The organism is Kribbella sp. NPDC023855 (assembly GCF_040639475.1).
In the GTDB taxonomy this organism is placed as follows: Bacteria; Actinomycetota; Actinomycetes; order Propionibacteriales; family Kribbellaceae; genus Kribbella.
The window spans coordinates 1-56,966 of the sequence record NZ_JBFAAA010000008.1 but is presented as its reverse complement, the minus strand read 5'-3'; the positions used below and the strand labels follow the sequence as shown (position 1 = coordinate 56,966).

Annotated in this window: 53 protein-coding genes; 34 read left to right on the top strand and 19 right to left on the bottom strand. The window is 67.9% G+C overall.

The features are described 5' to 3' along the window. The first annotated feature begins 67 nt into the window (after window positions 1–67). The 9 genes from AB0F51_RS25880 (at window position 68) to AB0F51_RS25840 (ending at window position 9,578) form a co-directional block, all read left to right on the top strand. Complete coding sequence (locus tag AB0F51_RS25880) at window positions 68–868, top strand: SIS domain-containing protein (protein WP_360284166.1); 801 nt, start codon at window positions 68–70, stop codon at window positions 866–868. Between the two features lie 23 nt (window positions 869–891). Next, window positions 892–2,310, top strand: a complete 1,419-nt coding sequence (gene ngcE / locus AB0F51_RS25875; RefSeq protein ID WP_360284165.1) for an N-acetylglucosamine/diacetylchitobiose ABC transporter substrate-binding protein — start codon at window positions 892–894, stop codon at window positions 2,308–2,310. Window positions 2,311–2,397: 87 nt separating this feature from the next. Continuing rightward, complete coding sequence (locus tag AB0F51_RS25870) at window positions 2,398–3,309, top strand: sugar ABC transporter permease (protein WP_360284164.1); 912 nt, start codon at window positions 2,398–2,400, stop codon at window positions 3,307–3,309. Window positions 3,310–3,319: 10 nt separating this feature from the next. After that, window positions 3,320–4,216: a carbohydrate ABC transporter permease gene (locus AB0F51_RS25865; RefSeq protein ID WP_360284163.1), complete on the top strand. Its 897-nt coding sequence runs from the start codon at window positions 3,320–3,322 to the stop codon at window positions 4,214–4,216. Window positions 4,217–4,298: 82 nt separating this feature from the next. Then, complete coding sequence (ngcE, locus tag AB0F51_RS25860; protein WP_360284162.1) at window positions 4,299–5,648, top strand: N-acetylglucosamine/diacetylchitobiose ABC transporter substrate-binding protein; 1,350 nt, start codon at window positions 4,299–4,301, stop codon at window positions 5,646–5,648. Window positions 5,649–5,712: 64 nt separating this feature from the next. Next, window positions 5,713–6,738: an iron-siderophore ABC transporter substrate-binding protein gene (locus AB0F51_RS25855; RefSeq protein ID WP_360284161.1), complete on the top strand. Its 1,026-nt coding sequence runs from the start codon at window positions 5,713–5,715 to the stop codon at window positions 6,736–6,738. A gap of 81 nt (window positions 6,739–6,819) precedes the next feature. Then, complete coding sequence (trpS, locus tag AB0F51_RS25850) at window positions 6,820–7,896, top strand: tryptophan--tRNA ligase (RefSeq protein WP_360284160.1); 1,077 nt, start codon at window positions 6,820–6,822, stop codon at window positions 7,894–7,896. A 7-nt stretch (window positions 7,897–7,903) separates the two neighbouring features. Further along, window positions 7,904–8,416, top strand: a complete 513-nt coding sequence (locus tag AB0F51_RS25845; RefSeq protein WP_360284159.1) for a 2'-5' RNA ligase family protein — start codon at window positions 7,904–7,906, stop codon at window positions 8,414–8,416. Between the two features lie 28 nt (window positions 8,417–8,444). After that, entirely contained in the window at window positions 8,445–9,578 is a 1,134-nt protein-coding gene (locus AB0F51_RS25840) for a YihY/virulence factor BrkB family protein (RefSeq protein ID WP_360284158.1), read from the top strand. Between the two features lie 4 nt (window positions 9,579–9,582). Here the strand turns inward: AB0F51_RS25840 and AB0F51_RS25835 are convergent, their stop codons facing one another. The 4 genes from AB0F51_RS25835 to AB0F51_RS25820 all read right to left on the bottom strand — a co-directional run bounded on the left by AB0F51_RS25835 (window position 9,583) and on the right by AB0F51_RS25820 (window position 12,998). Continuing rightward, window positions 9,583–10,752, bottom strand: coding sequence for a D-alanyl-D-alanine carboxypeptidase (locus AB0F51_RS25835; protein WP_360284157.1), 1,170 nt, complete (start codon window positions 10,750–10,752; stop codon window positions 9,583–9,585). Between the two features lie 55 nt (window positions 10,753–10,807). Then, window positions 10,808–11,749 (bottom strand): M43 family zinc metalloprotease, encoded by a 942-nt coding sequence (locus tag AB0F51_RS25830; protein WP_360284156.1) that lies wholly within the window; start codon window positions 11,747–11,749, stop codon window positions 10,808–10,810. A gap of 111 nt (window positions 11,750–11,860) precedes the next feature. Next, entirely contained in the window at window positions 11,861–12,529 is a 669-nt protein-coding gene (locus AB0F51_RS25825; protein ID WP_360284155.1) for a hypothetical protein, read from the bottom strand. 88 nt (window positions 12,530–12,617) lie between these two features. Continuing rightward, window positions 12,618–12,998, bottom strand: coding sequence for a hypothetical protein (locus AB0F51_RS25820; RefSeq protein WP_360284154.1), 381 nt, complete (start codon window positions 12,996–12,998; stop codon window positions 12,618–12,620). A gap of 93 nt (window positions 12,999–13,091) precedes the next feature. Between AB0F51_RS25820 and AB0F51_RS25815 the strand changes: the two genes are divergently transcribed. The 8 genes from AB0F51_RS25815 to AB0F51_RS25780 all read left to right on the top strand — a co-directional run bounded on the left by AB0F51_RS25815 (window position 13,092) and on the right by AB0F51_RS25780 (window position 22,952). Beyond that, entirely contained in the window at window positions 13,092–14,459 is a 1,368-nt protein-coding gene (locus tag AB0F51_RS25815; RefSeq protein WP_360284153.1) for a glutamine synthetase family protein, read from the top strand. Then, window positions 14,440–15,183 carry a gamma-glutamyl-gamma-aminobutyrate hydrolase family protein gene (locus AB0F51_RS25810; RefSeq protein ID WP_360284152.1) on the top strand — a complete coding sequence of 248 codons (744 nt, stop codon included), beginning with the start codon at window positions 14,440–14,442 and terminating at the stop codon, window positions 15,181–15,183. The genes AB0F51_RS25815 and AB0F51_RS25810 overlap by 20 nt, the downstream gene beginning before the upstream one ends. Continuing rightward, complete coding sequence (locus AB0F51_RS25805) at window positions 15,180–16,541, top strand: aldehyde dehydrogenase family protein (RefSeq protein ID WP_360284151.1); 1,362 nt, start codon at window positions 15,180–15,182, stop codon at window positions 16,539–16,541. Before AB0F51_RS25810 ends, AB0F51_RS25805 begins: the two co-directional genes overlap by 4 nt. Next, window positions 16,542–17,318 carry a 3-oxoacyl-ACP reductase gene (locus AB0F51_RS25800; RefSeq protein ID WP_360284150.1) on the top strand — a complete coding sequence of 259 codons (777 nt, stop codon included), beginning with the start codon at window positions 16,542–16,544 and terminating at the stop codon, window positions 17,316–17,318. It abuts the gene before it with no gap. Window positions 17,319–17,354: 36 nt separating this feature from the next. After that, window positions 17,355–18,071: an FCD domain-containing protein gene (locus tag AB0F51_RS25795; protein ID WP_360284149.1), complete on the top strand. Its 717-nt coding sequence runs from the start codon at window positions 17,355–17,357 to the stop codon at window positions 18,069–18,071. A gap of 73 nt (window positions 18,072–18,144) precedes the next feature. Beyond that, complete coding sequence (locus AB0F51_RS25790; RefSeq protein ID WP_360284148.1) at window positions 18,145–19,698, top strand: amino acid permease; 1,554 nt, start codon at window positions 18,145–18,147, stop codon at window positions 19,696–19,698. 256 nt (window positions 19,699–19,954) lie between these two features. Further along, a complete protein-coding gene (locus AB0F51_RS25785; RefSeq protein ID WP_360284147.1) occupies window positions 19,955–22,708 on the top strand; it encodes an AAA family ATPase in 2,754 nt (917 codons plus the stop codon). Window positions 22,709–22,730: 22 nt separating this feature from the next. Further along, window positions 22,731–22,952, top strand: a complete 222-nt coding sequence (locus AB0F51_RS25780) for a hypothetical protein (protein WP_360284146.1) — start codon at window positions 22,731–22,733, stop codon at window positions 22,950–22,952. On the opposite strand, the gene AB0F51_RS25775 is transcribed toward AB0F51_RS25780, so the two are convergent. Continuing rightward, entirely contained in the window at window positions 22,924–23,718 is a 795-nt protein-coding gene (locus tag AB0F51_RS25775; RefSeq protein WP_360284145.1) for an AraC family transcriptional regulator, read from the bottom strand. The two genes, AB0F51_RS25780 and AB0F51_RS25775, sit on opposite strands and share 29 nt — an antisense overlap. 46 nt (window positions 23,719–23,764) lie before the next feature. Here AB0F51_RS25775 and AB0F51_RS25770 point away from each other — a divergent pair, with 46 nt between their 5' ends. After that, window positions 23,765–24,595 carry a M55 family metallopeptidase gene (locus AB0F51_RS25770; RefSeq protein ID WP_360284144.1) on the top strand — a complete coding sequence of 277 codons (831 nt, stop codon included), beginning with the start codon at window positions 23,765–23,767 and terminating at the stop codon, window positions 24,593–24,595. 54 nt (window positions 24,596–24,649) lie between these two features. After that, window positions 24,650–25,081 (top strand): DUF2000 domain-containing protein, encoded by a 432-nt coding sequence (locus AB0F51_RS25765; protein WP_360284143.1) that lies wholly within the window; start codon window positions 24,650–24,652, stop codon window positions 25,079–25,081. On the opposite strand, the gene AB0F51_RS25760 is transcribed toward AB0F51_RS25765, so the two are convergent. From AB0F51_RS25760 to sdhC, 6 genes are all read right to left on the bottom strand, one after another. After that, window positions 25,078–26,259: a hypothetical protein gene (locus AB0F51_RS25760; RefSeq protein ID WP_360284142.1), complete on the bottom strand. Its 1,182-nt coding sequence runs from the start codon at window positions 26,257–26,259 to the stop codon at window positions 25,078–25,080. The two genes, AB0F51_RS25765 and AB0F51_RS25760, sit on opposite strands and share 4 nt — an antisense overlap. Continuing rightward, a complete protein-coding gene (locus AB0F51_RS25755; protein WP_360284141.1) occupies window positions 26,252–26,761 on the bottom strand; it encodes an RNA polymerase sigma factor in 510 nt (169 codons plus the stop codon). The genes AB0F51_RS25760 and AB0F51_RS25755 overlap by 8 nt, the downstream gene beginning before the upstream one ends. Window positions 26,762–27,222: 461 nt before the next feature. Next, window positions 27,223–27,927 (bottom strand): succinate dehydrogenase iron-sulfur subunit, encoded by a 705-nt coding sequence (locus AB0F51_RS25750; protein ID WP_360284140.1) that lies wholly within the window; start codon window positions 27,925–27,927, stop codon window positions 27,223–27,225. Further along, window positions 27,927–29,669: a succinate dehydrogenase flavoprotein subunit gene (sdhA, locus tag AB0F51_RS25745; protein ID WP_360284139.1), complete on the bottom strand. Its 1,743-nt coding sequence runs from the start codon at window positions 29,667–29,669 to the stop codon at window positions 27,927–27,929. The genes AB0F51_RS25750 and sdhA overlap by 1 nt, the downstream gene beginning before the upstream one ends. 13 nt (window positions 29,670–29,682) lie before the next feature. After that, on the bottom strand, window positions 29,683–30,144 hold the full coding sequence (locus tag AB0F51_RS25740) for a succinate dehydrogenase hydrophobic membrane anchor subunit (RefSeq protein WP_360284138.1): 462 nt from the start codon (window positions 30,142–30,144) through the stop codon (window positions 29,683–29,685). Between the two features lies 1 nt (window position 30,145). Beyond that, complete coding sequence (sdhC, locus tag AB0F51_RS25735) at window positions 30,146–30,523, bottom strand: succinate dehydrogenase, cytochrome b556 subunit (protein WP_360284137.1); 378 nt, start codon at window positions 30,521–30,523, stop codon at window positions 30,146–30,148. Between the two features lie 366 nt (window positions 30,524–30,889). On the opposite strand from sdhC, the gene AB0F51_RS25730 reads away from it, so the two are divergent. Further along, window positions 30,890–31,711 (top strand): MBL fold metallo-hydrolase, encoded by an 822-nt coding sequence (locus tag AB0F51_RS25730; protein WP_360284136.1) that lies wholly within the window; start codon window positions 30,890–30,892, stop codon window positions 31,709–31,711. Window positions 31,712–31,832: 121 nt separating this feature from the next. On the opposite strand, the gene AB0F51_RS25725 is transcribed toward AB0F51_RS25730, so the two are convergent. The 3 genes from AB0F51_RS25725 to AB0F51_RS25715 all read right to left on the bottom strand — a co-directional run bounded on the left by AB0F51_RS25725 (window position 31,833) and on the right by AB0F51_RS25715 (window position 35,281). Further along, window positions 31,833–32,972 carry a glycosyltransferase gene (locus AB0F51_RS25725; RefSeq protein WP_360284135.1) on the bottom strand — a complete coding sequence of 380 codons (1,140 nt, stop codon included), beginning with the start codon at window positions 32,970–32,972 and terminating at the stop codon, window positions 31,833–31,835. After that, window positions 32,969–34,114, bottom strand: a complete 1,146-nt coding sequence (locus AB0F51_RS25720; protein ID WP_360284134.1) for a glycosyltransferase family 1 protein — start codon at window positions 34,112–34,114, stop codon at window positions 32,969–32,971. Before AB0F51_RS25720 ends, AB0F51_RS25725 begins: the two co-directional genes overlap by 4 nt. A 162-nt stretch (window positions 34,115–34,276) precedes the next feature. Beyond that, on the bottom strand, window positions 34,277–35,281 hold the full coding sequence (locus tag AB0F51_RS25715) for a hypothetical protein (protein WP_360284133.1): 1,005 nt from the start codon (window positions 35,279–35,281) through the stop codon (window positions 34,277–34,279). 121 nt (window positions 35,282–35,402) lie between these two features. Here AB0F51_RS25715 and AB0F51_RS25710 point away from each other — a divergent pair, with 121 nt between their 5' ends. Further along, a complete protein-coding gene (locus tag AB0F51_RS25710) occupies window positions 35,403–36,983 on the top strand; it encodes a methylmalonyl-CoA mutase family protein (protein ID WP_360284132.1) in 1,581 nt (526 codons plus the stop codon). 39 nt (window positions 36,984–37,022) lie between these two features. Here AB0F51_RS25710 and AB0F51_RS25705 read toward each other — a convergent pair whose 3' ends face one another. After that, the gene (locus AB0F51_RS25705) at window positions 37,023–38,207 is read right to left on the bottom strand and encodes an amidohydrolase (RefSeq protein ID WP_360284131.1); all 1,185 of its coding nucleotides are present in this window, start codon (window positions 38,205–38,207) and stop codon (window positions 37,023–37,025) included. A 31-nt stretch (window positions 38,208–38,238) separates the two neighbouring features. After that, window positions 38,239–39,528, bottom strand: a complete 1,290-nt coding sequence (locus AB0F51_RS25700) for a VOC family protein (protein ID WP_360284130.1) — start codon at window positions 39,526–39,528, stop codon at window positions 38,239–38,241. Between the two features lie 254 nt (window positions 39,529–39,782). On the opposite strand from AB0F51_RS25700, the gene AB0F51_RS25695 reads away from it, so the two are divergent. The 6 genes from AB0F51_RS25695 (at window position 39,783) to AB0F51_RS25670 (ending at window position 46,701) form a co-directional block, all read left to right on the top strand. Beyond that, window positions 39,783–40,859: a BMP family ABC transporter substrate-binding protein gene (locus AB0F51_RS25695; RefSeq protein ID WP_360284129.1), complete on the top strand. Its 1,077-nt coding sequence runs from the start codon at window positions 39,783–39,785 to the stop codon at window positions 40,857–40,859. Between the two features lie 105 nt (window positions 40,860–40,964). After that, window positions 40,965–42,515, top strand: a complete 1,551-nt coding sequence (locus tag AB0F51_RS25690) for an ABC transporter ATP-binding protein (RefSeq protein ID WP_360284128.1) — start codon at window positions 40,965–40,967, stop codon at window positions 42,513–42,515. Then, window positions 42,516–43,724: an ABC transporter permease gene (locus AB0F51_RS25685; RefSeq protein ID WP_360284127.1), complete on the top strand. Its 1,209-nt coding sequence runs from the start codon at window positions 42,516–42,518 to the stop codon at window positions 43,722–43,724. It begins immediately after the preceding gene. Beyond that, window positions 43,721–45,007 (top strand): ABC transporter permease, encoded by a 1,287-nt coding sequence (locus tag AB0F51_RS25680; protein WP_360284126.1) that lies wholly within the window; start codon window positions 43,721–43,723, stop codon window positions 45,005–45,007. The genes AB0F51_RS25685 and AB0F51_RS25680 overlap by 4 nt, the downstream gene beginning before the upstream one ends. Window positions 45,008–45,033: 26 nt before the next feature. After that, window positions 45,034–45,423, top strand: a complete 390-nt coding sequence (locus AB0F51_RS25675) for a cytidine deaminase (RefSeq protein ID WP_360284125.1) — start codon at window positions 45,034–45,036, stop codon at window positions 45,421–45,423. Beyond that, window positions 45,424–46,701, top strand: coding sequence for a thymidine phosphorylase (locus AB0F51_RS25670; protein WP_360284124.1), 1,278 nt, complete (start codon window positions 45,424–45,426; stop codon window positions 46,699–46,701). A 92-nt stretch (window positions 46,702–46,793) separates the two neighbouring features. On the opposite strand, the gene AB0F51_RS25665 is transcribed toward AB0F51_RS25670, so the two are convergent. After that, window positions 46,794–47,468 (bottom strand): hypothetical protein, encoded by a 675-nt coding sequence (locus AB0F51_RS25665; protein WP_360284123.1) that lies wholly within the window; start codon window positions 47,466–47,468, stop codon window positions 46,794–46,796. Between the two features lie 135 nt (window positions 47,469–47,603). After that, window positions 47,604–49,922: a M9 family metallopeptidase gene (locus tag AB0F51_RS25660; protein WP_360284122.1), complete on the bottom strand. Its 2,319-nt coding sequence runs from the start codon at window positions 49,920–49,922 to the stop codon at window positions 47,604–47,606. Window positions 49,923–50,050: 128 nt separating this feature from the next. On the opposite strand from AB0F51_RS25660, the gene AB0F51_RS25655 reads away from it, so the two are divergent. The 5 genes from AB0F51_RS25655 (at window position 50,051) to AB0F51_RS25635 (ending at window position 54,949) form a co-directional block, all read left to right on the top strand. Beyond that, window positions 50,051–51,013, top strand: coding sequence for a LysR family transcriptional regulator (locus AB0F51_RS25655; protein WP_360284121.1), 963 nt, complete (start codon window positions 50,051–50,053; stop codon window positions 51,011–51,013). A 101-nt stretch (window positions 51,014–51,114) separates the two neighbouring features. Continuing rightward, window positions 51,115–52,332, top strand: coding sequence for a histidine kinase (locus AB0F51_RS25650; RefSeq protein WP_360284120.1), 1,218 nt, complete (start codon window positions 51,115–51,117; stop codon window positions 52,330–52,332). Between the two features lie 5 nt (window positions 52,333–52,337). Beyond that, window positions 52,338–52,994 (top strand): response regulator transcription factor, encoded by a 657-nt coding sequence (locus AB0F51_RS25645; protein ID WP_360284119.1) that lies wholly within the window; start codon window positions 52,338–52,340, stop codon window positions 52,992–52,994. 6 nt (window positions 52,995–53,000) lie between these two features. Beyond that, window positions 53,001–53,357 (top strand): hypothetical protein, encoded by a 357-nt coding sequence (locus AB0F51_RS25640; protein WP_360284118.1) that lies wholly within the window; start codon window positions 53,001–53,003, stop codon window positions 53,355–53,357. Next, window positions 53,354–54,949: a carboxylesterase family protein gene (locus AB0F51_RS25635; RefSeq protein WP_360284117.1), complete on the top strand. Its 1,596-nt coding sequence runs from the start codon at window positions 53,354–53,356 to the stop codon at window positions 54,947–54,949. The genes AB0F51_RS25640 and AB0F51_RS25635 overlap by 4 nt, the downstream gene beginning before the upstream one ends. Here AB0F51_RS25635 and AB0F51_RS25630 read toward each other — a convergent pair. Next, window positions 54,939–55,478, bottom strand: a complete 540-nt coding sequence (locus AB0F51_RS25630) for an ATP-binding protein (protein ID WP_360284116.1) — start codon at window positions 55,476–55,478, stop codon at window positions 54,939–54,941. The genes AB0F51_RS25635 and AB0F51_RS25630 overlap by 11 nt on opposite strands. Before the next feature lie 163 nt (window positions 55,479–55,641). On the opposite strand from AB0F51_RS25630, the gene AB0F51_RS25625 reads away from it, so the two are divergent. After that, complete coding sequence (locus tag AB0F51_RS25625; protein ID WP_360284115.1) at window positions 55,642–56,286, top strand: nucleotidyltransferase domain-containing protein; 645 nt, start codon at window positions 55,642–55,644, stop codon at window positions 56,284–56,286. Beyond that, a complete protein-coding gene (locus AB0F51_RS25620) occupies window positions 56,283–56,696 on the top strand; it encodes a hypothetical protein (RefSeq protein ID WP_360284114.1) in 414 nt (137 codons plus the stop codon). The genes AB0F51_RS25625 and AB0F51_RS25620 overlap by 4 nt, the downstream gene beginning before the upstream one ends. The last annotated feature ends 270 nt before the right edge of the window (window positions 56,697–56,966 follow it).

Genomic DNA, 56,966 nt, shown 5'->3' with positions numbered 1-56,966 from the left:
AAACTTGCGCACTTGTCGGCACCAGGAGTGTCGCGGCGATCAATTTAGTCGAGGGGTGGGGCCGCTGATGGCCAGCACGGCAGACGGCAGCGACCAGGCCGGCAACGGCGACGGAGCCGCTGTGAGCGCGCAGGCCTATGTTCATGCGCTCACTCCGATCATGGCCGCGGTGACCGCGCAGATCGACGGGCCGATCCAGCAGGCCGCCGACCTGGTCGCCACCTCGTTGCGCGCCAACGGCGTCATCCAGGCCTTCGGCTCCGGGCACTCCGAGGCGCTGGCGATGGAGATCGCCGGCCGCGCGGGTGGCCTGATCGCCACCAACCGGATCGCCCTGCGCGACCTCGTCCTGCTCGGCGGTGAACCGGTCGAGCTGCTGCGTGGTGGCGAGCTCGAGCGCGATCCGTCGTACTCCCGCAAGCTCTACGAACTGTCCGCGGCCCGACCGGGCGACCTGTTCGTGATCGCTTCCAACTCCGGCGTGAACGGCTCGATCGTCGAGCTCGCCTCGGTGGTGAAGGAGAAGGGTCACCCCCTGATCGCGATCACCTCGCTGCAGCACACCAGCGGGGTGGACTCGCGGCACCCGTCCGGCAAGAAGTTGATCGACTTCGCCGACGTGGTGCTCGACAACCATGCTCCGTACGGCGACTCCGTGCTCGATCTGCCTACTGGTGGCAAGGTCTGCGCCGTGTCGTCCATCACTGCCGCGCTGATCGCGCAGATGCTGGTCGCGGAGGTTCTGCGCCGGCTGACCGAGGCCGGCGACAAGCCACCGGTCTACCTGTCCGCGAACATCCCGGGCGGCGACGACCACAACCACGCCCTTGAAGCACAGTACGCCGGCCGGATCCGGCGTACTGCTTGAAACACTCTCGGAAGGCGGGACCCATGAGCACTCCCAACAACCTGTCGCGGCGGCTGTTCCTGCAGCGCGCGGCGGTCGGCACCCTGATGGCCTCCGGCGGCGCGACGCTGCTCTCGGCCTGCGCGAGCGGTGGTGGCGACGACGACGCCGGTGGCGGTGGCGCCGAGAAGACGGCGGACAACCCGTTCGGCGTGAAGAAGGCCGATCCGCTGGACGTGGTGATCTTCAAGGGCGGTTACGGCGACGACTACGCCAAGGCCCACGAGGAGCTGTACAAGAAGAAGTTCGCCGAGTCGACGATCAAGCACGCCGGTATCACCGACATCACCCCGCAGCTGCAGCCGCGCTTCAACGGCGGCAACCCGCCGGACGTGATCGACAACTCCGGTGCCTCGGCGCTGCCGACCTCGACGCTGGCCACCACCGGTCAGCTCACCGACCTGACCCAGCTGTTCGACGCCGCCTCGATCGACGACGCGAACAAGAAGGTCCGCGACTCGGTCGAGCCGATCACGCTCGAGGCCGCCCAGCTGAGCGGCAAGCCGTTGCTGCTCAACTACGTGCTGACCGTCTACGCGATCTGGTACAACAAGCCGCTGTTCGCCAAGAACGGCTGGGAGCCCGCCAAGACCTGGCAGGAGTTCCTCGACCTGTGCGAGAAGATCAAGAAGACCGGCATCGCGCCGATGGCCCACCAGGGCAAGCACCCGTACTACATCGGCCAGGTGATGATGGACATGGCCGTCAAGCACGGTGGCCACGACGTCATCAAGGCGATCGACGAGCTCGAGCCGAACGCGTGGAAGCACCCGTCGGTGAAGGCCGCCGCCGAGGCGATCCTGGAGATCAAGCGCAAGGGCTACTTCATGCAGGGCACGGAGGGCCTGGACCACATCCAGTCCCAGACCGCCTGGAACCAGGGCAAGGCCGCGTTCATCCCGTCCGGCTCCTGGCTGGAGAACGAGCAGAAGCCGGTTGCTCCGAAGGACTTCGAGACCACCGCGGCCTTCACCCCGCTGCTGGACGGCTCGAAGCTGCCGGTCGACTGCACCCAGATCGCCGCCGGCGAGCCCTTCATCGTCCCGGCGAAGGCGAAGAACCAGGCCGGCGGCCTGGAGTACCTGCGGATCATGCTGTCGAAGGAGGCGGCCGGCAAGTTCACCGAGCTGACCGGTTCCCCGACCGTGGTCAAGGGCGCCGGTGAGGGCCTCAAGCTCAGCCCGGGTGCCTCGTCCGCGAGCGCGCTGCTGAAGTCCGGCGGCGAGAACAACTGGACGACGTACTTCGCCGCCTGGTACTCGACGATGGACAAGCCGATCCGTAGCGTGTGGGGAGAGCTTGCTGCCGCCCGCATCACGGCCGACGAGTTCTGCAACCGTGCCCAGAAGATCGCCGACGACACGGCCAAGGACCCGAAGACCGTCAAGCAGTCTCGTAGCTGAGTCCGTTGCCCATGTGAGCTGTGCGGGGGCGGATGCGATTTACGGCTGAGTTGATCCTCCGCCCCCTGCGCTGTTGTAAGGAGAGAGATGCGGCACGGCAGCTATCGGTTCGTCGCGAGTTTCCTCGTGATTCCCCTGGCGTTGTATGCGATCTTCGTGATCTCGCCGTTCGTCCAGGCGTTCTACTACTCGCTGACCGACTGGACCGGCATTTCGCCGAAGTTCGAGTTCGTCGGGCTGGAGAACTTCCAGACGCTGGCCCGCGACACCGTGTTCCGGCAGGCGCTCGGACACAACGTCATCCTGCTGATCGGTGTACCACTGATCACCATCTTCCTCGCGCTGGTCTTCGCCTACCTGCTGAACGTCGGCGGCCGGTCGAACAGCGCCGGGGTCCAGGGTGTCCGGGGCAACGGTTTCTACAAGCTGGCGTTCTTCATGCCCCAGGTCCTGTCGGTCCCGGTGATCGCGGTGATCTGGTCGGTGGTGATGACGTCGACCGACAACGGTCTGGCCAACACCGTGACCAAGAAGCTCGGGATCGGCACCTCGCAGTACCTGGCCAGTCCGGACATCGCCTTGTACTGCGTGATGTGGGTGATGATCTGGGGCAGCGTCGGCTTCTACCTGGTGCTGTTCAACGCGGCCATGTCGGGGATCCCGAAGGACATCTTCGAGGCCGCGATCATCGACGGCGCGGGCCGGTTCGCGACGTTCTACCGGATCACGCTACCGCTGCTGTGGGACACCATCCAGACGGCCTGGGTGTACCTGGCCATCCTGGCGCTGGACGCCTACGCACTGGTCGCGGTGATGACCGCCGGACCAGGTGGACCGGACAACGCCACCCAGGTGATGGGGCTGCAGATCGCGGACAACGGCTTCCAGTACGGCCGGGCCGGCTACGCCTCCGCGATGGGCGTCGTGCTGTTCTTCCTGACCCTGCTCATCGCCACAGTGATGCTCCGGGCCACCCGGCGCGACCGGATCGAATACTGAGGGGCCTGAGATGACACTACAGATCGACGTCGAGGGCACCCGCTCAGAACCTGCGCCGAAGCTCCAGCCGGTGGGCGCCAAGGACCGGGCCTTCAGCCCGGTGAACGTCTTCTCCCACACGGTGCTGATCGCCTGGAGCATCCTGGTGGTCGTGCCTTTCGTCTGGGCCCTGATCGCCTCGCTGAAGAGCACCGGTGAGATCTTCGGCGACAACCCGTGGGCGCTGCCGAAGGAACTGCTGTTCGACAACTTCGCCAAGGCCTGGGACAAGGGCGTCGGCGACTACCTGATGAACAGTCTCGTGGTGGTGACCGGCGGTGTCTTCGGCACCATGCTGTTCGGCTCGATGGTGGCGTACGTGCTGGCCCGCTACGAGTTCCCCGGCAACCGGTTCATCTACTACCTGTTCGCCGCCGGGATGATGTTCCCGACCTTCCTGGCGATCGTGCCGCTGTTCTTCGTGGTCAAGGGCTTCGGGATGGTGTCGACGTACCAGGGCCTGATCCTGGTCTACATCGCCTACTCGCTGCCGTTCACGGTGTTCTTCATGCACGCGTTCTTCCGCACCCTGCCGACCTCGATCGCCGAGGCCGCGCTGGTGGACGGCGCGTCGCACACGACCACGTTCTTCCGGGTGATGCTGCCGATGGCCAAGCCCGGCCTGATCAGCGTCGGCATCTTCAACGTGCTCGGGCAGTTCAACCAGTTCGTCCTCCCGGCCTTCCTGTCGCCGGAGAAGCCGGTTCTCTCCCAGGGCATCGCCACCCTGCTGGGCAGCCAGCGCTACGAGAACGACTGGGGCACGCTGTTCGCGGCCCTGACCATCGCCATGGTCCCGGTCGTGGTCGTCTACCTGATCTTCTACCGCCAGGTCCAAGCGGGCCTGACCGGCGCAACGCTCAAGTAGCCCTCCCCGCCGACCGTCCCTTTCCGGGGCGGTCGGCTTTTTCTTTGCCCCGGTGCGATCGCGGACGTACTACTCTGCCGAAATGCTGAAACGTAGGACGATCCTGCAGAGCGCGCTCGCCGGTGCCGCGCTGACTGGTTGTTCTTCCGGGAGCAGCCGGCCGCCGGTCAAGCCCGACCCGGGCAACCCGTTCAAGGTCTCGGGTGAGGCGGCGCTCGAGGTGGCGGTGGGTGAGGAGTTCGGCGGGTACGGCGCACCGGCGTACCGGCGGAAGTATCCGCATGCGACCGTCACCGCCCCGGTCAGCAAGAAACTCCGGGACGTGCTGCAGCCGCGGTTCTCGGCCGGCACCCCGCCCGACGTCGTGTTCAACTCCGGCGACCGGGCGCTCCCGATCGGCCGGCTGGTCAAGGAAGGCCAGCTCGCGGATCTGAAGGCCGTGCTCAGCGCGCCGTCGTGGGACAACAAGAGCGTCGCCGCGAAGGACGTCCTGCTCCCCGGCATGCTCGAGGCCGGGCGGTACGAGGGCACGCTGCGCGCGATCAACTACATCACCACGGTCTACGGTTTCTGGTACTCCACGCAGCTGTTCCAGAAGCACAGCTGGGACGTGCCCCGCACCTGGCCCGAACTGTTGGCCTTGGGCAACGAAATGAAAAAGGCCAAGCTCGGCCCCATCACCTACGCGGGCAAGCACCCGTACTACGCGCTGGAAGCGATCCTGACCCTGGCCGCGAAGACCGGCGGGCACGACGTGCTCAAGCGGATCGACAACCTGGACGACGGCGCCTGGCTCGACAAGTCGGTCACCGAGGCGATCGCCGCCTTCGGGGAGCTGGTCAAGCGCGGGCTGATCGCGAAGGGCAGTTCGCAGCTGGATCATCTCGGCTCGCAGAGCCGGCTGCTGACCTTCAAGGCCGGGCTGCTGCCGTGCGGCAACTGGCTGGAGAACGAGATGAAGGCGGTCATCCCGGCCGGTTTCGGGCTGACCATGTTCGGCTTGCCGCCGCTGGACGCGTCGCCGGCACTGCCGCGTGGCCTGCATGTGGCGCCCTCCGCGCCACTGCTGGTGCCGGAGAAGGCCGCGAACAAGCCGGGCGGCTTCGAGTACGTCCGAGCCATGCTGTCCAAGGACGTGGCGGCTCAGGTGACCGCCGAGAGCAACCAACTGACCGTAGTACGGGGAGCGGCTGATGGACTTGAGCTCAGTACTGCGCTCCGGTCGGCGCGGGACCTCCTGACGGCTGCCGGGGACCAGGCGATCACCTGGTACTTCGCGGACTGGTACCCCGAGCTCGGCAAGGTGGCCGCGGAGGCGACCGGGGCCTTCCTGTCCGGGCGGCTCGAGCGGAACGACTGGTCCGCGCAGATCCAGGCGGCGGCCGGCAAGCTCAAGCAGGACGACTCGATCCCGAAGTACCGGCGGACCTGAGCTCCCGCGAACCCCGGTCTAGGTTAGGTGAGGACAACCTAATAAAGGACTGTGAGGTTCCGCCATGCGCTCCATCCTCCGGCCGCTCGCGCTGCTGGTCGCTCTGCCCTTGCTCGCGCTCACCGCCTGCGGTGGAAGTGCCGAGAAGGACTCGGCCGCTCAGCCGCAGACCAGCGCCGAAGCCGGTGCCTTCCCGGTCTCGATCAAGAACAAGTTCGGCACCGCCGAGATCAAGTCCGCGCCGCAGCGGATCGTCGTGGTCGGCCTGGTCGAGCAGGACGCGCTGCTGGCCCTCGGCGTGACGCCGGTCGCCACCACCGAGTGGTTCGGTGACAAGCCGGGAGCACTGTTCCCGTGGGCCAAGGCGAAGCTCGGCGACGGCGCGCTGCCGCAGGTGCTCAAGGACAAGGACGGCATCCAGTTCGAGAAGATCGCCGCGCTGCGCCCCGACCTGATCATCGGCCTGTACGCCGGAATCACCGCCGAGGACTACCAGAAGCTGAGCGCGCTGGCCCCGACGGTCGCGCAGCTGCCCGGTCCGCCGGACTACAGCGTGTCCTGGCAGGACGTGACCAGGACGGTCGGCCAGGCGGTGGGCAAGTCCAAGGAGGCCGAGGAGTTGGTGAAGGGGATCGAGGGCCGGTTCGAGAAGGTCCGCGCCGAGCACCCCGAGTTCAAGGGCAAGACCGCGCTGATGGCCTCGCCGTACGAGGGCTACTTCATCTACGGCCGGCAGGACCCGCGGTCGCGGGTGCTGACCGACCTCGGCTTCACCCTGCCGGCCGAGCTGGACAAGGCGATCGGGGGCAAGTTCGGCGCCAACATCAGCACCGAGAAGGCGGCCCTGCTGGACCAGCAGGCGATCGTCTGGTTCCCGTCGAAGGGCGGCACCGCGAAACTCAAGGAAGACAAGGGCTACAAGGCTCTGAACGTCCGCAAGCAGGGCCGGGACATCTTCATCGAGGAGGACTACAACAACGACCTGTACGGCGCCACCAGCTTCGTCTCCGTCCTCAGCCTCCCCATCGTCATCAACCAACTGGTCCCACAACTCGCCAAGGCCATCGACGGCGACCCCGCGACCACCTAGAAGGCCATAATTTCGACCTTATGGCCAAGTGGAGGGCTCCCGGGTGTGGGTGAGAGCCTGGGCGCTGGCAGAATCGGGCTCATGTCAGCAGCCGTCTCCGACGATGCCCCTGTGCCGGCCACCGGATCCGAGCGGCGTCCACGCGTCCTCTCCGGGATCCAGCCGACCGCGGACTCCTTCCACTTCGGCAACTATCTGGGCGCGGTTCGCCAGTGGGTGGCGCTGCAGGACGACCACGACGCGTTCTACTGCGTGGTCGATCTGCACGCGATCACGGTCGAGTACGACCCGAAGGTACTGCGCGAGCGCACCCGCCGGTCGGTCGCTCAGCTGCTGGCCGCCGGGATCGACCCGGACCGGTCGACGCTGTTCGTCCAGTCGCACGTGCCCGAGCACGCCCAGCTCGGCTGGGTGCTCGGCTGCCTGACCGGCTTCGGCGAGGCCAGCCGGATGACCCAGTTCAAGGACAAGTCGGCCAAGGGCGGCGCGGACCGCGCCACCGTCGGGCTGTTCACCTATCCGATCCTGCAGGCCGCGGACATCCTGATCTACCAGGCCGACCGCGTGCCGGTCGGCGAGGACCAGCGCCAGCACCTGGAGCTGACCCGCGACCTGGCGCAGCGCTTCAACCACCGGTTCGGCAAGACCTTCCGGCTGCCCGAGCCGTACATCGTCAAGGAGACCGCGAAGATCTCCGACCTGCAGGAGCCGGGCGCGAAGATGAGCAAGTCGTCGTCCTCGCCGGGCGGCATCATCGACCTGCTGGACGACCCGAAGGTGAGCGCGAAGAAGATCCGGTCCGCCGTCACCGATTCCGGCCGGGACGTGATCTTCGACCCGGAGAACAAGGCCGGCGTGGCGAACCTGCTGACCATCTACTCCGCGCTGAGCGGCCGCAAGATCAGCGAGCTCGAGGACGAGTACGCCGGCCGCGGCTACGGCGACTTCAAGAAGGACCTGGCCGAGCAGGTGGTCGAGTTCGTCACCCCGTTCCGGGAGAAGACGATGGGCTACCTGGACGACAAGGCCCAGCTGGACGCCATCCTGGCCGCGGGAGCCGAACGCGCTCGCGCCGTGACCGAGCCGACGCTGCAGCGGGTCTACGACCGGCTCGGCTTCGTGCCCGGCCCCTCTGTGGCCTCCGAGTCGGGCCGGTAGGCCCGGGATGGCGACGATCGGTGTAGCGATCCCGATCGCGGAACCCTACGGCACCGAGCTGCAGAAGTACCGGGCCGAGTTCGGCGATCCGATGGCGTCGTCGATCCCGACCCACGTCACGCTACTGCCGCCGACCGAGGTGGCCGACGACCAGCTGGCCGCGATCGACGAACACCTGCTGGAGGTGGCGGCCCGGTTCCCGAGCTTCCGGATCCGGCTGCGCGGTACTGCGACCTTCCGGCCGATCTCGCCGGTCGTGTTCGTCCCTCTGGCCGAGGGGATCTCGTCCTGCGAGGTGCTGCAGTCCCAGGTGCGGTCCGGCCCACTGGAGGTCGAGCTGCGCTTCCCCTACCACCCGCACGTCACGGTGGCCCACGATCTGGAGAAGGACGCACTGGACCGCGCGTACGACGCCCTGGCGGAGTACGACTGCGCTTTCGACGTGGCGGAGTTCAGCCGGTACGAGCACGGCGCCGACGGCGTGTGGCGGCCGCAGCGGTCGTTCCCGCTGGCAGGGTAGGACTCCTTACCCGGGGTACAGGAGTCGCATGGGGATCAAGGATCGGGCCAAAGCGGTCTGGGAGCGGTTCAGTCAGACACAGCTGTGGCGGGCCTGGAAACGGTACGGCGATCGGCGCGGCAACCGGTTGGCGGGTGCGACGAGCTTCTTCGGCTTCCTGTCGATGTTCCCGCTGATCGTGCTGTCCGCGGCGGTGACCGGTGAGTTCCTGAGCCAGGCCGCGGTGGAGCGGCTCAAGTCGGCGATCAAGACGAACCTGCCGGGGATCGGCGACCAGATCGACCTGGACGGGTTGATCAACAACGCCGCCACCATCGGACTGATCTCCGGTGCCACACTGTTGCTGACCGGGCTGGGCTGGATCGACTCACTGCGCGCCTCGATCCGCTCGATGCACGAACTGGACGACCAGCCCGGCAACATCGTCAAGCTGAAGCTCATCGATCTCGGCGCACTGATCGGCCTGGGCGTGATCGGCCTGATCGCCACCGGCGCGTCGTCGATCCTGGTCGGGCTGTCGGACAACATCGTCGAGTGGACCGGCCTCGACGGCACGTGGCTGGCGACCTGGGGCATCACCCTGTTCAGCATCGTCGTCGGTATCGGCGCGGGTGGGGTGCTGTTCCTCTACCTGCAGACCGCGATGCCCCGCATCATCCTGCCGCGCAAGGTCGCACTGATCGCGGCCTTGGCCGGCGGCATCGTCTTCTACCTGGCCCAGCGCCTCGGCAACAGCTACGTGAAGAACGTGATGGGCAACAACGCGGCGTACGGCACCCTGGCTCTCCCGCTCGCGCTGCTGGTGTGGATCTACCTGATGACCAGAGTGATCATGCTGATCGCCGCCTGGACCAAGGAAGCCACCCTCGACCACCGCTGGCACACCGGCGAAGCAGAAGAAGCAGCCCGAGCCGCCATGCCCTTCGAAACAGACCCCGACAGCACCCCGAACGTCGCCCATTCCCGCCGCGACTCGCTACCGGGTCCACCAGGCAAGGACAGCGACCTCCTACCAGGTCCACCCGGCAAGAAGTACAAAGTGGTCCCCATCCCAGCCCGCAAGGCCGACACCGTCGCGGTTGCCGCGGGCGCCCTCCTGGGCGCCACCGCCACAGCCCTAGCAGTCCACCTAGGCCGAGCAGCCCGCACCTTCAAACGCTGAAGTACTAGTGGCGCCGAGCCTTCGCTGCCGCTTTGGCCCGTGCACGCAGGGCTTTGGGGCGGCGGAGGAAGAGGGGGAGTAGGAGGATGGGTGGGGCGGCGTAGGCCCACTCGGGGAGTTTGAAGGCTGCTGATTGCACTATTGCGGCTGCTACCAGGGCTGGGCGGTTGCGGCGGGGTGGGAGTGCTGAGGCCTTCTTGGAGGTGTTGGGGCCGGTGCCCTCGGTGGTTTTCGGGGGTGCGGCGACGGCCGGCTTCACGAGGGTGCCGACCGGCGTCAGGGCGGAGTACGAGGTGAAGCCCCAGTCGAGGAGTTTGGTGGCGTCCTCGGTGATGCCGTGGGGGGAGTTCATCAGGGTGACGACCAGGGTGTGGCCGTTGCGGCGGGCGGCTCCGATGAAGGTGTTGCGGGCCAGTGTCGTGTAGCCGGTCTTCACGCCCAGCGCGCCGTCGTACTTGAACAGCAGCTTGTTCTGGTTGGCGACCTGGTAGGTGCCGCCCTTCTTCGCCAGCGGGAAGTTCGTGAACTTCGTTGCCGCGTACTTCGCGAAGTCCGGCCGCCGCAACCCCGCCTGGGCGAACAGCGCCAGGTCATACGCGCTCGAGTACTGCCCGTCCGCGTCCAGCCCGGTCGGGTCGGTGACGTGCGTGTCCAGTGCGCCGATCTCCGCGGCCTTCTGGTTCATCCGCTGGATGGTGCCCTGTACGCCGCCCTTGTCGTGTGTGACCAGGGCGTTCACCGCGTCGTTGCCGGAGCCCAGGAACATCCCCTCGAACAGCAGGTCGACGCTGTAGGTCAACCCGGGATACACACCGACCTTGCTGCCCACGATGCGGGCGTCCTCGTTGGTGCCGATCACCTGGTCGGCCTTGTTGAGCCGCGGCAGCAGCACCAGCGCCGTGAGCGTCTTGAGCGTGCTGGCCGGCCGCAGCTTGGCATGGGGCGCCTTGGCCGCCAGGACCTCGCCTGTGTCGATGTCAGCCAGCACGTACGCCGACGCCTGCACTGCCGGCGGCTTCGCCCCAGCGGCGACAACCGTCGGCTCCGTGGTCAGCTGTGCGCCGCCGACCGGGGTGCTGACACCCTGGTCGGCGGCGGTCGCTGCAAGCGGACCCGTCACCGCGAGAGCCGTGGAGGCTGCCGCAGTGGCGCAGGCCGTCAGGAGGACACGCATCGGCGGCACTCTAGACGGCCCATGGTCCACCAGGCCATGCCGGGGCAATCACCTGTCAGGCGCGGTACGCCGTCCAGGCGTTGCTGATCCGGGTGCTTTGGCCCGGGGTGAACTGGTTGTAGCAGGAGTCGTACGAGTAGTCCATGTAGTTGTGGATCGGGTCGAGACCCGGCAGCGAGCAGGAGTTGCGGCCGGTCGGGCAACCCGAGCTGGCGCTGCCTTGCGCCGGGGTGTCGGCTACGGAGTCGTTCGTGCTCGTGCAGCCGCCCTGGAACGTGTGGTAGAGCCCGAACCAGTGGCCGGCCTCGTGGGTCGCCGTCTTGCCGAGGTTGAAGTTGGTGGCCGAACCGCCGGGCAGCGAGGTGTACTGCACGCGGATGCCGTCGATCGATGGGTTGCTCGCGTAGTCCCACGGGAAGGTCGCGATTCCGAGGTACGAGAAGTTGACCAGCCAGATGTTGAGCGCGTTCTTGCCACCCTTGCGGGTCTGCGACCGGTACGTCGTACTCTGGCCGTCCGTGTGCCAGGTGCTGTTGTTGTACCGGTAGGTGCCGGCCAGCGTGAAGGTGAAGCCGGTGTTCGCCGCGGCCGACGACTCGCCACCGGCGAAGTCCTGGTTCAGCTCGGCGATCTGCTGGCTGATCTGGGTGTTCGTGACGTCCCCGGCGCCGCTGCTGCTCCGCATCACGTGGACGTAGACCGGCACGTTGGCGGCGGCGAGTTGGCCGGCCTTCGGCGCGAGTCCACGAGCCTGCTTGGCGGCGAGCAGCCGGGCCGTCTTGGCATCGATCGCCTTCTGCTCGGCCGCGGACAACTCCCGGTGGTCGGGACCATGCCCGCCACGCGCGGACGGCCCTTCGGCCGGGGTGAAACACGGGTTCGTCAGCTGGTCCGCGGGCAGCTTGGCGTTGGCCTGGCCGCCGAGCGGGCTGAAGGCGAGCGCCGTACCGGCAAGGATCACGGCCAGGGCGCGGGGGCGGGTGAAGAGAGATCGCATGAAGCGCTCCTCGAATCATGGGCCGCGGGGCGGGCGGCCGGATCACCCGATTTTGAGCGTCATTCCGCAGAGTGCAAAGCCGTTCACTGTCCGATAGGTGCCACGGCAGTACTACGCCGAGCCCGCTGCGATCAGGACCGTGTTCGGTGCTTGGACGTGAGGGGAGGAGCCGGCGGTGATGAGGTCGGCTCGGGTCCAGGGGCGGTCGGCTTGGAGGAACGGGTTTTCGGCGGCCATCCAGGTGTGCCAGAAGGCGATGGTTGCGTCGATGTCGCCGTTGACGCCTGAGGCCAGGTCTCGGGCGAGGCCGCGGCGCTCTGCTTCGGCGAAGTCGGACTGGACCCAGATCAGGCAGTCGATCAGGTCAGTGAGTTCCCGTCGGCCCGCGCCGACCCCTTCGACGATCACCATCGAGCGGTCTGCCGGTACGACGATGCTGCCTGAACGCCGATGAGCCTCCCACGCGGGCGGACGGTACGAAACGGCTTCGCCCCGTCGAAGTGGTTCCAGCACCCCGCCGGCAAGAAGCTCGGCCCACCCGAACATCGGCGCGTTCCAAGCAACGTCGTCGACATGAACAACCGCCGACCCCGGTACTACGCCCGCCAACCGCCGCGCAAGCGTGGACTTGCCACCCCCACTACGCCCGTCAACCGCAACGATGCACGGACGTCCCGGCGGCACCTCACCGGCGTGCCCACGAACCACCCCTGCGAGTTCGGCGAGCGAAACAGCCCGCCACGAATCAACCGCCCGCTCACCGCACCCTGGTCGCATCATCACCCCCAAAGTCTGCCGGGTCTGCGGAGCTGGGAGCAGATCCAGCCGGCGAGTGCCTGTAAGCCCTGCTCGACTGAACGGCTGCGGTTTAGGAAGCCGGAAGCGGCTCGATGGTGATGCTGGAGCAGTGCGCTCGTAGTACGGCGACCGCCCGCTCGGACGCGACCAGCCCCACGTCCGGCACATATGCCAGGTCAGCCGCCGGATCGTCGCCCACCACGAGCCGACGCAGCTCCGGAGCGACCGCCGAGTCGTCGAGGCTGTTCTCGGTGAAGTACCCGCGGGCCGGCCCGGTGCTGAAGCCCGAGACGTCGGCAGCGAGGAGCGCTTGGACCAACGGCGGGGTGGCGACGAGCTCCTCCAGCCGCCCCGCGAGCGCATCCGGCATCCAGCTGAGCTCGACGCTGAGGGTCTCCCCGTCCAGCTCGCTCAGATCCCACGCCGGGTCGGGCTCGACGAAGTACCTCATCCGTGCACTCTAGGCAGTTCGGAGGCCAACGACATTGACATCGGGCGTCTGGCTTGCGTCAATGGACTGGTCGTAGACCAATAGAATTGGGGAGTGACTGTGGCTGATGGCGGCAAGCTGAGTGTTGAGGGTCTGCGGGAGCTTGTCGCGGCCGGGCAGGTCGATACCGTGCTGGTGGCGATCACGGACATGCAGGGCCGGTTGCAGGGTAAGCGGTGTGGGGCCCGGTACTTCGTCGAGGAGGTGCTCGCGCACGGTACCGAGGGGTGCAACTACCTGCTCGCGGTCGACGTCGACATGAACACCGTCGACGGCTACGAGATGTCCTCCTGGGAGCGCGGCTACGGCGACCTGCTGATGGCCCCCGACCTCGACACGCTCCGCCTGCTGCCCTGGCTCGAAGGCACCGCGCTCGTGCTCTGTGACGTCCAGTGGCTCGACGGCAGCCCGATGCCCGTCTCGCCGCGGCAGGTGCTCAAGCGCCAGCTCGACCGACTCGCCGAGCTCGGGCTGAAGGCGTATGTCGGGACCGAGCTCGAGTTCATCGTCTTCAACGACACCTTCGAGTCCGCCTGGACCAAGACCTACAAAGACCTCGAGCCGGCCAACCAGTACAACGTCGACTACTCACTCCTCGGCACCGCCCGCATCGAGCCCCTGCTGCGTGACATCCGCAACTCGATGGAGGGCGCCGGCCTGTACGTCGAGTCCGCCAAGGGCGAGTGCAACCTCGGCCAGCACGAGATCGCCTTCCGGTACGACGAGGCGCTGGCCACCTGCGACAACCATTCGATCTACAAGACCGGCGCCAAGGAGATTGCGGCCAAGCACGGCAAGAGCCTGACCTTCATGGCCAAGTACGACGAACGCGAGGGCAACTCGTGCCACATCCACCTGAGCTTTCGCGGTACCGACGGTACTGCGGTCCTGGCCGGTGACGGTGAGCACGGCTTCTCTGAATTGATGGAGCGGTTCATCGCCGGCCAGCTCGCCTGCTTGCCCGAGTTCACCTATCTGCTGGCGCCGAACATCAACTCCTACAAGCGTTTCGTACCGGGCAGCTTCGCACCGACCGCCGTCGCCTGGGGGCTCGACAACCGCACCTGCTCGCTGCGAGTCGTCGGTCACGGCGAATCCCTCCGCGTCGAGAACCGCCTGCCCGGCGGAGACGTCAACCCCTACCTAGCTGTTGCCGCACTCATCGCATCCGGTCTCCATGGCATCGAGAACCAGTTGGAGATGGAGCCGATGCTGCAAGGCAACGCCTACACCTCCGACAAGCCGCACGTCCCGACCACCCTTCGCGAGGCGGCGGCCCTGTTCGGCGGTTCGAAGATCGCCCGGGAAGCCTTCGGCGACGACGTCGTCGAGCACTACGTCAACGCGGCCCGCGTCGAGCTGGACGCCTACGACGCGGCGGTGACCGACTGGGAGCGGATCCGTGGCTTCGAGCGCCTCTAAGGGCCAGCAGGCGAATCGCCGGCCCCGGATCGGCATCACCACCTACCTCGAGCCAACGAGCTGGGGAGTCTGGCAGCGCGAAGCCGCCATCCTCCCGCGCGTCTACCTCGACGCGGTGGTTGCGGCCGGCGGCGTACCGCTGCTCCTCCCACCCGTCGGCACCGACCCCACAGTCCTGGACCTTCTCGACGGCCTGATCATCGCCGGCGGCTGTGACGTCGACCCCACCTCGTACGACGCCGCGCCGCATCCCGAGACGGTCGGCACCCAGCCGCGTCGCGACGAGCACGAGGCCATCCTGATCAAGGCGGCTCTCGACACGGATCTCCCGTTGCTGGCGATCTGCCGCGGCCTCCAGATGCTGAACGTCACCCTCGGCGGCACCCTGCACCAGCACCTGCCGGACTCGGTTGCCCACGACGACCATCGGCCCAGCCCCGCCGTTTTCGGCCGGACCGAGGTGAAGGTCGAGCCGGACACCCTCACCGGCCGACTGTTCGGTGAGCGGACCAGCGTGCACTGCTACCACCACCAAGCGCTCGACAAAGTCGCCGACAGCCTGCGCGTGACCGCACGGGCCGGCGATGGCACCGTCGAGGCCGCCGAGGTCGAGGGCAAGCAGTTCGCCCTCGGCGTGCAGTGGCATCCCGAGGAGAATTCGGAAGACCTGCGGCTGTTCGCCGCACTCGTTGCTGAAGGCAAGAAGAGGAGTCCGCGCCGGTGACGTACGACGTGATCAACCCCGCGACCGAGAAGGTTGTCCGCGGCATCGAACTGGCCTCGGTCGAGGAGACCGACGCCGCGATCGCCCGGGCTGCCGACGCGTTCACCACCTGGCGCTCCCTCGCACCTGCAGACCGCGGGCGACTGCTTCGGCGCTTCGCCGACAAGGTGGACGCGGATCTCGAAAACCTCGCCCAGCTGGAGGTCGAGAACGCCGGCCACACGATCAGCAACGCGCGCTGGGAAGCCGGCAACGTCCGGGACGTCCTCAACTACTACTCCGCGGCGCCGGAGCGGTTGTTCGGCCGCCAAATTCCCGTTGCCGGAGGCATCGATCTGACCTTCAAGGAACCACTTGGCGTGGTCGGCGTGATCGTGCCGTGGAACTTCCCGATGCCGATCGCCGGCTGGGGATTCGCGCCGGCCCTGGCCGCGGGCAACACCGTCGTCCTCAAACCGGCCGAGCTGACCCCGTTGACGGCGATCCGCCTTGGCGAACTGGCGCTGGAGGCCGGGATCCCACCGGGCGTGCTGGAGATCGTCCCAGGCGCCGGGACCGTGGTCGGGCAGCGGTTCGTGACGCACCCCGCAGTACGGAAGGTTGTTTTCACCGGGTCGACGGCAGTCGGCCAGCAGATCATGGCCGGTTGCGCGGACCAGGTGAAGCGGGTGACGCTCGAGCTCGGCGGCAAGTCGGCGAACATCGTCTTCGCCGACTCCGACCTGGCCAAGGCGGCCGCGCAGGCGCCGTACGGGGTGTTCGACAACGCCGGGCAGGACTGTTGTGCGCGGTCGCGGATCCTGGTCGAACGGTCGGCGTACGACCGATTCATGGAGCTGTTCGAGCGGGCCGTGCAGGGCGTGAAGGTCGGCGATCCCGCCGATCCCGCGACCGAGATGGGGCCGCTGATCTCCGCGAAGCAGCTGGAACGCGTCGCGAGCTACGTGCCGGACGGCGCGCCGGTCGCGTTCCGGGGGAGTGCGCCGAGCGGACCCGGGTACTGGTTCCCGCCGACGGTGCTCGCGCCGGTCTCACCCGACGACCGGGCGGCACGCGAGGAGATCTTCGGGCCGGTCGTCACGGTGATCCCGTTCGAGGACGAGGCCGACGCGGTGCGGATCGCCAACGACTCGCAGTACGGGCTGTCCGGCTCGATCTGGACCCGGGACGTCGGCCGGGCGCTGCGCGTGGGACGCGGTGTCGAGGCGGGCAACCTGTCGATCAACTCGCACTCGTCGGTGCGCTACTCGACGCCGTTCGGCGGCTACAAGCAGTCCGGGCTCGGCCGCGAGCTCGGACCGGACGCGCTGGACGCGTTCACCGAGACCAAGAACATCTACATCTCCACGGAGGACTGAATGGACGTCAAGGCAACCCGTCTGGAAGGCCGGGTCGCGGTTGTCACCGGCGGCGCGAGCGGGATCGGCCTCGCCTCCGTACGGCGGCTCGCGGCCGAGGGCGCGAAGGTGGTGGTCGGCGACGTCGACCCGGCGGCCGGCAAGGCAACCGCCGACGAGGTGGGCGGGCTGTTCGTGCAGACCGACGTGACCAGCGACGCGGATGTCGAGAACCTGTTCAAGCAGGCCTACGACACGTTCGGCAGCGTCGACATCGCCTTCAACAACGCGGGCATCTCGCCGCCGGAGGACGGCTCGATCCTGGAGACCGGCCTGGAGGCGTGGCGCAAGGTGCAGGAGGTCAACCTGACCTCTGTGTACCTGTGCTGCAAGCACGTCATCCCGTACATGCAACGCCAGGGCAAGGGCTCCATCATCAACACGGCCTCGTTCGTCGCCGTGATGGGCGCCGCCACCTCGCAGATCTCGTACTCCGCCTCGAAGGGCGGCGTACTCGCGATGAGCCGGGAACTCGGCGTCGAGTTCGCCCGCGAAGGCATCCGGGTCAACGCACTGTGCCCCGGCCCGGTCAACACGCCGCTGCTCAAGGAGCTCTTCGCCAAGGACCAGGAGCGCGCCAACCGCCGGCTGGTGCACGTGCCGATGGGCCGGTTCGGTGAGCCCGAGGAGATCGCGGCCGCCGTCGCCTTCCTGGCCAGCGACGATTCGTCCTTCATCACCGCCAACACGTTCCTCGTCGACGGAGGCATCTCGGGCGCGTACGTCACCCCGCTCTAACCTGGTGCCACACGACGGGGAAAGAAGGTGGCAGGGGTGGCAACTGCGGACGAGGCGGTGTTCCGGCCGGTACGGGCCGGCAACCCGTTCGAGGAGACGGTCGAACGGTTGCTGCAGGCAATCAAACTCGGCGTGGTCGGGCCGGGTGAGCGGCTGCCCGCCGAACGCGATCTCGCCGCCCGGCTGAACGTCAGCCGGGTCACCCTGCGCGAGGCGATCAAGGCGCTGACGGACGCCGGGTACGTCGAGTCCCGCCGCGGCCGGTACGGCGGGACGTTCGTCAACGAGCACTTGCCCAAGCCCCGCCGGGTGAGCGCCAAACAGCTCACCCGCGAACTCGGCGCCGGGGTCGACGACGCCCTCGTACTCCGGTCCGCGCTGGAGACAGGTGCGGCCGAGGCTGCGGCGTCCCGCGAGCTGACCGACGCCGAGGCCGAGCACCTTCGACGCTGCCTGGCCGAGACGTCGTCGGCCAAGCTGGCCGACTATCGCCGGATGGATTCCCGCCTGCACCTGGCCATCGCCGAGGTGAGTGGCTCGCCCTCGCTGACGTCGGCCACGGCCGACGTACGGATGCGGCTGAACGAGTTGCTCGACGCGATTCCCTTGCTGGCGGTCAATCTGGAGCACTCCAACGACCAGCACGAGGCGATCGTGGCCGCGATTCTGGCCGGTGATCCGGCCGCGGCGCGGCAGGCGATGCAGGAGCATCTGTCCGGCACCGCGGCCCTGCTCCGGGGCTTCCTGACCTGATTCCTTGACAGTGGGTGTGGCGCGTGTCTCAATGGTCCGCAAAGGTCTATCTGAAGACCATTGGGAGGCCCTCGTGAGCAACGACCAGACCAGCGAACAGGACGCGGCCACGCCCACCGCGGCCCGGACCGATGACGAGAAAAGACTGCACCAGCTGGGCTACGCGCAGGAGTTGTCCAGAACGATGTCGGGGTTCTCGAACTTCGCCGTCTCCTTCACGATCATCTCGATCCTGTCCGGCTGCCTGACCCTGTACGGCTTCGGGATGAACACCGGTGGCCCGGTGATGATCATCTGGGGCTGGCCGATCGTCGGCCTGATGACGTTGCTGGTCGGACTGGCGATGGCCGAGGTCTGCTCGAGCTACCCGACCGCAGGCGGCCTGTACTACTGGTCGGCCAAGCTGGCGCCCTCGAACGGTGCCGCCTGGGCCTGGTTCACCGGCTGGTTCAACTTCCTCGGTCAGGTCGCCGTCACCGCGGGCATCGACTTCGGGGCCGCGTTCTTCCTGAACGCGCTGCTGGACCTGCAGTTCGGTTTCAGCGCGACGCCGGGGCACACCATCTTGCTGTTCGGCATCATCCTGCTGGTCCACGCGCTGCTGAACTCGCTCGGCGTGAAGCTGGTCGCCCGGCTCAACGACATCAGCGTCTGGTGGCACATCGTCGGCGTCGTCTTCATCGTCGCGATCCTGGCCTTCGTGCCCGACCACCATCAGTCGGCCGACTTCGTCTTCACCGAGTTCGTCAACAACACCGGCTGGGGCTCGACCTTCTACGTCGCGCTGCTCGGCCTGCTGCTCGCGCAGTACACCTTCACCGGGTACGACGCGTCCGCGCACATGACCGAGGAGACCCACGACGCGGCCCGGTCGGGTCCGCGCGGCATCGTGATGTCGATCCTGGTCTCGCTGGTGGCCGGCTGGGTGCTGCTGATCGGCCTGACCTTCGCGATCCAGAGCTACGAGGGCGCGCTCGGCAGTGAGACCGGCGTACCGCCCGCGCAGATCTTCATCGACGCGGTCGGCGTCTCACTCGGCAAGGTGCTGCTGCTGGTCGTGGTCGGCGCCCAGTTGTTCTGCGGGATGTCGTCGATGACGGCCAACTCGCGGATGATCTACGCGTTCTCCCGGGACGGCGCGCTGCCGGCGTCGGGGTTCTGGCACAAGATCAACCCGAAGACCCGGACGCCCACCAACGCGATCTGGCTGGCCGGGGCCGGCGCCTTCCTGCTCGGCCTGCCGTACCTGTGGAACGCGACGGCGTACGCCGCGGTCACCTCGATCGCGGTGATCGGGCTCTACATCGCCTATGTAATGCCGACCTTCCTGCGGCTGCTGCAGGGTGACCGGTTCCAGCCCGGACCGTGGCATCTGGGCCGCTGGAGCCGGCCGATCGGTGTGATTGCGGTCACGTGGGTCGTCTTCATCACCGTGCTGTTCATGCTGCCGCAGGTCAGCCCGGTCGGGCCGAAGACCTTCAACTACACCCCGATCGCGGTCCTGGTCGTGCTCGGTTTCGCCGGGGTGTGGTGGCTGGTCTCGGCCCGGCACTGGTTCACCGGCCCCAAGGTGCAGGGCTCCGAGGAGGAACTGGCCGCCATCGAGCGCGACCTCGACTCGATCTGAGCCAGCCTGTCACGCTGACCCGGCTTCCGGTGGAAGCCGGGTCAGCGCTGTGCCGGGGCACTGGTGTGCCACCGTCTCGTTTCGGCGAGTTTTGACTGAACCGCCGCGAAAATGCGCAATCGTGGTCCAACTGCACGTTTCAGCAACTGGATGACGAGGTAGTGGCCTGGCGATCTCCATATGTGACACTCGCCGTGTCCATTGGCACTCGACTGTGATGTCGGCGAATGTAATCCTTCGGGGAGAATGTGGATCGATGACTGACGACGAGCTGGTCGGGCGCGCCGGACTGGTCGAGCGTGCCAAGAAGCAGCTCGCGACCAGCGGCAGCGTGCTGCTCTATGGCCCGACCGGGATCGGCAAGTCCGCCACCGGCCGGGCACTGGTTGCTGACCGCGCCAAGGCCGGCTGCCGGGTGCTGAGCGCCGCGCCCTCCCAGAGCGAGGCCGGCCTGCCGTACGTCACGCTCCTCGACCTGCTCTCCAACCAGCTGGAGCTGGCCTGGCAGGTGCTGCCCGACCACCTCCGCCAGCCGCTCGAGGTGGCCTTGCTCAAGGCAAGTGCCCCTGACACCGTTCGCGACGAGCTGGCCGTGCGACTCGCAGTACTGCACGTACTGCGCCGGCTGGCGACCGCGGGCCCGGTGCTACTGGTTGTGGACGACATCCAGTGGGTGGACCCGTCCAGCCTCGAAGTACTGACCTTCTGCGCCCGGCGGCTGACCGATGGCGTCCAGATGCTTGCCACGGAGCAGGTGGCCGACGGCGACCTGCCGGTGATGGCCGAGGCGTGCCCGGAGCCTGTGCTGCAGCTGGAGGTCCCGCCGCTCACCGAGCCCGACGTACTGGCTTTGCTTCGCAACAGACTCTCCAGCCCACTCCCAGTCCGTACTGCGCGCCGCATCTTCACCGCGAGCGCCGGTAACCCGTTCATGGCGCTGGAGCTTGGCCGGGCCATCCTGCGTCACCCGCAGGGCGTCTCGCCGAATGACCCGCTTCCCGTGTCCAGCCGTCTCAAGACGCTGCTGGGAGACCGGCTCGCCGACCTGACCCCGGCGACGTACGAGCTGCTGCTGCACGCTGCCTCCTCGCCGCGTCCGACGACCAACCAGCTCGCCCAGTCGCTCAAGCGTCCCGTCGACGCTGAGCTGGCCGAGGCCGAGGCGCTCGGGATCGTCGACGTGTCCTCGGAACGGCTGCGGTTCTCCCACCCGCTGCTCAGAGAGTTCGTGTACGCCGAAGCGACGTCTGCGGCGCGGCGGCAGGCGCACGCCCAGCTGGCCGCGGTGGTGGACGAGCCGGTCGAGAACGCGACGCACCGGGCGCTGGCGACGCAGGAGGCCGACACCGAGCTGGCCGCGACGATCGAGGCCGCTGCTGTCGTTGCAGGCGGCCGTGGTGCACTCGGAGCCGCCGCGACGCTCTGGCGACTCGCTGCAGAACGCACACCGGTCCGTGAGCAGGATGACCGAGCCCGACGACTCTCCAGCGCAGCAGACGCGGCAGCTGCGGCAGGCCATCTGGTGGAGTCCGCCGAGATGGCGCGGCTCGCAGTACAGGCTGCTACTCGGCCAGAGACGAAGGTGGCGGCCCTGCTGCTCCTGGTGGATGCGGCATGGCCCGAGCGGGAGCACCGGATCGCGCTCCTCGCCGAGGCCTTCGAGGCGGCGGCTGGTGATCCACAACTGGAGGCACGGGTCCGGATCCTGCGCAGCAACAGCGCGTACTTCGACCGTCGGCTCGACGATGCCCAGACTGACGCGCAGGAGGCCGAGCGGCTCGCCCGTCAGTGTGGTGACGTCGAGGCGCTGGTCGACGCTCTGAGCGCGTTGAGCACCGTGCAGATCGCCCGGGGCGGCGAGCAGACCTCCGACGATCTGCTGGAGCAGGCCGCCGAGCTGGCCCGCGGTCTGCCGCTCACCAAGGCTGTGGTTGGCGCCCGGCAGATGGCGGCGATGCGTGAGCTGTTCCGCGGCCGGACGGGCGAGGCGATCGAGCAGATCAGCGCGCTGGTCGAGGAGGTACGGGCTGGCGGCGCGGTCCGCTGGCTGGCGTCGGTCCTGGTGTCCGCGACGGCCATCTACGAGCGCAGCGGCCGCGGTGCCGACGCGCTGGCCGCAGGTCACGAGTGCTACCAGCTCATGCAGGACCTGGGCGACGAGCCCGAGGTAGGCCTGGTCGTCGCCTGCCGCGCCGAGTGGGCCGGCGGCACGGCCCCTATGGCGCGTGAGCTGGCTGAGGCGGCGCTGGAAGGCTGCCGGCTGGTCGGCAACGAGGAGTGGACCGGCCCGGCGCTCACGGGCGTGGGCATTATCGGCGTACTGACCGGTGATCCGCAGCGGGCGGTGGAGGCGTTCGACGCGATCGCTGAGTCGGGCGAGGCCGCGATGCCTTACGACCCGGCCGTGATCCCCTGGCACGCGGACTACGCGGAGGCCCTGGTCGCTGCTGGGCGACTCGATGACGCGGCTGCGCTGATCGCGGAGATCCGGGAGCGGGCCGAGCGGCTCGACCGATCCGTCGTACTGGTCGGGCTGGCGCGTTCGGAGGCGCTGCTGATCGCCAAGCAGGGTGATCCGGCCGCGGCGCTGGAGCTGCTCGAGAAGACGATCAGCACGGCCGGCGACCACGTCTACCCGCTGGATCTGGCTCGCTGCGAGCTGACTCGGGGTCGGGTGGCCCGGCAGGCTCGCCGTCGATCGGTGGCGCGGACCGCGTTCCTGGATGCCATCGAGCAGTTCGAGGCGTACGGCGCTCCCGCCTGGCGCGAGGTGGCCGAGACGGAGCTGGCGCGTCTCGACGTACCGAGCCGGAGCCGGCTGCCGTCCGAGCTGACCGACAACGAGCTGCAGATCGTCGCGATGGTCCGCGACGGCTCCACCAACCGAGAGATCGCCGCGGCCCTCTACCTGAGCGTCAAGGCGGTCGAGTCGCAACTGACCAGGCTGTACCGCCGCTTCGGCGTCGCCAACCGGACCCAGCTCCTCCGCACCGTCGACCGAGGCAACTAGGCCGATCGGGGACACTGGTCGGGTGAAACTCGAACGCAAGCATGCTCTCGTCCTGCTCGGGATCGCCGTCTGGAACGTCGTCACCTACGTGACGTTCATCAAGAACCTGGCCGCCACCAACGGCCGCCCGACCGGGTACTACGTGGCGCACACCGTCCTGATCGTGGTGAACCTGGGCATCGCCGGCCTGCTCGGCAAGTGGGGCTACCGCGCGCTCAAGTCCGAGCGAACCGCGACGGACTGACCCCGAGCATCTTCCGGAAGTGCCGGTTGAGGTGCGACTGGTCATAGAACCCGGCCAGTACTGCGACCTCCGCCGCGGGGCGGCCTTCTAGCAGGTACCGCCTGGCCAGGTCGACCCGTCGCCCGGTCAGGTAGCGATGCGGCGGCATCCCGTACTCCCGGCTGAACGCGCGCACCAGGTGCGCCGGATGCGCGTGCACGACCTTCGACGCCTCGTCGAGAGTGATCCCGGTCGGCAACTGCTCGTCGAGGAGCTCCCGCAGCTTCGCGGCCACTCCGGGGTCGCGGCGATCCGGCGGGGAGACGACCTGCTTGCGCAGGTGTTGCTGCAGACGCTCCTCGATCAACGTGAGCCGGCTCTGCGCCTCGAGGTCCTCCCGCCCATCGACCAGTACGCCGTGCAGCTGGTGCAGGCGGCGTCGTAGTACGGGATCGAGGTACTCCGGCTGGTCGACCGCGGCGCCGCTCAGCCCTTCGCCGCCCAGGCGGTCCGGCTCCAGGTAGAGCACGCGCTTGCGGAAGCCGCCGGGGTGCACCGAGCGGCCGTCGTGCGGGACGTTCGGCGGCAACAGCGAGACCTGCGCCTGGGACAGCCCGTGCTCGCGGTGGTCCAGGTCGTAGCGGACAGTGCCTTCGTCCACGATCAGCACGGTCCACGCGTCGTGCGTGTGGCTGGGGTAGGCGTGCGACGGGAAATGGGCGTGCAGGACCTCGACGACACCGTCGATCGCCGGCTTCCAGGCCTCGACCTGCGCCCCACTGCTCACACGTCAGAACATACCCTCGGGTGATGAACTGCGAAGGGGAGACGGCGTGAAGGTGTACATCAGCGCGGACATGGAAGGCATCACCGGGCTCGTCGACGCCGAGGATGTGCAGCCGGGTGGGCGCGACTACGAGCGTGGCCGGGTGATGATGACCGAAGACGTCAACGCGGCTGTCCGCGGGGCCTTCGCGGGCGGGGCGTCGGTCGTGCTGGTCAACGACTCCCACGGCCCGATGCGGAACCTGCTGCCCGACCTGCTCGACCCGCGCGTGACGCTGATCAAGGGCCGGCCCAAACCGATGGGCATGATCGAGGGCCTGACCCCGGAGTACGACGCCGTGGTCTGCGTCGGCTTCCACGCCCGGGCGGGCGTCCTCGGCGTACTGAGTCACAGCTTCATGGGTCATGAGATCGAGGACATCTGGCTCGACGATCGCGTGGTCGGCGAGATCGGTCTCCTGCACGCCACCGCGGCCGCGTACGGCGTACCGGTGGCGCTGCTGACCGGCGACGACGCCGCCTGCGCCGAGATGACCGCCTGGGACCTCTCGGTGGCGACCGTCCCGGTCAAGTTCGCCAAGGACCGCTTCGCCGCCCAGCTGGTCCCGGTCGCCGAAGCGCGCGCCGCCATCGAGTCCGGAGTCGAGGCTGCCCTGCGGACTCCCCGGACAACGCCGACTGTCAGCCGGAGTGCCCACCGCCTGGCCGTCCGCTGGCAAAACGCCTCCGTCGCCTCTCATCTCCCCGCCATCCCCGGCATCACCCGCACCGACGACCGCACCATCACCCTCGAAGCCCCCATGCCCGACCTGTACCGCCTCTTCAACCTCTTCCTCCGAGTAGCCACAGCCATAACCTCCAACCCGCCGTACTGCTGATCTTGCAAAGAACGTACAAGCCGGGGCGGCGGTTCGGCGGGCAGATTTGAGGCTGTGGACAACGATGCTGAGCCGGTTCGGTTCGATACGAAGATTGCTGTGTTGCTGCGGGATGATCTGGCGAGTTGGCAGCGGTTGAATGTGACGGCGTTCTTGGTGAGTGGGATCGCGGCGACGCAGCCGGAGGTGGTGGGCGAGCCGTACGAGGACGCCGACGGGACGCAGTACCTGCCGATGTTTCGTCAGCCGGTGCTGGTGTTCGAGGGGGCGAAGGAGTTCATGACCGTCGCCCACCAGCGCGCCCTCGGCCGCGGGATCGTGCACTCGATCTTCACCCAGGATTTGTTTGCTACTGGCAACGATCGTGACAACCGCGCCGCGGTGAGAGCAGTCCAGCAGAGCCAGCTCGACCTGGTCGGGCTGGCTCTGCACGGACCGAAGAACGCGGTCGACAAGATCCTCAAAGGCTCCCGCATGCACCCCTAGCGAGGCTCGAAGTACTTCCAGGTGCGGCCGTGGTCGGTGCTGGTGAGAGCTTGGGTGTTCTTGCCGTCCACGGGATACCTGGACGCGTAGAGGAAGCCGCCGACGTTGTCCAGGTCATTCAGATCGACCGGTGGTGTATAGGTCGCCCCGGTCCCCAGCCGGAGGAGCTCGCGCTGTGGGCCGCGCTGGAGCAGCAGCCCCGTGCCGTCGTCGAACGCGACAGCCGACAGGTAAGTAGGGTCGCGGGTCGTGACGGTCTTCCAGTGCGCGCCGCGGTCGGTGGACAGCCGCACCGGCACGGGCTTGCCGTGCTCGGTGTACTTGGAGGCCGGGTAGTTCACCAGGGTCCGGCCGTTCGGGCTGACCGCCAGTTGGCCGGCCGTCCGGTCCGGGTCGAGGACGAGATTGTCCCAGGTCCTGCCGTTGTCATCGGTCCAGTAGATCTTGCCGATTCCGCTGCCCTTGGCGCCCCACAGCCACCAGCGGCCGGTGCTGTCGCGCTGCGGCTGCGTGGCGGTGTCGATGCCAGGGATCTTCACCTCGCGCAGCGTGCCGGTCTCCGGGTTCAGCGCCCGCAGGGTTCCGGACTCGATCAGCACCTCGCCGGCGGTGAACTCACTGGTCGGTGGGGCCCAGCGCAACGGTTTGTCGACCCGGCCCTGTTCCGTCAGGCGAACCATGAGGGTCTGGGCCCAGCTCGGATCGGTCCCCCTCATGCTCGTCGGCATCGCCAGCGCCAACACCTCGTCGCCCACCCGCAGCGGGTACCACGCGCTGCGGGCCGGAGTGGTCGTTCGTACCCCGTCGCGGCTCAGCACCGCGGCAGTGCTGTAGGTGTTGCCCGGTTGAGCGGCCGACCACACCGAGGCCCACCGGGTCGGCGTAGCGTAGGTGATGCCGATGTTGCCCGCCTTCTTGTTCCGCACCAGCTTCTCGCCCGACTGGTCGACCGGGACCGGCTTCGACGTGGTGGCCACGGGAGGCTTCTCGGTGCCGGTCACGTTGCCGAGGGGGAGGAGAGCGGCCGCCACCGCGGTCGTGACCGCCGCGACGACTCCCGCGCCGGTGAGGGTCTGCCGCCGGCGGCGACGGCGAAGGCCACGGCGTTCCAGTACGTCGAACGGCAGTGGCTGGACGCTTTCCTGAACTTCCCAGGACAGTTCCTTCAGTTCAGACATGGTTGACCTCCTCGGCGTCGTCGGCGAACTCGTGGACCAGCGGGGCCAGCCGCGCCCGGCCCCTGGCCAGACGGGCTTTGATGGTGCCTTCGGGGACTCCCAGCTGCGCTGCGATCTCGCGGATCGGCAGGTCGACGATGTGGTGCAGCGCGATCGCCTCGCGCTGTTCGTACGGCAGCTGCCGCAGCGCCTCTACCAGCGCCACCCTGTCGGCGGACATCCCGGTCGTGGTCGTCACCGGTGCCGGCTGGCGTGACAGCAACCCGTGGAAACGCGTCGCCCGGCGATAGCGGCTCCGCAGTACGTTCAACGCGACCGTCCGGAGCCAGGCCTCCTGGTTGTCCATCTGGGCGAACCGCCGCGGCTTCTCCACCGCCCGGACGAAAGCCTCCTGTACTGCGTCCTCGGCCTCGCTCGCGTTGCCGCAGATCGCGAACACCTGCCCGACCAGTCGCCGGTAACACCCCTCGTACAGCTCGCGCACCGTGTCCTCGTCAGCCATCACCACTCCCCAGGAGATCTTTTCCCAACAACTCCTGGGCGGGGCATCCGGTTGCATCCACATCGAGACAGGCCGCGGATGGCGGCTGAGTTGCTCGGCCGCCACGACAACGCCCTCGGGCAACAGCAGAGCCGGCCAACTCACCGCTGACCACGCTAACCACGCCCGGGTCCGCTCGCTCGGGTCCAGCCCGGAGGCGCAGAGGTTGCAGCTGGAGTGCCGCGCGAGGCTCGGGTTGGGTTCCGTCGGGTCTGCGCTGGCGACGGGGAAGCGCGTGTTGCGGGTGCCTGGGGTGCGACGGGGGTGGTGGGTGATGACTGGGTGGTGCGCTGTCAGGTAGTGCGCTGGCGACGGAGGAGCCTGCGTTGGCGGAGGATGGGCGGGTGGGAGCGGTCGCGGAGTGAGCGACGCAGGAGCGAGCGTTGCGGGCGCGTGGGGGATCACGCTCCCACCCGGCGTTCTCAGACGCGGCGGAAGATCAGGGCGCGTTTGACTTCTTGGATTGCCTTGGTGACCTCGATGCCGCGGGGGCAGGCGTCGGTGCAGTTGAAGGTGGTCCGGCAGCGCCAGACGCCTTCCTTGTCGTTCAGGATCTCCAGGCGCTGCTCGGTGCCCTCGTCGCGGCTGTCGAAGATGAAACGGTGCGCGCCGACGATCGCCTGCGGACCGAAGTACTGGCCGTCGGACCAGAAGACCGGGCAGGACGTCGTACAGGCGGCGCAGAGGATGCACTTGGTGGTGTCGTCGAAGCGCTCCCGGTCGGCCTGCGACTGGATCCGCTCCCGGCTCGGCTCGTGGCCGTCGGTGACCAGGAACGGCATGATCGCGCGGTAGGCGTCGAAGAACGGCTCCATGTCGACGACCAGGTCCTTGAGCACCGGCAGGCCCTTGATGGGCTCGACGGTGATCTCCTTCTCCGGGTTCAGGTCCTTGATCAGCGTCTTGCAGGCCAGCCGGTTGCGGCCGTTGATCCGCATCGCGTCCGAACCGCAGACGCCGTGCGCGCAGGACCGGCGGAACGTCAGCGTCCCGTCCTGCTCCCACTTGATCTTGTGCAGCGCGTCCAGCACCCGGTCGCCGGGCAGCAGGGTGACCGAGTAGGTCTTCCACTCGGACTCGTCCAGCACCTCGGGGTTGTACCGAAGGATCTTGACCTTGACGTCCATCAGTACTTCCGCTCCATCGGCTTGTAGCGAGTCTGTACGACCGGCTTGTAGTCCAGCCGGATGTTCACGTTGCCCTCGGCATCGATCGTCCGGTAGGCCATGGTGTGCCGCATGAAGTTCACGTCGTCGCGCTTGTCGTAGTCCTCGCGGAAGTGCCCACCGCGAGACTCCTTGCGCGCCAGCGCCGACACCACCAGTACCTCGGCCAGATCGATCAGGAAGCCCAGTTCGACGGCCTCCAGCAGGTCGGTGTTGAACCGCTTGCCCTTGTCCTGGACAGAGACGTTCGCGAACCGCACCTTGAGTGCCTCGATGTCGGACAGCGCCTGCTTGAGCGAGCCCTCGGTCCGGTACACCTGCGCGTTGATGTCCATCGTCGCCTGCAGATCGGTCCGGATCGCGGCCACCCGCTCCTCGCCGGTGGCGGTCCGCATGCCCTCGAGCAGGTCGACCACGAAGGTCTCCGGCGCGTCCGGGAGCTCCTCGAAGTCCGCGGTCTCGGCGTACTCCGCGGCCGCGATCCCGGCGCGCCGGCCGAACACGTTGATGTCCAGCAGCGAGTTCGTCCCGAGCCGGTTGGCGCCGTGGACGGAGACGCACGCGACCTCGCCCGCGGCGTACAGGCCGGGGATGACGTCGGTGTTGTTGGCCAGCGCCTCGCCCTTGATGTTGGTCGGGATGCCGCCCATCGCGTAGTGCGCGGTCGGGAACACCGGGATCTGCTCGGTGTACGGCTCGACGCCGAGATAGGTCCGGGCGAACTCGGTGATGTCCGGCAGCTTCGCGTCGATGTGCGCGGGCTCCAGGTGGGTCAGGTCGAGCATCACGTACGCGCCGTCCGGGCCACAGCCACGGCCTTCCCGTACTTCGTTCGCCATCGCCCGGGCCACCATGTCGCGCGGCGCGAGGTCCTTCACGGTCGGCGCGTACCGCTCCATGAAGCGCTCGTTGTCCTTGTTGCGCAGGATGCCGCCCTCACCGCGAGCGGCCTCCGACAGCAGTACGCCGAGGCCGGCCAGGCCGGTCGGGTGGAACTGGAAGAACTCCATGTCCTCCAGCGGCAGGCCCTTGCGCCAGACGATGCCCATCCCGTCGCCGGTCAGCGTGTGCGCGTTGGACGTCGTACGGAAGACCTTCCCGAACCCGCCGGAGGCGAACACGATCGACTTGGCGCTGAAGATGTGCAGCTCGCCGGTGGCCAGTTCGTAGGCGACCACACCGGTCGCCTTGCCGGCCACCATCAGCAGGTCGAGCACGTAGAACTCGTTGAAGAACTCGACGTTCTGCTTGATGCACTGCTGGTAGAGCGTCTGCAGGATCATGTGACCGGTACGGTCCGCGGCGAAGCAGGAGCGGCGTACGACGGCCTCGCCGTGGTTGCGGGTGTGGCCGCCGAAGAACCGCTGGTCGATCTTGCCCTCGGCGGTCCGGTTGAACGGCAGGCCCATCTTCTCCAGGTCGAGCACCGCGTCGACGGCCTCACGGCACATCACCTCGGCGGCGTCCTGGTCGACCAGGAAGTCACCGCCCTTGACGGTGTCGAAGGTGTGCCACTCCCAGTTGTCCTCCTCGACGTTGGCCAGCGCGGCGCACATGCCGCCCTGGGCCGCGCCGGTGTGCGACCGGGTCGGGTAGAGCTTGGTGAGCACCGCGGTCCGGGTCCGCTTGCTGGACTCCAGAGCGGCACGCATACCCGCTCCGCCCGCGCCGACGATGACTACGTCGTACTGGTGGCGCTGCATTTGAGAACTGTCCTTACTTGCAGACCGACAGCGTGCTGCTGGGGTCGAGGCAGGGGTCGAAGGTGAAGATGACCAGGGTGCCGAGCACGACGATCACGATCGAGGCGGTGATCAGCAGGCTCTTCAGCCAGAATCTGGTCTGGTCCTTCTCGGCGTAGTCGTTGATGATCGTGCGCATCCCGTTGGTGCCGTGCAGCATCGCCAGCCACAGCATCAGCAGGTCCCAGACCTGCCACAGCGGGTTGGCCCACTTGCCGGCCACGAAGGCGAAGTCCAGCGCGGTGATCCCGCCGCCGAGCATCAGGTTGACGAACAGGTGGCCGAGCACGAGCACGACCAGGGCGAGCCCGGACAGCCGCATGAACAGCCAGCTGTACAGCTCGAAGTTGGTCTGGCCGGACCGGTTGCGCCCGCCACCCTTGAGCGTGCGGGACCGGGTGGACGAGCGAGGCTGGGCGATCTCGGGGGTTGTCATGTCAGCCTCCGAAGACGTGGCTCAGGTGCCGGATCACGAACGGCACGAACAGGACGACCCAGATGACGCCGACGCCGATCATCAGCTTGCGCTGGTTGCGCGGGCCCTTGGCCCAGAAGTCGACCAGGATCAGCCGGATGCCGTTGAAGGCGTGGAACAGGATGGCCCCGACCAGGCCGACCTCCATCAGGCCGACGATCGGGTTCTTGTAGGTGCCGATCACCTCGTTGTACGCCTCGGGGGAGACCCGGACGAGCGCGGTGTCGAGCACGTGCACGAGGAGGAAGAAGAAGATCCCGACGCCGGTGATCCTGTGCGCCACCCACGACCACATGCCCTCGTGACCGCGGTACAGCGTGCCGACTGGCTTGCTGGGCAAACCGATCCTCCGATCGGACGACGGATCAGAGCCGGTGGACGCGGCGACTCCGGGGCGTCTGGTCAGCACGGTGTCGAGTTGATAGCAGAGGCCGCGATCGGCTCGGCCCGGAAGGGAACCAGACCGTTCTTGATGTTATCGCTGCCCCGCACCCGTTCTGCGCCGCTCTCATGTGAGATCGCTCTCGGCGAGGTCCGGCGGCGTGGCGGCGGTCACGTCAGCCTTGACTTCGACCGCTCTTGAAGTTGGAGCATCCCAATGGCCCGCCACGACCGGCGCGGATTGGACCCTGCGGCAGGGACCGGCCGGGGATTAGCGTGGGAGCGGCGACAGAAAATGACCCCGGCGACGCCGGGTGGAGAGGGGATGACAGTGAGTTTCTGGATCTGTGAGACCTGCGCGGTCGAGCACTCCGAGCAGGTCGAGGTGTGCGCGATCTGCGCCGACGAGCGGCAGTGGGTGCCCGCCGACGGGCAGCACTGGACCACGCTCGAGGAGCTGTCCGCCGCCGGCTACAAGGTGGACGTCAAAGAGGTCGAGCCCGGCCTGTACGGCGTCACGTCGACCCCGAGCGCCGGGATCGGCCAGCAGTCGATGCTGGTCCAGACCGCTGAGGGCAACCTGCTGTGGGACCCGATCGGCTACCTGGACGACGACGCGGTCGAGCAGGTCCGGGCCCTGGGCAACGTGGCCGCGATCATCGCGAGCCACCCGCACATGTACGGCGTACAGGTCGAGTGGAGTCACCGGCTCGGCGGCGTACCGGTCTATGTGTCCGAAGCCGACAAGGAGTGGGTGGCGCGCCAGGACGAGGTGATCCGGACCTGGTCGGGCACGCTCGACCTGCTCCCCGGCGTCACGCTGATCCAGCCGGGCGGCCACTTCCCGGGCAGCGCCGTCGTGCACTGGGCGGAAGGTGCCGAGGGCAAGGGAGTGATCCTTGCCGGCGACACAATCTTCGCCAACCCCGACCGCACCTCGGTGAGCTTCATGCGCAGCTACCCGAACCGCATCCCCCTGTCCGGCGCGGTCGTCGACCGCGTAGCCAAGGCCCTGGACGTCTTCGAGTACGACCGCCTCTACGGCAACTTCGGCGCCTCCATCCCGGAGAAGGCCCGCGAGGTAGTCCGCTTCTCCGCCGACCGCCACGCCGCCTGGGCGAGAGGCGACTACGACCACCTGACGTAGTACTGGGCAGATGTAGCTGTAGCAGACGTTCGTCCACACCTTCGTGGTCGGTGACGGCCGGGTCCCCGACCGGGATGTTCGGATCCCGTTGCGGCAGTGGTGGGGCCGTCACTCGGTGGGGTTAAGCGGCTAGGCGGTTTGCGGCCAGGCGGGTGTGCAAGGCGAGCATGTGCTGGATGCAGGTGGGCCAGTCGTAGAGCTCGGCTTGTTGGCGGGCTGCGGGTCTGCGGTTTGGTTGGGTTAGCAGGTCCAGTACTGCGTCCGCTAGGGCCGCTGGGGTGGGGTGGGCCCAGCGGCCGCAGCTCTTGGTTATTAGTTCGCGGGCGCCGCCGGTGTTGGCTGTGACTACTGGGGTGCCTGATGCCAGGGCTTCCAGTACTGCGAGGCCGAAGGTTTCGCCGGGGCAGACGGAGAGGGCGATGTCTGCTTCGGCTAGGTGGCGGGCCAGGGTTTGGCGGCTGTCGACGTAGCCGTGGAAGGTAACGGGAGCTGAGCCGGCGATCGCGATCAGTTCGTCTAGGTGGGGGCCGGAGCCGTAGACGTCCATTCGGAGGTTGATGCCGCGGCGGTGGAGTTCGGCTGCGGTGGCTACGGCTAGGTGGGGGCTCTTTTCGCGGGAGAGGCGGCCGGCGTGGACCAGCTTCAGTACGCCGTCGTCGGCCGGGGTCCCGAGGGATGGGTGGAAGGTTTCTAGGTCGACGCCGAGTGGGATTCGGACCAGTGGGGTCGTCACCTCGTCGAACTCGGCGGCGGCGTACCGGGAGGTGACCACGACGGCGTCGTAGGTGCGGCTCAGGAGCCGGTACAGCGCCCCGACGCCCGCGGCGACGCCGAGTTGGCGGCCGGTGCGCAGGGAGAGCATCGCGTCGAGACGTTCGTGGCTGAACAGGATTGAGCCGATTCCGTTGCGGCGGGCCCACCTTGCTACTGGCAACAAAGTGGACTTGTCGGAGATCTCCACGGTGGTTGGGCGGAAGCGTTCCAGTGCGTCGATCACGCGCCACGGGTCGGTGATCAGGCGGTAGCCGCCACCGACCTTCGGTGCCTTCATCCGGACGATGGTGCCGGCCTCGGTCTCGGTGACGCTGTCGCGTTCGCCGGGTGTGATCAGGATCCGTTCGGCGCCCGCCTCGCAATACCCCTGTCCGAGATGTTCGATGGCCGTCCGCATCCCGCCCGAGGTCGGCCCGACGAAGTTGGCGAGCTGGGCGATGCGGAGCGCCCCGGGCCGGCCGGCGGGGAAGTTGCTCAGGACGGTCATGCGGCCCGCCGGGGGCGCGCAGTACGGGGGGTTTGTTGTGCGACTTCTTCCAAGACTTCTGCGTAGTGCTTAGAGACAAGGTCATCGACAACTGCCGGCCAGGTTCTCGTCTGTACCCGCCGTTGGCCGGCTGCTGCCATCGCGTTGCGCTCAGCCGGGTTGTCCAGCAGGTGGGCGACGGCTTGGCGCAATGAGCCCGGCTGACCCGGCTCGAAAAGCAGGCCGTTCTCGCCTGGGCGGATCAGGTCGAGCGGACCGCCCGCGGCCGGGCCGACCGTGACGACTCCGGAGGCCTGCGCTTCCTGGATGGTCTGGCAGAACGTCTCGTGCTCACCCGTGTGCACGAAGACGTCCAGGCCGGCGAAGATGCCGGCCAGGTCGGTACCGCGGCGCATCCCGAGGAAGGTTGCCCCTGGCAACGTGTGCTCCAGCGCTGAGCGGTCCGGGCCGTCGCCGACGACGACGAGGTGACAGTCCAGGCCGGCCAGCTCGGCCAGTCGCTTGACCTTCTTCTCCGCGGCCAGCCGGCCGACGTACCCGACGATCGGTTTGCCGTCCGGCGAGATCTCCCGGCGCCAGCGTTCGTCGCGGTGGGACGGGTCGAAGAGGTCGAGGTTCACGCCGCGGCCCCAGGTGTGGACCCGGGGGACGCCCGCCTGGACGAGTTGCGCGACCGAGGCCGACGACGGCGCCAGCGTCCGGTCGGCGCGCGAGTGGATGCGCCGGATCCACGCTTGGACGCCACGGTCGGCCTTCGCGAACCAGGGGTACTGCCGGGCGAAGGCGGCCAGGTCGGTCTGGAACACCGCGACGGTCGGCAGCCCGAGCCGGCGCGCGCTCCGCAGTCCGTAGGCGCCGAGGACGAACGGCGACGCGAGATGAACCAGATCGGGCTGGAAGTCGGCCATCGCCCGCTCGATCGCAGGATCGGGCAGCCCGACCGGGAACTCCTTGTAGCCAGGGATCCCGAAGCTCCGGGCCCGGATCACCCGGACGCCCTGGTATCTGTCCGGACCGGGGCCGGCGGCAATGATCAGCAGCTGGTGATTCTGGGCCAGCAACCGGTCGGCGACGTGGCGAACCGTGTTCGCCACGCCATTGATCTGCGGCAGGAAGGACTCGGCGACCATCACTATGCGCACCCTGCGAGGTTCCCGACCCCGCATGAACCCTCGGCGACACTCCCATGACTCCCCGTCAATCCCCTGACGACACCTCCCCGACCATCGCCCAACCACCAGGCAACCACCCGGCAACCACCCGGCAACGAAGGAGAGCTCCCCAGACGTCGTACGGACGACGTGCTACTCCGGGACTAGCCAGGTCTCCTCGTTGAAGAGGGTCAGGCGGATCTGCTTGTCGCTCACCACCAGGTCGACTCGCCATCCGGCGACGAAGGCACTGCGCGAAGGGCCGCCGAGATGCAGGCCCACCCAATCGAACACAGGCCCGACGGCGTTGCCACGCAGGTGGGCGAACACCTTGATCCTCAACTGGTTGAAGGTCTCCGGCGTGGTCGCACCATTCGTGGCGGTGGCGACCAGGTAGGTGATGCCCGTATCCGGCCCCGAGAACTTCAGCGCCATCGCCGGCTGCCCGGTACAGGTCTCGTTGTCGCCGGTGCAGGTGAAGCCGTCGGCCCGAAGCGCGTCGGCCAGCTGCGGCTCAGTGGTGTCGAGGTGGAGCACCGGCACCTTGATCGGAGTGATGTTCCGCTTCGACGCGCTCAGGTATGTCTTCGCACCGTGGCCGAGGAGGTGGTAATCGCCCCATGAACCCTCCGGGAATCCCGCGAAGGCTCGGTTGAAGATGTCGATGACAGCCGGATGATCCGCGGGGAACACGACCGGGCCGGCGATGTCGATGAGGGAGCGGAGCAATCCCCTGGTGTATTTGGGGCCGTTCACCTTGAGGTTCAGGCCGATGACGCTCCCGTCGGGGTGGTGCTGGAAGATCGCCTCAACCGTGGTCCCGGTGACATCCTGCACAGCGAAACAGCCGGTCTGGCCGCCCTCCGGGGCGGTGAAGCGTACGCTGCACTCCAGACCCCGTTGGGTCAGGGCGTCGGCGAGAGCCCGCGCCTGACCGCTCAGCTCACCGCCGGCGGTGACGCCATCGGCGGGCACGAGTGGGGCGGTGGGCGGCTCCAGACCCGCCGCCGGGTCGTCCCGCCGTACGAGGAACACCACGACGAGGGCGATCACGACCAGCCCGGCGATGAGGCCGCCCGACACGACCGGCCACCGCCTCCGCTGGGGCGCGCGGTCGTCGAAGCCCCACGGGGGATCCGGTGCGGCGTGGTGGGACATGCGGGCAACCTTCTCAGTCAGCAAAGAAGCGCGAATCTACAACAGGGTTGTGCTGGAGCCCACACCGGTGACGTGCGCTGGTGCATACCAGTGGTGGGGTGGTTCGGCCTACGGTGGGGGGATGAGTCATCAGACCGAGTCGGGATGGGATTTCGAGCCGGTCTACGGGCCGGAGCGGCTTGCTGGGTTCGAGCCTGGGGAGAAGCTGGGTGCGCCGGGGGAGTATCCGTTCACCCGGGGCGTCTATCCGACGATGTACACGCAACGGCCGTGGACCATGCGGCAGTACGCCGGGTTCGGGACCGCCGCCGAGTCCAACCAGCGGTACCACCAGCTGATCGACCACGGCACCATGGGGCTGTCGGTGGCGTTCGACCTGCCGACCCAGATGGGGTACGACTCCGACGCGCCGATCGCGCACGGTGAGGTCGGCAAGGTCGGGGTGGCGATCGACTCGATCGACGACATGCGGCTGCTGTTCGACCGGATCCCGCTGGACCAGGTGTCCACCTCGATGACGATCAACGCGCCCGGTTCGGTGCTGCTGCTGCTCTACCAACTCGTCGCGGAGGAGCAGGGCGTCTCCGGTGACAAGCTCACCGGCACGATCCAGAACGACGTCCTGAAGGAGTACATCGCCCGCGGCACCTACATCTACCCGCCGAAGGAGTCGCTGCGGCTGATCAGCGACATCTTCGCGTACTGCCAGACCGAGCTGCCGCGCTGGAACACGATCTCGATCTCCGGCTACCACATGGCCGAGGCCGGCGCGACGCCCGCGCAGGAGATCGCCTTCACGCTGGCCGACGGGATCGAATACGTCCGTACTGCGGTCGCGGCCGGCCTCGACGTCGACACCTTCGCCCCGCGCCTGTCCTTCTTCTTCGTCTCCCGGACGACGCTGCTCGAGGAGGTCGCGAAGTTCCGCGCGGCCCGGCGGATCTGGGCGCAGGTGATGCGCGACGAGTTCGGCGCGAAGAACCCCAAGTCGCTGATGCTCCGGTTCCACACCCAGACGGCCGGCGTCCAGCTGACCGCGCAGCAGCCCGAGGTCAACCTGGTCCGGGTTGCGATCCAGGGCCTCGCCGCGGTCCTCGGCGGCACCCAGTCACTGCACACCAACTCGTACGACGAAGCGATCGCGCTGCCGACCGAGAAGGCGGCCCGGCTCGCGTTGCGCACCCAGCAGGTGCTCGCGTACGAGACCGATGTCACCGCGACTGTCGATCCGTTCGCCGGCTCGTACGTCGTGGAGTCGCTCACCGACGAGGTGGAGGCGGCCGCGCGCGAGCTGATGGAGCGGGTGGAGGAGTTCGGGGGCGCGGTCGGAGCGATCGAGAAGGGCTTCCAGAAGCAGGAGATCGAGCGGTCGGCGTACCGGATCGCGCAGGAGATCGACTCGGCCGAGCGGGTCGTCGTCGGGCTGAACAAGTACCGCGTGGCCGAGGAAGAGCCGTACGAGCCGCTCCGGGTGAACCCGGCCATCGAGGCCGAGCAGGTCGCCCGGCTCGCCAAGCTCCGCGCGGAACGCGACCAGGCCGCCGTCGACAAGGCTCTCAACGACCTGCAGAACGCTGCCCGAGGCAACGACAACTGTCTCTACCCGATGAAGGAAGCTCTGCGGGCCCGCGCCACGGTCGGCGAGGTCTGCGACGCCCTCCGCGCAGTCTGGGGCGTCTACGTCCCGGCCGACACGTTCTGACCCTGGCCGGACTGACCAGCCGTAATCAAGACCGGCTGGTCAGTCGAGAAGGGCAGTAGCAACCAGTACTCCGGTGCCGAGCGTGATGGCGTCCTCCGACGCGTTGAAGCCCGGTGTGTGGAGGTCGGCCGCGTCCTCGACACCGGGTGGCGTGACGCCGAGCCGGGCCATCGCGCCGGGGACGTGTTCGAGGTACCAGGCGAAGTCCTCGCCGCCCAGGCTCTGGTCGGTCGAGGCGACCGCGTCGCGGCCCATCGTCTGTTCGACCGCCGAGCGCAGGACGTTGATCGCGCCGGCGTCGTTCATCACCGGCGGGACGCCATGCGTGACCTCGGTGTCCACCTCCACGCCGAACGGCGACACGAGGTGCTGGGCCAGCGTGGGGATCAGCTCCGCCGCGAGCCGCCAAGCGTTGACGTCAAGGCAGCGCAGCGTTCCTTCGGCCTCGCCGCGAGCCGGGATCGCGTTGGCCGCCGACCCCGCCGTGATCCGGCCCCACACCATCGACATCCCGGCGCGCGGGTCGACGCGGCGCGAGAGGACGGCCGGAAGTTCGGTGACGAGGGTCGCGAGCGCGTAGACGAGGTCGCCGGTGAGGTGCGGGCGCGAGGTGTGCCCGCCCGAACCCGACAGGCGGATCAGGATCCGGTCGGCGGCAGCGGTCAGCGCGCCGGTCCGCAGGCCGACCTGCCCGACCTGCAACCGGGGGTCGCAGTGCAGGCCGTAGATCCGGTGCACGCTCTCCAGGCCGCCGGCCGCGATCACGCCGAGCGCACCGCCTGGCATCGACTCTTCCGCGGGCTGGAAGATCAGCCGCACCCGGCGATCGAGCAGGCCGTCGCGGGCCATGCCGGCCAGCACCAGGCCGGCCCCGAGCAGAGCGGCCGTGTGGACGTCATGTCCGCACGCGTGCGCCGTGCCCTCGATCGTCGAGCGCCACGGCGAGTCGACCCCGTCCGGTACGGGCAACGCGTCGATGTCCGCCCGCAGCGCCACGCAAGTGTCGCCTGAACCGACGTCGCAGATCAGCCCGGTGCCGGTGGGCAGCACGCGAGGTGAGAGGCCCGCCGCGGTGAGTCGCCGCGCCAGCAGTTCCGTCGTACGGACCTCGTGCCAGCCGAGTTCGGGATGAGCGTGCAGATCCCGGCGTACCGCAATCGCCTCCGCCCGTACCTCGTCGACGCGATCCTCCACGCCGGCCAGCCGCAAGTGCGAAGTCGTCATCCCGGGATGATTTCACACGCCTCGGCACGGGTCAGCCAGTCAGGGTGCGGATGCCGACCTCGTTGCCTTCCGGGTCGGCGAGTATGCGGGTCCCGGACCCCTTGTCCGGGAGCAGCTTTCCACCCGCAGCGAGCGCTGTGGCGACGCGTGTTTCGACCTGGTCGTGCGGGACGAGGAGCTCGAAACGAAGCCGGTTGCGTTGCTTGCGCCGGGCAACATCGGACCCGTCCAGTGGCTGGAAGAAGAGGACCGAATTGAGCCGGCGCGGGTCGTAGATGTCGGACAGGAACTCCCGCCGGTCCGGCTCATAGCCAAGCAGCGCCTGCCAAAAAGCCCGTACTGCGGGGATGTCGACCGCGTCGATGCCGAACTGGACGAAGCGCAGGTTGGTGGGATCCGCGGTGAGGTCCAGCGCGTGAGCCGCTGCCTGGACCTGGGCTGCCAGCTGACCGAAGCCCGGTACGTCGTACTCCCACTCGTCCTTCCCGCTGTCGATCGTGACGCCGGCCGGGCGGATGTCCACCAAGAGCGGCTGGCCGGCCGCGTCGGCCAGGGTGGCGACTGCGGTGGCCAAGGCGCTTGCCTGGGTGGGCGAGGTGGTGGGGTAGAAGGTCATCGCGCCGAAGAGAGTCAGCCAGTCGGCCGTTTCCGGAGAGTCGGTGAGACCCCCACCAGGGACCAGATCGACTTCGTTGCCGTCGGCGTCCGCGAGGGTCAGCCCGTAGGCGCCATAGGCCTCGAGGCCGAGCGAGGCCTTCACACCCGCCACCGCTTCAGCCGGCCGCACGATGTCGACGTGAATCCGCTGACGCAGCGGGCGCGAGTCGTCCAGTTGATGAAAGGAAACAGTCGGATCCCGCCGCGACGGATCGACGAGCTCGCCGGGCTCCACCGCGTCGGCCGCTGGCACCGGCGGCTCGTAGGCGAGGACGGTCTGCCAGAACGACCTCACCGGCGTGGGGTCCGCGGCATCGAAGGCGAACCGCAGAGTTCGCAGTACCGACGGATCAGCACCAAGCCCAAGCTCCCGAGCCGCCACAGAAATCGCCCGAGCCAACTCAAGGTCAGCCGACTCCGGCGACAGCCGCGCGCGACCCCCGTCGGCCCGCGGGGTGGGACCCGGCGAGAGCCGCACGCGCACCCCGGTGGCGCGCAGGTCCAGCTCTGGGAAGCCGTTACCGTCGGTCAGCTCCGCGATCCGGGCCACCAGCTCGGCTCCGGCGCTCTGCGAGGTTGCCTCGAACCACGCGCTCAGGCTGTCGCCGACCACGCGCCAGTCGTCCGCCCCGTCCGACGTACTGTCCAGCTCCATCTCGCTCATGGGCTCAGATTAGGACGCTTCCCGGACTGATCCCGTCCGGAAATGGTGCCTCTGCAGTCCGCAAAGGTCACGCTGCGTGACGAAGAGGCACCGGTCGGCAGAGTTTTCGTTGCAATGCTTCTCCCGCCGATTACTTTCCGGTATCGAGGCCCTTTCACCGTTCAAAGAAGGACGGACTCGCACCTATAGTCTGCGGATGCGGCACCTGGGAAGGCGTGCCGGCGACAGATTTTGGTCAACGAAGGGGACATCCGGTGAAGAAGTACGTGCGGGGACTGGCGATCGTGAGCGTGCTGACGCTCGCCGTCGCCGCTTGTGGCAGCAAGCCGGCTGAGGACACTGCCGGTGGCAGCGCCAACAAGGACTTCAAGGCCTGCATGGTCTCCGACTCGGGTGGGTTCGACGACAAGTCGTTCAACCAGACGTCGTACGCCGGGTTCCAGGCCGCCATCAAGGCGAAGGGCCTGACCGAGCAGAAGGCCGAGTCGAAGTCGGACAACGACTACCCGACCAACATGACCGCGATGGTCGCCGCCAAGTGCAACGTCATCGTCGCCGTCGGCTTCAAGCTCGAGGACGCCACCGACAAGGCGGCCAAGGCGAACCCGGACATCAAGTTCGCGATCGTCGACTCGGCCCCGGCCACCCCGATCCCGAACGTCAAGCCGCTGGGCTTCAACACCGCCCAGTCCAGCTTCCAGGCCGGTTACCTGGCCGCCGCGCTGTCCAAGAGTGGCAAGGTCGGCACCTTCGGTGGCATCAAGATCCCGCCGGTGACCATCTTCATGGACGGTTTCGCCGAGGGCGTGCGCTACTACAACAAGCAGAAGTCGAAGAACGTGGCCGTGCTGGGCTGGGACGACGCCAAGCAGGAAGGCCTGTTCACCGGTAGCTTCGAGGACAAGGCGAAGGGCCAGAACACCGGCCAGAACCTGATCACCCAGGGCGCCGACATCATCTTCCCGGTGGCCGGCCCGGCCGGTCTGGGCGGTCTGCAGGCGGCCAAGGCCACCAACGGCAAGGTCAACGCGATCTGGGTCGACACCGACGGCTGCGAGAGCGCCGCGGAGTACTGCTCGGTGCTGGTCACCAGCGTCAAGAAGGGCATGGACGTCGCCGTTCAGGACGCGGTCACCTCGGTCGTCGACAACAAGTTCGACAACAAGCAGTTCATCGGCACGCTGGAGAACGGTGGCACCGGGCTGGCCCCGTTCCACGAGTTCGACAGCAAGGTCCCGGCCGAGCTGAAGACCGAGCTGGACCAGATCAAGGCCGACATCATCGGCGGCAAGATCACGCTGGAGTCGAAGGCACAGCCGAAGGCGTCCTGACCTCCCGCGACAACGCGTAGTACGGTGCGAGCCAGGAAGACGGGCCCCTGGGGGCCGGACTTCCTGGCTCGCCGTCCGAATGGCTGACGAAGGGGGCATGCCCGCATGCATCTAGAGCTCTCGGGGCTGACGAAGAGTTTCGGCTCCCTGGTCGCCAACGACCGGATCGACCTGGTGATCGAGCCCGGCGAGATCCACTGCCTGCTCGGTGAGAACGGGGCCGGCAAGTCCACCCTGATGAACATGCTCTACGGGCTGCTCCAGCCCGACTCGGGCGAGATCGTGATCGACGGCGAGAAGGTCCCGATCACCTCGCCGAGCGACGCGATCAGGCACGGCATCGGCATGGTGCACCAGCACTTCATGCTGGTTCCGGTGTTCACCGTCGCCGAGAACATCATGCTCGGCCGGGAGAACACCCACGCCGGCGGCGTGCTGGACCGCAAGAAGGCGAACGCCCTGGTCACCGAGCTGTCCGAGCGGTACGGGTTCGAGGTCGACCCCGAGGCGCTGGTGGAGGACATCCCGGTCGGCGTGCAGCAGCGGGTGGAGATCATCAAGGCGCTCACCAACGACGCCAAGGTGCTGATCCTCGACGAGCCGACCGCGGTGCTGACCCCGGCCGAGATCGACGAGCTGATCGCGGTCATGCGCCAGCTCAAGGAGAACGGCACCTCGATCGTCTTCATCACCCACAAACTCAAAGAGGTCAAGGCGATCGCGGACAAGATCACCGTGATCCGCCGCGGCAAGGTGGTCGGCCAGGCCGAGCCGTCCGCCTCCGAGGAAGAGCTGGCCGAGCTGATGGTCGGCCGCGCCGTCGACCTGGTCGTCGACAAGGAACCCGCCCAGCCAGGCGAACCGGTACTACGGATCGAAGGCCTCACCGTGATCGACGAGCGTGGTTTCGCCGCCGTCGACGGGGTGGATCTGGAGGTCCGGTCGGGCGAGATCCTGGCCGTGGCCGGTGTCCAGGGCAACGGTCAGACCGAGCTGGCCGAGGCACTGCTCGGGCTGATCCCGATCGCGGCCGGCCGGATCTCGCTGGACGGCAGGGACCTGACCGGGGTGTCCACCCGGCAGCGGCTCGACGCCGGCATCGGCTACGTCCCGGAGGACCGCGGGCACGACGGTTTCGTCGGCCCGTTCAGTGTCGCCGAGAACCTGGTCCTCGACCTGTTCCGGCAGGAGCCGTTCGGCAACGGCCTGCGGTTGCGCACCGACCAGATCGAGAAGAACGCGAACGAGCGGATCGAGGAGTTCGACATCCGCACCCAGGGCGCCGACCTGCCGGTCTCGTCGCTGTCCGGCGGTAACCAGCAGAAGGTGGTGCTGGCCCGTGAGCTGTCCCGGCCGCTGAAACTGCTGGTCGCCTCGCAGCCCACCCGCGGTGTCGACGTCGGCTCGATCGAGTTCCTGCACACCCGGATCGTGAAGGAACGCGACCAGGGCACCGCCGTCTTGATCGTGTCCACCGAACTCGACGAGATCGCCGCGCTGTCCGACCGGGTCGCGGTGATGTACCGCGGCAAGGTGGTCGGCGTCGTACCGTCCGACACGCCTCGCGACGAGCTCGGCCTGATGATGGCCGGCGCGTCCCGGACCGAGGCCCACGAAGTCGCGATCGAGAACCCGACCACGTTGGGAACCATCTAGATGAGTAACGACACAACCGTCGAGCCGGAGCAGGCGCCACCGGCCGCACCGGCCAAGCAGCGCCGGCTCTCCGGCCTGCCGAGCTGGGCGGTCCAGGGGCTGGTCTCGCTGAGCGCGATCCTGCTGGCGCTGCTGGTCGGCGCCATCTTGATCATCATCGGCGACGACGAGGTGAAGGCGGCGGTCACGTACTTCGGTGCCGCGCCGGGCGACACCTTCTCGGCGGCGTTCAGCGCCGTCGGCAACGCGTACAAGGCGCTCGCGGTCGGTGCCCTCGGCGGGATCACCCCGATCACCGAGTCGCTGACCCAGGCGACCCCGCTGATCTGCGGCGGCCTGGCCGTCTCGCTGGCGTTCCGGACCGGACTGTTCAACATCGGTGCCCAGGGCCAGCTCATCGTCGGCGCGATCCTGGCCGCCTGGGTCGGGTTCGCCCTGCACCTGCCGCCCGGTATCCACCTGATCGTCGCGATCCTGGCCGGTCTGGTCGGTGGCGCACTGTGGGGCGGCATCGTCGGGTTGCTGAAGGCCCGCACCGGCGCGCACGAGGTGATCGTCACGATCATGCTCAACTACGTCGCCATCTACCTGCTCCAGTGGTTGCTGACGACAACGACCTTCAAGCGGCCCGGTCGCGAGGACCCGATCAGCCCGATCGTGGACGCGAACGCGCAGTACCCGCAGTTCGGCAGCACCCGGCTGCACCTCGGCTTCATCCTGGCGTTGCTGGCGGCCGGTTTCGTCTGGTGGTTGCTGAACCGCTCGACCGTCGGCTTCGAGCTGCGCGCCGTCGGTGCCAACGCCGACGCGTCCCGTACTGCGGGTATGTCGGTAGGCCGCGCCTACTTCATCGCGATGCTGGTCGCCGGTGCGCTGGCCGGTCTCGCCGGCACCCAGCAGGTGCTCGGCACCGACCTGCCGCTCACCGACGGCGTTGCCGCCTCGGTCGGCTTCGACGCGATCACGGTCGCCCTGCTCGGCCGCGGTACGCCGCTCGGTACCGTGCTGGCCGGTCTGCTCTTCGGCGCCCTCAACGCGGGCGGCCTGCAGATGCAGCTGCAAACCCAGACGCCTTTGACCCTGACCACCGTGCTGCAGGCGCTGATCGTGCTGTTCGTCGCCGCACCCGCGCTGGTGCGTTCGATCTTCCGGTTCCTGCCGAAGGAACGCGGCGCCGGCGCCGTCCTCGCGAAAGGCTGGAACGGATGAGCGAGTCGACAACCGTCGAGACGGTACGGCCGCCGGCTCCGGCGGCGATCGAGGCGCCGGCCGAGCGGGTACGCCGGTTGCGGGTCGGTGGCCTGATGCTGGTCTTCGCCCTGATCGGGCTGATCCTGGCGATCGCGACCAAGGGCGGCAAGGCAACCTTCCAGTTGACCTCGGGCGACCTGGAGAACAACCTGGTCGGCGTACCGGCTCAACCGGTGGCGATCCTGCTCGGTGGGCTCGGGCTGGTGGCTGCCGTGGCCTACGTGCTGCGCCGGGTTCCGGCGAAGTACAGCGGCTGGCTGGCCGCAGTACTGGGGATCTGTTTCATCGGGGCGTTCCTGTGCTGGGCGGCCGCGGGCAAGACGTTCCCGTTGGCGAACCAGTTCCAGGGCACGCTGAACTTCGCGACCCCGTTGATCCTCGGCGCGCTGGCCGGTGTGCTGTGTGAGCGCGCCGGGGTCATCAACATCGCGATCGAGGGACAGTTCCTGGTCGGCGCCTTCACGGCCGCTGTTGTCGCCAGTACTACGGGGAGCGCGGCCGCGGCGCTCGTGGCTGCCGCGCTGACCGGCGTACTGATGGCTTCGCTGCTGGCGGTGTTCTCCATCAAGTATCTGGTGAACCAGGTCGTCCTCGGTGTCGTGCTGGTGGTCTTTGCCTCGGGCATCACCGGTTATCTGTTCGACCAGTTCCTGCAAGAGGACTCCGCGAACCTGAACACACCGGACGTGCTGTCGGCGATCAAGATCCCGCTGCTCGGCGACATCCCGTTCTTCGGGCCGATCCTGTTCCAGCAGACCGCGCTGGTCTACCTGACCTACCTCGCGGTCGCCGTGGTCACCTTCGTGCTCTTCCAGACCCGCTGGGGCCTGCGGGTCCGCGCGGTCGGCGAGCACCCGAAGGCGGCGGACACGGTCGGCATCCGGGTGAAGCGGATCCGGTACTCCGCGGTCCTGTGGGCGGGCGTCCTGGCCGGCCTCGGCGGCGCGTTCTTCACCGTCGGGTACGCCGGTTCGTTCGCCAAGGGGATGACCGCGGGCAACGGCTTCATCGCCCTGGCTGCGCTCATCATGGGCCGTTGGCACCCGATCGGCGCCATGGTCGCGGCTCTCTTCTTCGGCTTCGCCACCCAGCTGCAGTCCCAGCTCCAGATCATCCAGACCCCGATCCCCGGCGAACTGTTGCTGATGGCCCCGTACCTGGCCACGATCATCGCCGTAGCCGGCCTGGTAGGCCGGGTCCGGGCCCCGAAGGCCGACGGAGAGCCCTACGTCACCGAGTAGGTGGTGTGATGGGGGATGCTGGTGGAATGGATGTGAATTGGCCTGAGCTGCGGTCGGCTGCCGTTGGTGCGATGCGGCGGGCCTATGCGCCGTACTCCGGATTCCCCGTCGGCGCGGCCGCGTTGGTGGACGACGGGCGAATCGTTGCTGGGTGCAACGTGGAGAACGCGTCGTACGGGCTGACGTTGTGTGCCGAGTGTGGGCTGGTTTCCGAGTTGCACGCCAGTGGTGGCGGGCGGCTGGTGGCGTTCACCTGCGTGGATCACCACGAGCAGCTCCTCACCCCGTGCGGCCGCTGCCGCCAGTTGCTGCACGAACACGGTGGGCCGAACCTGTTGATCGAGTCCACCACCGGCAGCCGCCCCCTGCGCGAGCTGCTGCCCGAGGCATTCGGGCCCGAGAGAATGGACGATTGAGTGAGTTTCGACGCGGTCGACGTGATCCGCACCAAGCGGGACAAGGGTGAGCTGAGTGACGGGCAGATCGACTGGGTGATCGACGCCTACACCAAGGGCGCGGTTGCCGACGAGCAGATGTCGTCGCTGGCGATGGCCATTCTCCTGAACGGGATGAACCGTCGCGAGATCGCCCGCTGGACCGCCGCGATGATCGCCTCCGGTGAGCGGATGGACTTCGCCAAGCTCTCCCGGCCGACCGCGGACAAGCACTCGACCGGCGGGGTCGGCGACAAGATCACCCTCCCGCTCGCCCCGCTGGTGGCGGCCTGTGGCGTCGCCGTACCGCAGCTGTCCGGCCGCGGCCTCGGCCACACCGGCGGCACGCTCGACAAGCTCGAGTCGATCCCCGGCTGGCGGGCGGCGCTGTCGAACGACGAGATGATGCGGCAGCTCGAGGACGTCGGCGCGGTGATCTGCGCGGCCGGCGACGGTCTGGCGCCGGCCGACAAGAAGCTCTACGCGCTGCGGGACGTGACCGGCACGGTCGAGGCGATCCCGCTGATCGCCAGCTCGATCATGAGCAAGAAGATTGCCGAGGGCACCGGTGCGCTGGTGCTGGACGTGAAGGTCGGCACCGGCGCGTTCATGAAGGATCTCGCCGACGCGCGTGAGCTGGCCGAGACGATGGTTGCGCTGGGCACTGATGCCGGCGTGAAGACCGTTGCCCTGCTCACCGAAATGTCGGTACCGCTCGGCCTGACCGCCGGAAACGCCTTGGAGGTCAGGGAATCCGTCGAGGTGCTGGCCGGTGGCGGCCCGGCCGACGTGGTCGAACTGACCGTTGCCCTTGCCACCGAGATGCTCGCAGCCGCGGGCGTCACCGACGTCGACCCGGCTGAGAAACTGCGCGACGGTACTGCGATGGACGCCTGGCGCCGGATGATCTCGGCCCAGGGTGGCGACCCAGACGCCGAGCTCCCGGTGGCGCCGGAGCAGCACGTCGTCAAGGCCTCTGCCACCGGCGTGCTGTCGACCCTGGACGCCTTGGCGGTCGGTGTCGCCGCCTGGCGCCTCGGCGCCGGCCGCGCCCGCAAGGAAGACCCCGTCTCCCCGGTCGCCGGAGTAGAACTCCACGCCAAACCAGGCGACCAGGTCACCGAAGGCCAGCCCTTGCTGACCCTCCACGCCGACGACGCGACCCGCTTCGACCGCGCCCTGGAGTCCCTCACCGACGCGATCGAGATCTCCGACTCCTACACCCCGACACCCTTGGTAATCGACCGCATCACCGCTTGACCGGTGAAATGCAGGACCATGGCGGGCAGCCCGAGCGCGCGGCTGGGTGGAGTGCCCCCGCGCACCGGCCGTGGGTAGCGCTTGCGTGACCGTCAGCCGGAGTTGGTGGTGAGGCGGGCTTGTTGCAGGCGGATCATCGTGGTGGCGAGCTTGACGTCGGGTGCTGGTGGTTTGTCGATGGTGCCGGTCTGGCTGACTGTCACCTCGGCGACCATCGCGCCGACCGTGATGCTCGCCTCGGCGACGGCCTCGAACTTCCCGGTCACCCCGTCGACCTCGGTCCGGGCATCGGTCAACGCCCCAGGCAGACCCGGTACGGCGAACGGCGAACCGTGCTCGTCCTGACTCCAGAACCCCTTCTGCAGGTCCTGCGCCCTGGCCTTGGACGTGGTCTTGAACAGTTGGACGGTGACCCGCTTGCGCCGATCCGGGCTGAGCCGGAACGTCCGGTACCCGTCCTTGCACCCCGCGTTCAGCAGCAGGGCAAGATCCTTGGCGGGCGAGGCGGACAGCACGTCGACGAAGGCCTGTCGGGTGAACGGCCCGTTCAACTGCGTCGGGTCGTCAGGCGATCCCTTCAGGAACCCGCTGGGCGCAACGGCCAACCCAGCCAGCGCATTGGCCGCGGCCGGGGTGGGCGCCGCCGCTTCCGCCGTTGGAGGCACGGCGGCTCCGACCGGCGTGGTGAGGGCGTCGCTCCCGCAGCCGGTCAGTGCTGCCAGCCCGGCGAACAGCACAGCGGCAACACCGGGCGCGGCTCGCCTCACGATTCCTCCGCAGTTCAGGGGACTACCGGGCAGAGCCCACCAGATGGAGGTGAACGCCAAGCAAAGGGCGCTTGTACACAGAGGAGTTCCCTCTGCGCGGGTGGGCAGGTGGGCCCGCGCAGAGGGAACGAACGGTCAGTAGCGGGTGCTGATGGTCACGCCGCTACAGGCCGTCGCGCCGTACAGGCTGATGTAGTGGTAGCCCGCCGACGGACTGGTGACGGTGACCGATTCGGAGTTGCCGGTGGCGGTCGACCGTTGGGTGTGGGCGGTGGTGGTCGCCCAGGTGGCCTTGTTGTAGTAGAGATCGCAGTTGCCGGTGCCGCCGCTGCTGGTGATCCGCAGCTGAGCTGTTCCTGCCGGCAGGTTGATGTACAGGTAGTCGTAGTTGCCGGTGGTTGTGCCCCGGTTGCTGCGTTGGCAGTTCTTGCCCAGCACACGGGTGTCGCTCGCGGGGCACTCGGGCAAGCTTGTGCCGCCACCACTTCCACAGTTCCCGGCTGCGCACGCGGACAGCCAGCTGTACCAGTCGGCGTCGTACCGGCTGCCGATCGTGGACCGGAGGTAGCTGGCGGCGGCGTTCCAGCTGCCTGACCTGTAGTAGTTCAGGACGGTGGTTACGTCGCTGCGGTGCGACTGCAGCATGTAGCGCACCGCCAGGTAGCCCCAGCGGTAGACCCGAGTGGTGTCATGGCTGTAGGTGGTGCCGAACAGGGTGCTGAGGGCGTAGGTCCTGCGGCCGGCCTCGGTGATCGCGGCCGTGTAGGTCTCGTTGCGGTAGGAGTACGAGACGTACTCCGCGAAGCCCTCGATCCACCAGATCGTCGGGGTGGTGACGTTCGAGTCGAAGTCGCCGTGCATGTTGAAGCGACCGTCGAGGTAGTGCGTGTATTCGTGGTTGAGGTTCCAGACCGCGAAGGTCGGGCGCAGCCACTCCGCCTCGTAGGCAATGAATCTGGCCTGGTTACCCGCTGCCGCCGGGTTGCCCTCCAGGTACATGCCGCCGTTGTTGGTGTCGATGCCCCACATCGCCCCGGCGTAGGTCTGGTAGTCGGTGCTGGAGTTGTAGACCACCACCTCGAGGCTGGTGTTGCGGTCGTTGGCGACGGGTCCGGGGTCAGCGACGATGCTGTGGAAGTACCCGTCCTGGTTGGCCAGGCTGCTGCAACTCGACGACAGCTGGGCAGCGGTCATCTCCTGGGCGCGGATGCGCAAGGTGGTGCTGCAGGTGTGGTTGATCGGCAGCACTTCGGCGGCCAGCCTCGCTTGCAGGTTGCACGTGTCGTAGTACGCGCAGTTGGCCTTGTCGTGGAAGTCCACCAGTTCGGCGATGCCGACCCACAGCGGTGCGGTCGGGCCTTGGATCGAGGTCTGCCCGAGCAGGCTCTTCGCGAGGGGGCGCACCTTGGCCAGCAGGGCGGAGTACTGGAGGAAGCGGGTGAGTTCCCGGCCGGCGTTGGAGGTCAGGTAGCTCTGCTCGCCGGACAGCAGGTCCTTGTGGCTGGACGCGAAGCTGTACAGGGCGTCGATCACGCTGGGCTCGGACTGTACTGCCGTCACGAACTCCGGCACCTGATGGCCGCGGAACAACACGGTGTAGACGTTGTTGACCGCGTTCACCATCCACCACGAGGTGTTGTACGAGTTGTTGTAGTTGGCAAGCATCCGCTTGACGACCGACAGGTACCGGGCGTTCTGCGCCGAGCTGTCGATCAGCGTGATCGCCTCGGAGAGGGTCTCGCCGTTGGCGTCGGTGACGTCGAAGGCGTGCGAGTTGCCGAAGAAGCTGTCCAGGCCTGCTTGGATCGCCGTACGGAGGGTGGGACCGTAGGTGCCGACGGTGGACGGGTTGTACCACTGCACGTAGTACCCGGCTCGTAGGTAGAGCGTGAGTTGCGCAGTACCGGTCGAGTTGTTTCCCGGGTACGCCGTGCCGTTGTCGCGCAGGCCGTAGGCGACGCTGGCCATCTGGGCCTCGCGGAACGCGGAGTACGCGTCGGTGCCCGTGAGGGTGAACAGGGTGTTCACGCAGTCGGTTGTCGACGCCTTGATCTGGTTGACCAGAGCCGCGCCGGTGCGGCTGGTGAAGTCTGCGGTGTTGCAGGCCGCTGCTGTGGTCTTACGGTTCTGCATGGAGGGGCGCGGCTTGGCGGTTGCCTTGGCGGGTTGGTCGTAGTCGCGGCGCAGCTCCTGCTTCGAGGCAGGAAGGGGCGGGCGCTGGCTGACGGGCAAGCGGGCATCGGTGACGTGCGCCGGCTCGTCGCCTGCAGGTGCCAGCCATTCGACGCCGGTGCGGCCGCTGGGGCTGTTGGGAGCGGATTTGTGAGCGGTCGGCGCGTCTGTGGTCGCTTGTGCTGGAGTGGCACTGAGGCCTAGGCCGATCACGGCGATGGTGGCTGTCAGGGCGGCTGCCGAGGCCGGTCGCCTGAACAGCGGTAATCGTGGGGATCTCATGGTTTGTCCTCCGGGGGCGGGGCACGCGGGCTGCGTGGCTACGGCGGGGAGAGTGCTGATCCGCAACGTTTCGGAGCGTGCCACGCTGAGCAGTTCCCCGGTCATCCCAACGGCGATAGCCTCGCGTTATGGACCCGGAGATCCGCCATCTGCGGGCGATTTGCGCGATCGCCGACGCGGGCAGCGTGACCAAGGCGGCCGCCCGGCTCGGGATCTCCCAACCAGCCTTGACCGGCCTGCTGCAACGCTTCGAACGTTCGCTCGGTGGCCAGTTGTTCGAGCGCGCCCGGACGGGCGTCCGGCCCACCCCACTCGGCGAGCGGGCACTGCAACGCGCCCGGTTGGTGCTGGCCGACATCGACTCCTTCGCCGGCGATCTCACGCTGGCCGCCGGTGCGGGGCCGACCGAACTGCACCTGGGTACGGCGCACATGGAGTGCGTCGGGACCATGGTGGAACGCGTCCAGGCAGCGTTGTCGCCGGTGGAGCTCACCGTCCAGGTCGATGCCTCTGCCATCAGCCTCGCCCAGTCACTGGCGCATCATCGATCCGACTTCGCGGTGATCGGTATGAGCGACGACAGCGACGTCCCGCTGGCGCCCGACCTCGGCCAGCGCACAATCCTGCCCAGGTTGCCGTTCTTCATCGCACTGACGTCGAGCCACCCGCTGGCCGACTGCGAGGAGATCAACCTCGCCGACCTCGCCGACGAAGCCTGGATCAGCCCGCCAGGTGCCGACGACGGCTCTTTGGCTTCCCTCCGTGCCGCGTGCCGTCGGGCGGGTTTCAGCCCGAGAATCCGGTACGAAGCACCCAGCGGCGGCGGCCGTCAACTCATCCAGACCGGCCGCGCCGTCCAACTGGTCGAACCGACTTCCGCCGGCGCGAGCGGAATGGCGATCCGCCGCCTGACCGGCGATCCTCTCCGCGGCCGCCTGATCCTCGCCTGGCGCCGCAGCCGAATCGCCGACGACCAGATCGAGGCGACGTATCTCGCCATCGCCAGTGCCTACACGGAGTACGCCGTCCGCAGCCCGACGTACGGCCCTTGGTGGGCGGCCCATCCGGAAGTCCACCCACGAACCAGCTGACCTGGGCTGCGCCAGCCGCCTGGAGCGGGGGCGGGTGGGGCGCGAGCTGGCTGCGGCTGGAAGTTGACGGTGGGGGACCGATCACGGCTACCGTCAGTGGGGTGCAGGGGAAGTCGGAGGGCGCTGGGGGCGTTGCCGCGTTGATCGTCCCCGGCTCACGCGCTGCGCCCGGTCTCGGCCGGCGCACACCGCGCGACTGGGTTGTGGACGTCGTCTGCGTGCTGCTCGGTTTCGCTTCCGGCCTGATCGGACTTGGTGAAGGAACTACGTCCGCGAGGTTCGGCGAACCACCGTCCTGGCTGCTGCTCTCGTGCTGTGCGGCGGGAGCGCTTGCTTTGCTGCTGCGGCGCCGCTGGCCGGTTGGACTGACCGCGACGTTGATCGTGGCGTCGACTGCGATACCGACCGTCGGTGGCGTCGCCGGGCTGGCGCTGTTCAGCGTCGCGGTGCATCGGCGCCCCGCGGTCAGTCTTGCCCTCGGCGCCGTCTCGATGCTCTCGTGCATGGTCCAGTTCTGGCTCTACCCGGTGGGGCCGGGAGCAACCAGCTACCTACTCGCGGTCGCGATCACTGCCCTGGCCTGTGCCGCCCTGGAGGGGTGGGGCATCGTCGTGCGAACCCGGCGGCAGTTGATGGTCTCCTTGACCGAACGCGCAGTCCGGGCCGAACAAGAGCAGGCCCTGCGGGTCGAACAAGGTCAGCGGCAGGAGCGTGAGCGGATCGCGCGGGAGATGCATGACGCGCTTGGTCATCGGTTGTCGCTGCTCAGCGTCCACGCCGGTGCTCTGGAGTTCCGTCCCGAGATGCCGGCTGACGAGCTGTCCCGCGCTGCCGGCGTGATCCGGTCGGCCGCCCGCGACTGTGTCGACGACCTCCGGGAGATCGTCGGCGTACTGCGGTCCCAGCACACCGTCGGCGGCCCACGGCGCGGTATCGGGGAACTGGACAAGCTGCTCGCCGAGTCGCGGCTGGCCGGCATGGTGATCGACGTTTCCGTGGGGGTCGAGCTGTCCGTAGTACCGGACACAATCGGGCGTCACGGGTATCGCATCATTCAGGAGGGACTCACCAACGCCCGCAAACACGCTGCTGGTCAGGAGGTCCGGCTGGTCCTGGCAGGTGGTCCGGGTGCTGGGCTCACGATCGAGCTGACCAACCGGCTTGTGCCTGGGGAGGCTGGTCCGGGTTCCCGCGTGGGTCTGATCGGTCTTGCGGAGCGCGCTTCGCTGGCGGGAGGCCGGATCGAGTATGGGCCGACGGGCGCGGGCCGGTACCGGTTGGCGGCATGGTTGCCGTGGCCGGAGGGCGCCCTACGATGACGCGCATGAGCGATCGGGTCCGGCTTCTGTTGGTCGACGACGACCCCTTGGTCCGGGCCGGACTGACGAGCATGCTGACCGGGGCGCCGGAGCTCGCGGTGATCGGTGCCGCCGGCAACGGTCGCGAGGCCGTTGACCTGGTTCGCGATCTGCGACCTGACGTGGTGCTGATGGACATCGGGATGCCGGTGATGGATGGCGTGGCCGCCACCGCGGCGATTCGTCGCCGACCGGCACCGCCGGAGGTGGTGATGCTCACGACGTTCGGGTCCGACCAGCATCTATTGGATGCGCTGCGCGCTGGTGCGTCCGGCTATCTGCTCAAGGACGCTGCACCGGTTGAGATCGTGACGGCGGTGGTGAAGGCCGCGTCCGGGGAGTCGGTGCTGTCGCCGCAGTCGACTCGTCAGCTGATGGGCCTGGTGGGCGGCGAGCCGGACCTCCGCCGAGCGGCGGCTTTGACGGCGCTCGGACGACTGACCGATCGTGAACGAGACGTAGTACTGGCTGTCGCCGGCGGACAGAGCAACGCCGAGGCTGCGGCAGCGCTCCAGCTCGGTGTTGCGACGGTGAAGACCCACCTGGCAAACGCTCTGGCCAAGCTCCAACTCAGCAACCGGGTCCAGCTGGCCCTGCTGGCCCACGACGCGGATCTCGTCTGACTTTGGGTGGAACCGGGCCTCGTCCGATCGGCTCCACACCTGATCCCTTCGGTTGATCTGGGCCGGGTTCCTTCAGGTGAAGGCTGGGATCATGGAGACGATTTCAACCGGGAAGTATCGGGGCAGCACTACAGCCGAGCTGTCGTCGTTGAGTGCGATGGACAAGGTCAATTCACCGAGCTGTACGGTCGTTTCCTGGGCGGCGGCGTGAAGAAGTGGGGCGCGCCGATCGTGCTCGACCTCGCGCCCGACCCGTCCTTGGACCTGCTGGTGAATCACCAGTGGTTCAGCGAGCGCACCGACAATGTCGAGTGGACCGAGCGACTGAACGGGTGGCTCGACGCGGCGCGGGGTGTCCGGTGAGCGGCCGGGCTTGCGTCCGGCTGATGCTGGTCGCGGTTGTGGCGGCCTTGACGGTGCTCGCGTTGGTTCCGTTGCGTCATTCGGATGCTCGGCCATCACGGGAGCATCCGGTTGTTCGTACGGACCGAGGGTTGGTGCGCGGCGTCACCGAGCAGGGGTACCGGGTGTTCCGCGGCGTACCTTTCGCGCAGCCGCCGACCGGTGAGCTGCGGTGGCGGGATCCTCGGCCGGCCCGCGCGTGGACGGGAATCCGTGAGGCGACGAAGCCAGGACCGGCGTGCGCGCAGACCGATGCCGTTGGTGAGTACTTGCCGGGCTCATCGGAGGACTGTCTCTATCTCAACGTGACGACACCGGCTGCGGAAGGACGGCGGCGACCGGTGCTGGTATGGCTGCACGGCGGAGCGTGGGCCTCCGGGACCGGTAGCGAGTACGACGGGCGGTGGCTCGCTGGGACGGGCGATGCGGTGGTTGTCACGGTCAACTACCGGCTGGGGATCTTCGGGTTCCTGGGCCACCCGGGGCTTCCTGGTTCAGGAACGTATGCGCTGGCCGATCAGCAGGCAGCTCTGAGGTGGGTCGGAGCCAATGCGCGAGCGTTCGGAGGCGATCCCGGCAACGTCACCTTGATCGGCCAATCAGCCGGTGGTGCTTCGGTGTGTGCGCACCTGACATCTCCGACCGCGGCCGGACTGTTTCACCGTGCAGTCATCCACAGCGGTTCCTGTCTGCAGAACTGGCCGCGTGACACGATGGTTCCCGGTACGGACGCGATCAGTTACTGGGCCTCTCGTGAGGACCTCCAAGCGCGTGGCCGGGCCGCTGCGAAGGCGGTCGGCTGTGGGACCGGCGACCAGTTGCGCTGCCTCCGGGCGGCTCCGGCCCGCAAGCTCATGGAACTCAACGGCCGGTTCGGCCAAGCCGCGTTTCACACCCGTCTCCTGCCGGTGGATCCCCGGAAAGCGTTGAGGTTGGGCCTCTATCACCGCATCCCGGTGCTGCAAGGCAACACCCGCGACGAGCACCGGTACTTCGGTCCGCTGTTCGAGTCGGACGGTGCAATGGACGTTGCCGGCTATCGCTCCAGATTGCGACGCTCCTTCGGTGCCGAGGCGGCAGCGCGGATCGAGGCCGTCTACCCCGCCGACCGGTACCCCTCGGTTCTCGCGGCTTGGACCGCGGTGGTCACCGATCGCAGTTGGGTCTGCCCAACGCTCGCCGCGAACCGGCTGATCATGCGCCTCTCACCGCTGTACAGCTTCGACTTCGCCGACCGCACGGCGCCCCGGTTCGCCGACCTGTTTCCACCCGGGTACGACGCTGGCGCGTTTCATGGCGCCGACATGCCGTACCTGTTCGACTTCGGTGCTCACGCCCGTCTCGATCCCCGGCAACGGCAGTTGTCAAAGACGATGCTGCGCTACTGGTCGAACTTCGCCAGAACCGGAGATCCGAACGGACCCGGGCTCCCACACTGGCCGCAGTACCGCGAGGGTCGCACGACCTTGTCACTGCGATTGGAGCAGCAGGCCCGGGTGGATCTCACCGGCCAGCACCATTGCGGGTTCTGGACTGCAATGATCAGGCGATAGCGGCGAGGAGGCTGGCGATGCGACGGCGGGCGGCCTTGGGGTGAAGGGGTTCACAGCCGGCGTCGACACAGCGCTTCACCACTCGTGGGTCGTCTTTCAACAGCAGGAGCCCTCGCCGAAGCAAAGTCAACGGCGGCTTCCGGTGCTCCCGGAGGTCGCGCTGGAACCGTCGTACGAACGTGACAATCCGATGGTGCCGAACACAGATCGCCGCAGCCAGCAACCCACGCTCCCGCAATGCTCCGACGATCTGATCAGCAAAGATGCCCTCAGCAACCACCAACGGCGACCCGCCCGTCTCCACAGGCCGATGCCCAACAGTCCCATCCGCCGCGATGTCGTAGATCGGCATATCCGCAGTACCGGTAGCGCACAGAACCTCCAGCGCAGCCACCGCCCGCTCCCCGTCCCAGGACCCCGGGTCGTCCCAATCCACAATCCCCAACGGCGACCGCGGCATCGCCGCGTCATCCCCATCCCGATAGAAGTCGTCAAGCCGCACCACCGGCAACCCCACAACCTCCGCCAACCGAGACTTCCCAGCCCCCGAAGGCCCCGCCAACAAAACCACCCGACCACTCACCGCCAGATTCTCGCACCGCCCCGCCTCACCCCACGCATCGATCCGCACGAGCAGCAATATTCTGCCGATATCGGCAGAATATTGCCGATATCGGCAGTAGACTGATGACATGGACATGTCCAATCCGACCAGCACGGTGATCCAGACCGTGGATGGTCCCGTGCTTGAGGTGCTGGCGCGGACTACCGCTCCGCTGACCGGCCGGAAGATCCACCAGCTCGCGGCGGCCGGCAGTGAGACCGGCACGCGGAACGTCCTGAGGCGACTGGCACGTACCGGCCTGGTCGAGGCGACGGAGGTCGGCCCTGCGGTCCAGTACAAGCTGAACCGCGATCACCTCGCCGCGAATGCCGTGATCGAGCTGACCTCACTGCGGCAGCGGCTCTTCGACGGTATCCGCGACGAGATCCGGAGTTGGCCGATCCAGCCGCTCCACGCGAGCGTGTTCGGCTCTGCCGCCCGCGGAGATGGTGGCGTGAGCAGCGATGTCGACCTCCTGATCGTGCACGAATTCAGCGCCGTGGAGGGTCCGACGCAAACTTGGATCGACCAGATCACCGAACTGGCCGACCGGGTCTTTCGCTGGAGCGGTAACCACCTCCAGGCCTACGAACTCAGCTCGGTCGGTTTCCTTCAGCACGTCCAGGCAGGTGAACCGATTGTGAAGGACTGGAGGCGCGACGCCATCACCGTCGCCGGGCCGGAGTTCCGGACCTTCATGAACACCCACGTCCACGAGGAAAACGCACGATGACGCCACCGGTCGGCCGTACGCAGGAGTGCAATCGCGCACAGGCCATCGTCCGACTCAACCAGGCGCGGGCGTTCTTGGAGGTCGCCGAACTCGTGGGCGCCGAAGAAGACGAGCTGGCAAACGACAACGTTGCTGCCGCCCTAGCCGTTCTCGCCGGCATTGCCGCCGCGGACGCGGCTTGCTGCGCCACACTGGGCCGCCGGGCACGCGGTCAGGACCATCGGCAGGCGATCGGCCTGGTCGAGCAGGCCTGCGGCGATGGCAAGGCCCTCGCAAAGGCACTCGGCCGTCTGCTCGACATCAAGGACGGCGCGCACTACGGCATGGTGTACGTCGGACGGCAACAGGCCAAGAGCGCGCTGCGTAACGCGAGCACGCTGATCGACGGAGCTGCTCGACTGCTCACCTAGCAGCAACTTTCCGCGCAGGCGACTGCGGGTCGGCCGCGCTCAGAGGCTTCGCCCTGCCCGCGGTAGGAAGCGAGCCGCACGTGGGCACCCGCGCGACGGAGGAGCGGTAGTTGTGAGAAGGGTGGGTGGGAGTGGGCTTGCCCCCGGGTGGTGGACACCGGGTTATGCGGCTTTGGCCGCGTGGTGGTGTGTGAGTTCGTACTGTATTGGGCTGGTCATGCCGAGGGCTGAGTGGCGTCGGCGGCGGTTGTAGATGTTGGCGATCCAGTG

What these genes read in the sequence shown, in the direction of transcription:
- AB0F51_RS25880 (WP_360284166.1), top strand. Translation starts at nt 68, where the DNA reads ATGGCCAGCACGGCAGACGGCAGCGACCAGGCCGGCAACGGCGACGGA.
- ngcE (WP_360284165.1), top strand. Translation starts at nt 892, where the DNA reads ATGAGCACTCCCAACAACCTGTCGCGGCGGCTGTTCCTGCAGCGCGCG.
- AB0F51_RS25870 (WP_360284164.1), top strand. Translation starts at nt 2,398, where the DNA reads ATGCGGCACGGCAGCTATCGGTTCGTCGCGAGTTTCCTCGTGATTCCC.
- AB0F51_RS25865 (WP_360284163.1), top strand. Translation starts at nt 3,320, where the DNA reads ATGACACTACAGATCGACGTCGAGGGCACCCGCTCAGAACCTGCGCCG.
- ngcE (WP_360284162.1), top strand. Translation starts at nt 4,299, where the DNA reads ATGCTGAAACGTAGGACGATCCTGCAGAGCGCGCTCGCCGGTGCCGCG.
- AB0F51_RS25855 (WP_360284161.1), top strand. Translation starts at nt 5,713, where the DNA reads ATGCGCTCCATCCTCCGGCCGCTCGCGCTGCTGGTCGCTCTGCCCTTG.
- trpS (WP_360284160.1), top strand. Translation starts at nt 6,820, where the DNA reads ATGTCAGCAGCCGTCTCCGACGATGCCCCTGTGCCGGCCACCGGATCC.
- AB0F51_RS25845 (WP_360284159.1), top strand. Translation starts at nt 7,904, where the DNA reads ATGGCGACGATCGGTGTAGCGATCCCGATCGCGGAACCCTACGGCACC.
- AB0F51_RS25840 (WP_360284158.1), top strand. Translation starts at nt 8,445, where the DNA reads ATGGGGATCAAGGATCGGGCCAAAGCGGTCTGGGAGCGGTTCAGTCAG.
- AB0F51_RS25835 (WP_360284157.1), bottom strand. Translation starts at nt 10,752, where the DNA reads ATGCGTGTCCTCCTGACGGCCTGCGCCACTGCGGCAGCCTCCACGGCT.
- AB0F51_RS25830 (WP_360284156.1), bottom strand. Translation starts at nt 11,749, where the DNA reads ATGCGATCTCTCTTCACCCGCCCCCGCGCCCTGGCCGTGATCCTTGCC.
- AB0F51_RS25825 (WP_360284155.1), bottom strand. Translation starts at nt 12,529, where the DNA reads ATGATGCGACCAGGGTGCGGTGAGCGGGCGGTTGATTCGTGGCGGGCT.
- AB0F51_RS25820 (WP_360284154.1), bottom strand. Translation starts at nt 12,998, where the DNA reads ATGAGGTACTTCGTCGAGCCCGACCCGGCGTGGGATCTGAGCGAGCTG.
- AB0F51_RS25800 (WP_360284150.1), top strand. Translation starts at nt 16,542, where the DNA reads ATGGACGTCAAGGCAACCCGTCTGGAAGGCCGGGTCGCGGTTGTCACC.
- AB0F51_RS25785 (WP_360284147.1), top strand. Translation starts at nt 19,955, where the DNA reads ATGACTGACGACGAGCTGGTCGGGCGCGCCGGACTGGTCGAGCGTGCC.
- AB0F51_RS25760 (WP_360284142.1), bottom strand. Translation starts at nt 26,259, where the DNA reads ATGTCTGAACTGAAGGAACTGTCCTGGGAAGTTCAGGAAAGCGTCCAG.
- AB0F51_RS25755 (WP_360284141.1), bottom strand. Translation starts at nt 26,761, where the DNA reads ATGGCTGACGAGGACACGGTGCGCGAGCTGTACGAGGGGTGTTACCGG.
- AB0F51_RS25750 (WP_360284140.1), bottom strand. Translation starts at nt 27,927, where the DNA reads ATGGACGTCAAGGTCAAGATCCTTCGGTACAACCCCGAGGTGCTGGAC.
- sdhA (WP_360284139.1), bottom strand. Translation starts at nt 29,669, where the DNA reads ATGCAGCGCCACCAGTACGACGTAGTCATCGTCGGCGCGGGCGGAGCG.
- AB0F51_RS25740 (WP_360284138.1), bottom strand. Translation starts at nt 30,144, where the DNA reads ATGACAACCCCCGAGATCGCCCAGCCTCGCTCGTCCACCCGGTCCCGC.
- AB0F51_RS25730 (WP_360284136.1), top strand. Translation starts at nt 30,890, where the DNA reads ATGACAGTGAGTTTCTGGATCTGTGAGACCTGCGCGGTCGAGCACTCC.
- AB0F51_RS25725 (WP_360284135.1), bottom strand. Translation starts at nt 32,972, where the DNA reads ATGACCGTCCTGAGCAACTTCCCCGCCGGCCGGCCCGGGGCGCTCCGC.
- AB0F51_RS25715 (WP_360284133.1), bottom strand. Translation starts at nt 35,281, where the DNA reads ATGTCCCACCACGCCGCACCGGATCCCCCGTGGGGCTTCGACGACCGC.
- AB0F51_RS25710 (WP_360284132.1), top strand. Translation starts at nt 35,403, where the DNA reads ATGAGTCATCAGACCGAGTCGGGATGGGATTTCGAGCCGGTCTACGGG.
- AB0F51_RS25705 (WP_360284131.1), bottom strand. Translation starts at nt 38,207, where the DNA reads ATGACGACTTCGCACTTGCGGCTGGCCGGCGTGGAGGATCGCGTCGAC.
- AB0F51_RS25700 (WP_360284130.1), bottom strand. Translation starts at nt 39,528, where the DNA reads ATGAGCGAGATGGAGCTGGACAGTACGTCGGACGGGGCGGACGACTGG.
- AB0F51_RS25690 (WP_360284128.1), top strand. Translation starts at nt 40,965, where the DNA reads ATGCATCTAGAGCTCTCGGGGCTGACGAAGAGTTTCGGCTCCCTGGTC.
- AB0F51_RS25685 (WP_360284127.1), top strand. Translation starts at nt 42,516, where the DNA reads ATGAGTAACGACACAACCGTCGAGCCGGAGCAGGCGCCACCGGCCGCA.
- AB0F51_RS25680 (WP_360284126.1), top strand. Translation starts at nt 43,721, where the DNA reads ATGAGCGAGTCGACAACCGTCGAGACGGTACGGCCGCCGGCTCCGGCG.
- AB0F51_RS25675 (WP_360284125.1), top strand. Translation starts at nt 45,034, where the DNA reads ATGGATGTGAATTGGCCTGAGCTGCGGTCGGCTGCCGTTGGTGCGATG.
- AB0F51_RS25660 (WP_360284122.1), bottom strand. Translation starts at nt 49,922, where the DNA reads ATGAGATCCCCACGATTACCGCTGTTCAGGCGACCGGCCTCGGCAGCC.
- AB0F51_RS25655 (WP_360284121.1), top strand. Translation starts at nt 50,051, where the DNA reads ATGGACCCGGAGATCCGCCATCTGCGGGCGATTTGCGCGATCGCCGAC.
- AB0F51_RS25645 (WP_360284119.1), top strand. Translation starts at nt 52,338, where the DNA reads ATGAGCGATCGGGTCCGGCTTCTGTTGGTCGACGACGACCCCTTGGTC.
- AB0F51_RS25625 (WP_360284115.1), top strand. Translation starts at nt 55,642, where the DNA reads ATGGACATGTCCAATCCGACCAGCACGGTGATCCAGACCGTGGATGGT.
- AB0F51_RS25620 (WP_360284114.1), top strand. Translation starts at nt 56,283, where the DNA reads ATGACGCCACCGGTCGGCCGTACGCAGGAGTGCAATCGCGCACAGGCC.